The sequence below is a fragment of the Agrobacterium vitis genome (genome assembly GCF_014926405.1).
Taxonomy (GTDB): Bacteria; Pseudomonadota; Alphaproteobacteria; order Rhizobiales; family Rhizobiaceae; genus Allorhizobium; species Allorhizobium vitis_H.
Window position 1 is genome coordinate 3,205,001 of sequence record NZ_JACXXJ020000005.1, and the last position, 57,671, is coordinate 3,262,671.

Below are 57,671 nucleotides of genomic sequence, written 5' to 3' on the forward strand. Positions count from 1 at the left end.
GAAAATAAACAGAAATATCAGCGGATTTTTACGGGAGGCATGCGTGTGGACCGGTTTTCGATGGGAATCACCATCTTAGAACACGTTCTTTTCTTCTCCGTGACGGCGAACTTGCTAAGGTTCTGACCAATCATTGGTTTGGAGACCACACTATGCTTGTGTTGAATGAGGATGAGACGGCGCATGCGCTGGGTTGGGCTAATCTGATCGGTGCCTTGAAGGATATGTTCGCTTGCGACTGCCGGATGCCGGTCCGGCATCATCATACAGTGGAAGTGCCCGGACGTGCCGATGCCACCCTGCTCTTGATGCCCGCCTGGCTGCCCGGCAGATATTGTGGGGTCAAGCTGGTTTCCGTTTTTCCGGACAATCATCTCTCTGGTCTTCCCGCTGTGCAGGGAGGCTATTTGCTGACCTCGGGCGAAACAGGAGCGATGCTGGCTCTTATTGATGGCGGGGTTCTGACAGCACGGCGCACTGCGGCGGCGTCTGCCCTGGCGGCAAGCTATCTGGCGCGGGAGGATGCATCGCATATGGTGATGGTGGGAACGGGACGTCTTTCACTCCATCTTATAGAAGCCCATGCGTCCATCCGACCGCTCACCCAGATTTCTATCTGGGGCCGCAATTCAGCCAAGGCAGAAGAAACGGCAGCCGCAGCCCGTGAGCTCGGTTTTTCTGCTCAGGCTGTGACAGGGCTTGAAGAGGTTGCGCAGCAGGCGGATATTATTTCCTGCGCCACCCTGACAACCGATCCGTTGATTGAAGGAGACTGGCTTAAACCTGGCGCCCATGTCGATCTCGTTGGTGGTTTCCGGCCTGTCATGCGCGAGGCGGATGATACGGCTATTCGAAGGGCGCGCGTCTATGTCGATACCCGCGCAGGCGCGATGGCTGAGGCTGGCGATATCGTACAGCCGCTCCGCAATGGCAGTCTGACCGCAGAGCAGATTCAAGGTGAACTCGCGGAGCTTGTCAGAGGCACTGTCGATGGGCGTAAGAACGCAGAGGAAATTACACTGTTCAAATCCGTTGGCGCTGCGCTAGAAGATCTCGCAGGCGCCATTCTGGCGTATGAAACCGTAAAGGCCCGGCAGGGTCGGCTGTGAGGTTTGACTCTTTCAAGGAAGAGCTGCCGATCGGTTGAGCCGGTTTCGATTTCCCTGACATATACAGTGATACGCAATTCCATGGCATTCTCTCTTCCTCCTTATCCCGTCAGTGAAATCCTGCCCCCTTTGGCGAAGGCATTGCGAGAGGGAAACCGTGCCGTTCTTTCCGCTCCTCCAGGGGCAGGCAAAACGACGCTTGTTCCACTCTACCTGCTCGACCAGCCATGGCGGGGCGATAACCGGATCATTCTGCTGGAGCCAAGGCGGCTGGCCGCGCGTGCTGCGGCCTCCCGCATGGCCTCCCTGATCGGCGAGACTGTGGGTGAAACGGTGGGCTACAGAATGCGGCTCGATAACCGCATCTCTGCCAAGACGCGGATTGAAGTGGTCACGGAGGGCGTGTTTGCCCGGATGATTCTGGAGGACCCCGAACTGTCAGGCATCGCCGCCGTGCTGTTTGATGAATTTCACGAGCGGTCACTGGATGCGGATTTCGGCCTGGCGCTGGCATTGGATTGCCAATCCGCCCTGCGCGATGATTTGCGGCTGATCGTCATGTCAGCGACGCTGGATGTGCAGCGGGTGGCAGGCCTGATGCAGGACCCACCGGTGCTGGAAAGTGCGGGGCGCAGCTTTCCCATCGATATCCGCCACCGCGACCGGCCCGGCACTGAGCGGATTGAAGACAGCGTCACCAGTGCCATTCTCGATGCCCATGCCAATGAAAGCGGGTCGATCCTTGCCTTTCTGCCCGGTCAGGCCGAAATCCGCCGCGTGGCGGAGCGGCTGGAGGGCCGGTTGCCAACCGCAACTTTGATTGCGCCGCTTTACGGCAATCTTTCACAAGCCGAGCAAGACCAGGCCATCAAGCCAACCACTCCCGGCGCCCGCAAAGTGGTTCTGGCCACATCGATTGCCGAAACCTCGATCACCATCGATGGAGTACGGATCGTCATCGACAGCGGGCTGCAACGCCTGCCGGTCTACGAACCCTCGACGGGTATTACGCGACTGGAAACCACCCGCGTTTCGCGCGCGTCCGCCGACCAGCGGGCCGGACGTGCCGGTCGAACCGAGCCGGGTATCGCCATCCGGCTGTGGCATGCCGGTCAAACGGCAGCGATGCCAGCCTTTACCCCGCCGGAAATTCTCGCCAGTGATCTGTCCGGTCTGGTGATGGACATGGCCCATTGGGGCGTGACCGATGCTTCTGCTTTATCCTTTATCGATCAGCCGCCCGCCGCCGCCTTGAAGGAGGCGCGGAACCTGCTGGTGGCTCTTAGCGCACTGGATGATCAGGGACACTTGACGGCCAAAGGCAAGATCATGCGCGGCCTTGGCCTGCCGCCGAGGCTTGCCGCCATGGTGATTGCCGCCGCAGAACAGGGACAGGCCAAAACAGCCAGCGAGATCGCCGTCCTGCTGACAGAACAAGGTTTGGGTGGAACGGATATCGACCTGGAAGAACGCCTGCGCCGATTTCGGTCGGACCGCAGCGAGCGGGCCAGTGCAGCGCGCAAGCTGGCGGATCGGTTGACGAAAGACTTGTCGAAACGTCAGGTTGCCGCCACCCCGGCGCTGGCCGGGGTGCTGCTTTTACATGCTTATCCCGACCGGATCGCGCTGAAACGGGGCGCACCCGGGCGATATGTCATGGCAAATGGGCGCGGTGCGGAACTGGCGCAAACCGAACGGCTGGCGGCAAGCGACATGCTTGTCATTGCCGATCTGACCGGGCGGGCAGCGCAGGGGCGAATCCTGAGCGCAGCGGAAATCCGCCTTTCCGATATAGAAGAGAGCCTGCCGGAGGCAATCATTCAGGGCGATGAGAGCTTTTTCGACCCGCCAAGCGGCCAGGTCCGCGCTCGGCGCGTCAAGCGGATCGGTGCGATCATTCTGGAGGAAACACCGCTAGGGCGCCCCAGTGGCGAAGGTGCCACAAAGGCATTGGCAGAAGGGTTGCGGCAATTGGGTCTCGAACGCCTGGATTTCAGCAAAAATGCCGAGCAATTGCGCCAGCGCATCGGTTTTCTGCATCGCACGCTCGGAGCTCCGTGGCCGGACATGAGTGACGAGGCCTTGCTGGAGCGGCTTGAGGACTGGTTCATTCCCTTCCAGACCGGTGTCCGCAGCCTTGTCGATATTTCCATGGGCGGGATCATCAATGGGCTGAAGGCGCTGGTGCCTTACGAGGCGCAGCGTGATCTGGACCAGATGGCGCCGACCCATTTTACCGCGCCGACCGGCATGAGCCATCCGATCCAATATGACGGCGACGAGCCAAAGCTGACGATCCGCGTTCAGGAATTGTTTGGCCTTAAAAACCATCCGGCCATTGGTGGCGGGCGGTTGCCGCTGCTGCTGGAACTGACGTCACCGGCGCATCGGCCAATCCAGACGACCCGTGACCTGCCTGGTTTCTGGGCCGGATCATGGAGCGACGTGCGCGCTGACATGCGTGGGCGCTATCCCCGCCACCCCTGGCCGGACGACCCTGCCGCTGCTGCCCCCACGACACGGGCAAAACCGCGTGGTACATAGATCCTGCCCGAAGGAGGACGGGCGGGGGGAACGTGAATGAGCGCAAAGACGGATATTCGCATGCATTTTGGTACATCCAGCCGCAGATTGCGGCTTGAAACGCTGGTTCGGCTCCGCTGGCTGGCGGTCGCAGGGCAGACCATCACCCTGGCAATTGTCGCGCTGGTTCTGCAATTTCCGATGCCGGTACTGGCCGCCGCCATTCTGATCGGCGCATTGGCAGTGGTGAATTTCCTGCTGCAACTGGCCTTTCCGTCCACCCAGAGGCTGGAACCGATTTGGACACTGGCGATTTTGGCGCTGGATCTCTGCCAGATGGGCGCTCTGCTGTTTATCACCGGCGGGCTGGCCAATCCCTTCGCGCCACTGATCTGCGTACCGGTCATCGTGGTTTTTGCCTCCCAGCCGCTGCGCCATTCCATGGCCTTGCTGGGCCTGGCGATGATTTGTATCTCTGTGCAGGCTTTCACGCCTTTTCCCCTGCCCTGGTATGCCGACTATATTGATCGCGGCGGCCCAGTCATGCTGGTGGCAATCTGGTGCTCTATCGTGTCGATGACCGCATTTGCTGCCTTCTATGCCTATCGGGTGTCCAAAGAGGCCAATCTTCTGGCCGATGCGCTGGCGGCAACCGAATTGGTGCTGCAAAAGGAAAAGCATCTTTCCCAGCTGGATGGGCTGGCCGCCGCCGCCGCCCATGAATTGGGGACACCTCTGGCGACGATCAGCGTCGTTGCCAAGGAAATGGAACGGGAATTGGGCAAGGACCCACGCTTCGGCGAGGACGTCCAGCTGCTGCGCAGCCAGAGCGAACGTTGCCGTGACATTCTCAAGCGGTTGACCACCCTGTCCGCCGAGGATGAGGCGCATATGCGGCAATTGCCGCTCTCGTCGCTGATTGAGGAAGTGATCGCGCCTCACCGGGACTTCGGCATAAAGCTGACGGTGGTGGAGGTTTCCGAACGCGCCAGCGAGCCGGTGGGTAACCGCAATCCCGGCATTCTCTACGGACTTGGCAACCTGATCGAGAACGCCCTGGACTATGCTCGGGATCAGGTCACCATCACTGTAGAGCATGACAACCGTCATGTGACGATCATGATCGAGGACGATGGAGAAGGCTTTGCGCCCGATATTCTGCTGAGAATCGGCGAGCCTTATGTCACCAGCCGCAAAAGCGATGCGCGGGCGGGTGGGCTGGGGCTAGGGCTGTTCATTGCCAAGACCCTGCTGGAGCGTTCCGGCGCTGTCCTGACCTTTGAAAATCGGGGCACTTCCAGCCCGGGGGCGCGGGTAACGGTGCGCTGGCCGCGCCGGGAAATGGAAACACCGACAAAGTGACTTTACCGACAGAGGCGAGTGCGCAATAACGCTGCGGACGTTAGAGCGTTTCTGCTCTTCATGGAATCGCAGCAACGCTCTAACTCTTTGTTTTAGCATTTCCGGACGGAAAACCGGTTTCCTCTTTTCCTGGAAATGCTCTAGGATTGAAAGAACATGACCCAGGATATGCCGATCACCCACGAAGAGGGCGCTGCCGATCTCGGCCCGGACGCCACCTTGTTGATAGTCGATGACGACCAGCCCTTTCTGCGACGGCTGGCCCGCGCCATGGAAACCCGTGGCTTTAAAGTGGATATTGCCTCTTCTGTGGCGGAAGGCATTGCCAAGGCCAAGACCGCAGCACCGAAATATGCCGTGGTCGACCTGCGGCTTGGCGATGGCAATGGTCTTGATGTGATCCAGGCCATTCGCGAAAGCCGAACCGACACGCGGATTATCGTGCTGACCGGCTACGGCAATATTGCCACCGCCGTCACCGCCGTCAAACTCGGCGCGGTGGATTATCTGTCGAAACCTGCCGATGCCGACGATGTCTTCAACGCCCTGACCCAGCGTCCAGGCGAAAAGGCCGATGTGCCGGAAAATCCGATGTCTGCCGACCGGGTGCGCTGGGAACATATCCAGCGGGTCTATGAGGCCTGCGAGCGCAATGTCTCGGAAACCGCAAGGCGGCTGAACATGCACCGCCGCACCCTGCAACGGATTCTCGCCAAGCGCGCACCAAAGTAACAAGCGTGCGCCGAAACAATCAGGGCAGAAATTGCGGGGCGGCATCCCATTCGGCCCGCATCAACCGTTGGGCTGCCGCACGCGAAAACGCCAGCATCACGGATTTGCGGGTGGCTGGGGCAAGCCTGTGTTCCGGTGCATCGCGCAACAGATGCGCCCCATAGCCGTCTGAGACGATCAGGCCGCACTCTTGCGGAAATATCTCCTGCGGCACATCGGGTAGCGTGGCGAAAAACAGCCGGTCACAATGCTGGCGATAATCCGGCCATTTGCGGTCGACCCGGAAATCCTCGATCGAGGATTTGATCTCGGTAATCCAGATCTCACCCTTATCCGAGACGCTGATCAGGTCGGCGCGGCGGCCGCTGGCCAGCGAAAGCTCCGGCAGCACGGCATGGCGCATCTGATCGAGAAGCAATTGCGTGCCACGGCGAATCATTAAGGCACGTTCGGACTGCCGTCCGTCGATTAATGTATTCTTAACGGAAATAGTAAGAATCGTCATAATCTTCTCTTAGCAGGCCGCAAGTCTGTTGCAAAAAAGCCAGTCTTCAGCAATTTGCGAGGCCAGAGACGGCATGGGTCTTCTGTTCCCTTGCAAACTCCACTGTAATCAAAAATATACCACTATCAAAGCTGGTAACACAGATCATTTCCCGCCCGAAAGTCGATGAGCCTCCCATGCGAATCCGCAATGCACTGACCGTGCTCGGTCTATTCTCCACCCTCGCCATCACTGGCTGCTCCACCACGTCGGAAGCTGACAGCAAAAAGACCGCTGAAGCCGCGCCTGTTGTCGCGCCAGCCTCGGTCGAAACAGCACAGATCTTCGATGATTCCTATGGTCCGGTTACGGATGCTGGCTATGCGCTGCCCGGCATTCCGATCCAGAAGGTCAACCCGAAGTTCCGCCGTCAGATCATTGCTTTCGACACCACAGAGCGGCCCGGTACGATCATCGTCAACACCAAGGAACGCTTCTTGTATTACGTCCTGCCAAATGGCAAGGCGATCCGCTACGGCATCGGCGTCGGTAAGGATGGCTTCGCCTGGCAGGGTCAGGCCTATGTTGCCTGGAAGCAGGAATGGCCAACCTGGCATCCGCCGAAGGAAATGGCCGTGCGCAAGCCGGAAGTGGCCAAATATGTCGAAAACGGCATGGGCCCCAGCATCAGCAATCCGCTTGGTGCCCGCGCCATGTATCTGTTCAACGACAAGGGCCAAGACACGCTGTTCCGCATCCACGGTTCGCCGGAATGGGCTTCGATCGGCACCGCCGCATCGTCTGGCTGCATCCGCATGATCAACCAGGATGTCATCGACCTCTACAGCCGCGTCCTGCCGGGCAAGGCCACCAAGGTCATCGTTCAGCAGTCCTGATTGCGATAATATAATAGCCTCGACTGAAAAGCCGCCGGATTGCTCCGGCGGCTTTTGTGTTTCACGTGAAAATTTCAGCCTGTTTCGTCGCATCGTTCCAGACGCAAAACCGCTTCACACTTTTGCTGGAATTGGCTTCTTGCCAGCGCAATTCCGGACGCAAAACCGCTTCACACTTTTGCTGGAATTGCCGTGGCCTTCAACTCAAGTCGGCGGCGGTGCAGGACCGGTTCGGTATAACCGTTCGGCTGCTCCCTGCCCTTCAACACCAGATCAAGCGCCGCCTGGAAAGCGATGGAAACGTCGAAATCGGCAGCCATCGGGCGATAGGCCTTATCGCCTGCATTCTGCTTGTCGACGATGGCTGCCATCCGTTTCAGCGTTTCGACAACCTGCGCCTCGGTGACAACACCGTGATGCAGCCAATTGGCCATGTGCTGGGCGGAAATGCGCAAGGTAGCACGGTCTTCCATCAGGCCGACATTGTTGATGTCAGGCACTTTCGAGCAGCCAATGCCCTGGTCGATCCAGCGGACCACATAGCCCAGAATGCCCTGGGCATTGTTATCCAGCTCGCGCTGAATTTCTTCCGGCGTCCAATTGGGGCGGGAGGCCACCGGCACCGACAAGATATCGGAGAGCTTGGCCCGCGTCCGGCTCTTCAATCCGGCCTGGACTGCCGCGACATCCACCTGATGATAATGGGTGGCATGCAATGTTGCCGCCGTTGGTGATGGAACCCAGGCGGTATTGGCCCCGGCTTTCGGATGAGCGATCTTCTGCTCCAGCATCGCTGCCATCAGGTCCGGCATGGCCCACATGCCCTTGCCGATCTGAGCATGACCAGACAGGCCGCATTGCAGACCGATATCGACATTCCAGTTTTCATAAGCCGCAATCCAGGCGGCCTGTTTCATATCGCCCTTGCGGATCATCGGCCCGGCTTCCATCGAGGTATGGATTTCGTCGCCAGTGCGGTCGAGGAAGCCGGTATTGATGAACACCACCCGGTCCTTGGCAGCGCGGATGCATTCCTTGAGGTTAACCGTCGTGCGGCGCTCCTCGTCCATGATCCCCATTTTGATCGTATTGGGTTCCATGCCCAGCGCCTGTTCGACACGGGTGAAGATTTCAACGGCAAAAGCCACTTCTTCCGGCCCATGCATTTTCGGCTTCACCACATACATCGAGCCTTGGCGAGAGTTCTGCCGCCGTCCATTCAGGCCGATATCATGCAGCGCGATCAGCGCGGTCACCATCGCATCCATAATGCCTTCCGGCACCTCGGCACCATCGCGATCAAGAATAGCCGGATTGGTCATCAGATGCCCGACATTGCGAATCAGCATCAGCGACCGGCTGGCTACAGTAAACGGCTTGCCCTGCGGATCGGTGAATTCGAGATCGGGGTTGAGGGTACGGGTAAAGACATGATCGCCCTTGGCAACCACTTCCTCCAGATCGCCCTTCATCAAGCCGAGCCAGTTGGAATAGGCCAGGATCTTGTCCTCGGCATCGACAGCGGCAACCGAGTCCTCGCAGTCCATGATAGCGGTAATCGCCGATTCCAGCCTGATATCGTTGATATTCGCCTTATCGGCGGCACCAATCGCGCCTTTGGCGTCAATGCAGATTTCCACATGCAGGCCATTGCGGCGCAAAAGATAAGACGTCACGCTGGCGTCCTCGCTGAACGTTCCCGCCAGTTGCGAAGGATCCATCAAACCGGTCTTGTCGCCGGAGATCAGCGTCACATCGAGATAGCCATCGGCAAGCGCAAGGCCCGCCACATCCGCCCAGCGGCCACCCGCCAGAGGCACGGACTGATCGAGGAAAGCCCGCGCCCAGGCAATAACCTTTTCGCCACGTTTGGGATTATACCCCCTGCCCTTTTCGGCACCGTCGGCCTCGGAGATCGCATCCGTTCCGTAGAGCGCGTCGTAGAGCGAACCCCAACGCGCGTTTGCGGCATTCAGGGCATAACGGGCATTCATCACAGGCACGACAAGCTGCGGCCCGGCAATCGAAGCAATTTCCGCATCGACATTGCTGGTCGTCACGGAGAAATCCGGTCCTTCCGGCAGGAGATAGCCGATATCACGCAGGAAAGTTTCGTAAGCCGCAAGATCCGAGGGAGCGCCGTTTTGCTTGTACCAGTTGTCCAGCTGCGCCTGAAAGGCATCGCGCTTGGCCAGCAGGGCGCGGTTCTTCGGGGCAAGCTCGTGCACGAGGGTGGACAAATGCTGGAAAAAGGCCTCTGGCTCCACGCCTGTCCCCGGCAAGGCCTCGCTCACCAGAAAATCATAGAGATCCTGCTCGATAGCCAGACCAAACTGTTCGACACGCGCCATTTCAACCTCCTGCGGTCATCCATTCATCAAGGGGCAAAGCCTGTTCGCGGTGCAATGCGCGCCAGACGCTATCAAGCTCCTGCCACCACTGCATTTGCCGCCCCACGCTACCATCCCCGTTCTTGATTGGCTGTCAACCGGACATAAATCTGAAATATCTATGCAAATTTGGGCGAAAGAGGAAATAAGCCTTTTGGTGCGTCCGAGACGAATTGCCGATCCCCCAAACCGCTCCACACTTTTGACTGACAAACCCTAGGTGTTTTGAAAAGTCTGAAGCTCCTGTAATGCGCAATGTAAACCTGCCTCCGTCAGCGCCACTACATGCGGCCCTTCGGTATAGACCAGCAAACAATCGATCACCTTTCCCGGATAGAGCGGCTTCAGCAATTCGCGGTAGATTGCAAGCTGTGCCGAATGGGACAGTGGCACTTCACTTTCCTGACGCGGCGGCTGCCGGTTGGTCTTGTAATCCAGCAGAATCACTTTCTCGTTCGTAACCGCCATTCGGTCCACTCGCGCCGAGACGGCGCGCTGTTCTGCGCCAAGCCGGATGGTGCCCATCAGCGAAAACTCCGTCTGCGCATGGCTGGAAAACACCTCGCTCAAGGCCGGATGATCAAGGATAGCCAAAACACTATCCACCAAGCGGACGCGCTCATGGGCGGGCCAGAACCGGGCGGCGCGCTCGCCATAACGGCGGGCGGCGGCCATCCGTTCATCGGCAGGCAGGCCCGGCAGCATTTGCAGCATCCGGTGCACCAATCGGCCCTTTTGCAGGGCAAGGCCTGCATCTTCACCCTTGCTAAACAGCGGTGAGCGCAGCATCAGGTCGCCGTCCTCGTCATTCACCTCGATCCCGGCCCCTGATGGGCTTAAAGGCCGTGGCAAACGCGGCGGTGGCGGCGCCGGGCGCAGCAGCGCCTCCGGCAAGGCTTCCAACTGCCGTTTTTCCGGGCGTTTTTCCTGTCGTTCGAAGCGGCCCGGAACGACGGCATTTTCCCAGAGCAGCCCGGTCCAGTCGCCTTCCGGCCCGCCAAAGCGTTGCTCCCGGCACCGTTCTGTATCAAGCATCAGGGCCGACCAGACCATCTGGTGCCAGATTTCGGTCTGCACCTGCTTGCCACGATAGCCGCAGACCACCAGCCGGTCGGCAGCCCGCGTCATGCCGACATAGAGCAGGCGTCGATATTCCTCCTCAATGGCCTGTTTTCGCTTTGCCACGTCCTCAGCGGTCAGAGGATTATCAACCGCTTTCACCGGCACCCAAACGGGGCATTCCGGGGGCTGCGCTCCGGTCTCGATCATCCGAAATTTTGGCAGATGCGTATGGTTGAAGGCTTTGGAGCCATCATCGACCAGAAACACGATTGGCGCTTCCAGCCCCTTGGAGGCATGAACGGTCATGATGCGCACCTCGCTGCGCTCCTTGTCCTGTTCGCGCTTTACCTCAGGCGCTTCCTGCTCCAGCGTGGTGATGAAGGATTGCAGGCCCGGCAGGCCCGCCTGCTCATGGGAGAGAGTAAAGGTCAGGAACTCATCGATGATGTCGCTAACCTCGCTGCCAAGTCGAGCCAGAAAGTCGCGTCGGCCTCCCAGGGGACCAAGCACCCGACCATAGAAATCATGCGGCAGAAGATCCCGCGCCAAGGCGAGATAGCGGTGCAAACGGGCAAGGGCCACCTGCCATTTTTCTGATCCGGCCTCCGCCAGCCGGGCAATCTCGGCAAAGACAGAGATTTCACCGCGCCGCGCTGCCACTTCGAATACATCGTCTTCGCTCAGGTTGAACAACGGGCTTTTCAGCAGCGCCGCCAGCGACAGGTCATCGGCGGTGAACAGCACGAACCGCCCCAGCGCCAGCAGATCCTGCACGGCAATATGGCCGGTCAGCCGCAACCGGTCGGCTCCAGCCACAGGAATATTGCTGCGCCGCTTCAAGGCTCGCGTCAGCGCATTGACGAAAGCGCCGCGTTTGCGCACCAGAATGAGGATGTCGCCTGCTTCTATGGACCGCTCCACACCCTTTTCCACGATGGTCTCGCGGGCCAGCATGATCTCGATCCGCTGGGCGATCCGCCGCGCCAACATGGCCGAAGGGGCATTTTCCGGCGTTGCATCGAAGGGGGCGGTCCAATCCTCCTCACTGTCGCTGCCTTCCGGCGCGATCATTTCCCAGACTTCGACCGCGCCGGGATGGCCGATGCGGCTCGACATATGCACCACTGGTTCCGCAACCGCCGAAAGGCCCCGGGCATTCTCGGTAACCGAAAACACCTGGTCAACGGCTGACAACACGGCATTGGTGGAGCGGAAGGATAGCGGCAGGCGCACCGCGCTAAAGCTTTCGCCGCCACGCGCCACTTCCTGTTCGGTCTCGCGGGCTTCCTGTGAAAACCGTTCCGGCTTTGCGCCTTGGAAGGAGTAGATCGATTGCTTCTCATCACCAACAGCAAAGAAGGTGCGGCGCACCGGACGGGCGCTCTGGCCGGAGAAAAAATCTTCGCGCAGCGAGCGGATCACCGACCATTGTACCGGGCTGGTATCCTGCGCCTCATCGACCAGAATATGGTCGATGCCCTGATCCAGCTTGTAATGCACCCAGGGGCCAACCGTGCTGCGGGTCAGAAGCTCGGCGGTGCGGGCAATCAGATCCTCGAAATCCAGTTGGCTGCTGCGCTTTTTCAACTCTTCATAATCATGGTCCAGCCGCTCGGCCAGCGTTAGCGCCGCCCGTGTTGCCTTGAACAGCCGAAGCAGCCGCAGGCGTTCGCGGCAGGCGACGACATGGTCGCGGGCCGCAAAAATCGCCTCCGACAGATAAGGAGCCGCCTTGTTCATGGCGGCGGCGATCAGCGAACGGTCGGCTTTCGGCTTGTCGGAGCCCGTGTAAAAGGCCTCTTCCAGCAATTGCGCCCGCACGAGCGAATCAGGCTGGCGCACGGCGCGCTCCAGCGTCAGGGCGACGCCTTGGACAAGGGAACCGCCCTTGGTGAGTGCCAGATCGATATAGGTGGAAAGCTGCGGCCCCGCGAGGCTGGGAAGCGGCCAATAGGCCTCGGCCAGCGATATCTCGGTTTCTTCAGGCTGAAGGCCCAAGGCATTGCGCAAAGCACTCTCCACGCCGCCCTTTCGACGGGCTACCGCCAGAAAGCCGCGTACCGCATGGCGGTTGGAAACGATGTCAGACAGCAGGTTTTCCAGCCCGAATTCATCGCCAAGGCTCAACACTTCGGCAAAGGCTTCGGCGAGGTTTGCATCGTCTTCGGCAGCGGTCGCCGTCAGCAGCGACCGGCGGGCATCGGCCAAAAGCACCGAGGCCGCGCGGTCGTCCAGCACCGAAAAATGCCCGGCCACATTGGCTTCCAGCGGAAACTGGTGCAGCAGCGCCTCGCAAAAGGCGTGGATGGTCTGGATTTTCAAGCCGCCCGGCGTTTCCAGGGCGCGGGCAAACAGCCGTCGCGCCTCGGCAATCTTCATACGGTCAGGCGGTTGGCGTTCAATGGTTTCGATACGGCGGGCAAGCTCTTCGTCGGGAAGGGTCGCCCATTCGGCAAGCCGGTCGAACACCCGGTTCGACATTTCAGAGGCCGCCGCCTTGGTATAGGTCAGGCAAAGAATCGAAGAGGGTCGCGCACCCGCCAGCAGCAGGCGAATCACCCGCTGCGTCAGCACATGGGTCTTGCCAGACCCGGCATTGGCCGAGACCCAGGCAGACCGGGCCGGATCGGAGGCCAGCGATTGCTGCCGGGTGGTCCAGTCAATGGGGTCATCGCCATCGCGCAGCATGTCCGGATCAGTCATCGCTGCTGCTCTCCTCTGCCGCTTCAGCGGTGGACCATTCAGCGACGCGGGCCAGATGATCGTAGTCGCCGCTGAAATCATTCATCATCGCTGGCATCAGCCGCGAGACATAGCCGCGCTCACCCGATTGCAGCAGGGTGACGAAGCGGGTCAGTTGCGCGATGGATTCCTGCGCCAGATCCAGTGCCGACTTTGCCTTGTCGCCCTTGCCGGTCAGCTCGTTATTAACCTGATCGGCCTTAAAGCGCCCGCCGGGCCGAAGCCGGACATAAATCAAATTATCCGGATTCAGCCGTCCGACATCCTTGAAGGCCCCCATGGTCAGGGCCGCAGCTTCCAAAGCCAATTGCGGATCAAGCAGGCTGCGGGCCTGGGAAACGCTGGGGTTAAGACCGGTTTTGTAATCGATGATATCGGCGTGCCCGGCCCGGATATCGATCCGGTCGGCAATACCAGTGAGCCGGATATCGATCTCGCCGAGTTCCACCCCGGCGCGGGCTTCCGTCACCAGCTTGGCCGGATCACGCTGGCGCTGCCACTCGATAAAGGCGAGGCCAACCTCAGAGAAGCGCTTGCGCCAGACGACGTGAATATGCGGTGGCAGATTTCCCTCGGCAAACAGCGTGTCGGCAATCTCGCTCATCAACTGTTCAGCGTCAGGCCCCAGCTTTTCGGGCATACGCGCCACGAATTGCTCAACAATCGCATGGTAGAGCGTGCCGCGTTCGGAGGCGCCGGGATCGCTGTTGAACGGTTCAACCGGATCGAGCTTCAGAATGCGGCGGGCATAGATCGAATAGGGATCGCGCCTGAGACGCCCGACCTCGCTGAAGGAATAGGTTTTCGGATGCAGATCGGCCGGTGGCTTTGGCTGCGGGCGTTGGGCGGCGGCTTGATCTGCGCCTTTATCGAGCAACTCGGCAAAATGACGGTAGCGCTCCCCTCTGGCTTTCAGCGTCTCTGCAAAATCCTTGCCACCCAGCGCCAGCAGCCTTTGCAGCCAGCGGGAGGCAACGGTGGGGGCCGATCCCTGCCGCAGGGCGCGGCAATAGATCAGTTGGCGGGTGCCATTGGCCATTTCGAAGTCATGGGCAAGCTGGCCGATCTGCCGTTCCGGCGGCTCCAGTCCCATTTCGGTTTTCATGCTGCGCGACAGAAATGGATTATTGGTGGTGGTGCCGGGCCATGATCCTTCGTTCAACCCACCGAGGATCATCGTATCGACGTTTTGCAGACGCGATTCCAGCGCACCGAAGATGAACACGCGCGGATGGCGCAGCGATTTCGGCTTGACCGATTCGCTGGCGGTCAGTGCCGCGACAATCTCGATCCATTGCGGACCATCGGCGCTCAACTGACCATCGGTTTCCATAATTTCGCTAAGCAGTCGCGCCAAAACGGCACCGGCTTCATTGGCCCAAAGAGGAGCAAGATCACCCTCATCGGTGCGAGCCACAGCCTCCAGCACCTGACCGGTGCGCTCGGCCCATTCCCTCAAAGACAAACGGGTGGTGAAATGGTGACCATCCGGCTTGGCGACGACATGACCGGCAAGCGGTTCCACCGCCTCTGCGATTGCCTCGGCCAGTATCCGTGCTTGCTGCCGGGTCTGATTGGTAAAAGAGCGCCGCCAGGCTGGCGGATGGCGGTCATCGAACTGGGCGACCACCTGTTCATCGAACAGCGGTGCCAGCGCGGCGATGTCGATGGCACCGGTGCCGCCGCGCAGCGCAATGGCCTCCAAAGCGTCGGCGGCTTCACGATGTCCATCGTCGCTCAAGCCAAAACGGGCGAGTGGGTGCTTAAGTAAGGAGACGATGGCAACGGGATCGCCGGGCCGCAACACCGCTTCCAGCACCAGCACCAGCAACGTGCCCTGCGGCGTCGCCGAAAATGGCGTACCCGCCGAATCGTCGGCCTCGATGCCGAATCGGGCCAGTTCCGAAGCAACCCGACGCGCAAGGTTGCGGTCAGGGGTAATCAGCGCGGCGCGGCTTTCTCCGCCATCGGCACCGGGCCGCTCCAGGGCCAGCCTGAGGGTAATGGCGATGGCAATCGCCTCTTCCCGCTCGTTGGCCGCCTCAATCAGCGCCACATCGGCAAAGGCGGCCTGAAACCTGTTATCCCCGAATGCCTGCCGCCAGGCGGTCCATTGGTCAGTTGCCTTGGCAGGCGACAGCGCCCGGGAGAGAATTTCGCTGCGGTCAGCAAGGTCTGGTTCTGCCTCTTCCAGCACGCCCACGTCGTCACGGGTCAAGCCGAGACGGCCTAAGAGCCGGTGCAGACCGTATTGCGGATGGGTGCGGGCAGTTGGCTCCGGCGGCATGCCGGGAGGCTGTTCACCCCCAACGCTTTGCCACTGATCATCCGGCATGGCCTTGTCCAACCCCGGCAGCACGATCACCCCTTGGGGCAAGCGCGCCACCGCCGCGATCAGCTCGGACGCAGCAGGAATCGAGCCGGTCGAGCCCGCGACGATCACCGGATGAGGATCAGAAAGGTGACCAACACGGTCGCGTTCGGTGCGCAGCAAGGCATTGCGGTGGAGAACCGGCGAAGACCGGTTCAACTCTTCCAGCCGGGCTGGCCAATAGGCGCTGGCTATGCCGAGGAAAGCCAGCGTTAGCTGCCACCAGGAGGCAAAATCACGGGCATCGAGCTTGTCGAGATCGGCCCAGTCACGCTCCTCGGTTTCCACCGAATCGATCAGTTCCACCAGCGCCCGCGCCAGCCACACGGCATCCGCCGGGCTGGCCGGAGCGACAAGCGGGGTTTCGGTGTGAATGCTCAACACGATATCCGGCAGCTTGTTGCGCCACGCAAGAATCAACTGCGCCAGTTCCAGCAGCCGCACCGTATTGCTGATCGGCGGGTTCAACGCCAGCAGCGCCGGGGTTTCCGCGTCAAAATAACTGGCATCGTCCTCGGCTTCACCCAGGGGCTTGATCATCGGCAGAATGGCGGATTGGCCACCCAGCACCTCAACGAACTGAGCGCGCAGCACGCGCACCGCACGCCGGGTCGGCACCAGGATCGTGACCTTGGACAGGGACAGGGGATCGGCTGGATCATAGCGAAAGCCGGGGGCGAGACGGCCATCGCACAGGGTCTCGGCAATCAGCCGCAGGAAAGGCCGATCCGGGGGAATAGTGAAGATGCGGGCTTGCAGGCTGGACATTATTTCAGATGTCCTTTGGCTGGCGGGCCAGCACCGTTTCCGCCTCTTCAATCGCCTCCGGCGTACCAACTGTCAGCCAATGGCCCTGAAGCATCAGCCCGAACAACCGCCCCTTGGCAATGGCCCGGTCAAAATAGATATTGAGATTGAAAGCATCCTGCGGCGCATCGTCTAAAAGGGCGTGCTCCATGGCCAAAGCCCCGGCATAGACCACCGGGTTTGGATCGCCCGCCTGGTAGCGGGTCAGCCTGCCATCAGCACCGAGGTTGAAATCATTCTTGCCATTATGGCCGGTGGTCTGTTCCAACGTGACGCATAGCATCAGCATATCCATCTGCGCCGGGTCAAAGGTTTCCGCCAGTCTTTGCAGATTGGTGGGTTGGTCCTTCGGCTCACCGATCCAGAACAGGTCGGCATTCATCACCAGCAACGGGCCGGGAGCCAGATGCCTGATGCCTTTGGCCAGTCCGCCGCCATTGTTCATCAAGCCATCGCGCTCATCGGAAATCACGATGCTCGGCTGATCGCGCCCGGCCAGATGCGCCAGCATTTTCTCTGGAAAATGGTGAATGTTGACCACAGCGGTTTCTACGCCCGCCTGTTGCAAATGATCCAGCGCATAATCCACCAGCGTCTTGCCCGCCACCCGCACCAGAGGCTTCGGCAGGGTTTCGGTGATGGGACGCATTCTTGTGCCGAGCCCTGCGGCCAGCACCATGGCTTGGGAAATCTTCATGGCTCTCGTATCTGTCAGCGATCTGCGGCATCGCTCGTGTGTGACGCATCATCTTTACGAGACACGCTCTATCGCAAATCCCGCCAGAGAACCACTGTCGAGAGGACCAGAACCACTGTTCCAGGGGATGAAGATTCAAGCGCGCGGCAACAGGCCGTGTGTCAAAAGCCAGTCTTTCAAAGGCGTGAGCGCCTCATGCTCCAGCACGCCGCCGAGATAGGCGAGCGTCCGGGGCATATGCTGCATATAGCCGGGCTTGCCATCGCGTTTCATCAGCCGCACCCAAAGCCCGACCAGCTTGCAATTGCGCTGAGCAGCCATAATGGCGAAATCCCGTCGAAAAGCGCTTTCATCAAATCCGGCTTCGGCACGGCGCAGCGCCAGATAATGCTCAAGCAGCCGCTTTTGCAGCTCCGGTTCGATGGTGACACGTGCATCCTGAATCAGGGAGGCGACGTCATAGGCAGCCGGACCGATCATCGCATCCTGGAAATCGATCAGGCCGACGCGGGCGATGCCCTGTTTTCCTTCCTGCCAAAGGAGATTCGGGGAATGGACATCGCGCAGCACCAGACTGCTGCGGTCACTGATCTGGCTAAACATGTCCGACCAGAGAGCGAGATAGGCTTGGCGTTCCTCGTCATCGGGCTGTCGTCCGAGCGAAGAGGGCATATACCAATCAAGCAGCAATTCCGTCTCGAACGCCATGGCCGCTGCATCGAAATCGGGAATGCGGTGGATATGGTCAGGCGAGACAGAAATTTCACGTGAAACATTTTGCCCATGCAGGAAAGCAAGCGCGGCAGCAGCTTCCATATAACGCTCGGCGACCGGCTGACCCTGTGCATCCAGAATGCCGTCCTGACCGAGATCTTCGATCAGTAAAATGCCATCGGAGTCACTGGCATAAATCTTGGGGACGGTAAGCCCCGCATCCTTCAACAGTTGATCGATAGCCACGAAAGCCCGGTGGTCTTCTGCCAGATGCACGAGTTCCGGGTAGGTCTTGCCGAGGCGGATGATCGGTGTGGCCGGTCGTTTGGGGCTGTCCATCACGATGCGCTGCGATTGACCGTCCATCCTTGCCGTTTCATAGGCGCGGTAGTCCGCATCACCAGTCAGGAAGCGGCGTCGGGCGCCCGCCATGCCATTGGCATCGAGGAAAGTGCGGATAGCGAGCACCCGCCGGATTCGGCTCAGCCTGTCCTCAGGCCCGCTGATGGTCAGTTGACGCCCGCCATCCGGGGGGAAACCGTAATGCAGGCCGATTGTCGTCTTCGGCAGCCGGCCTTCGGCCCGTTCTGGCCATTCGACGAGGCAAATGCCGGTATCCAGCGCCTCATCAAAGCCCAGCTCATCAAGCTCGGAAGCATCACCCAGCCGGTAGAGATCAAAGTGAGCAGCGGGAATGCGCAACTCATAGCTTTGGACCAGCGTGAAAGTCGGGCTTGGCACTTCCAGATCATCGTCATCGGCCAAGGCCCGCAGCAATGCTCTTGCAAGGGTAGACTTTCCCGCTCCGAGATCACCATGCAGGGCAAGGCAGTCCCCCCGCTTCAGGGCAAGCGCCAGATCTTCCCCGAGCTGGATCGTCGCCGCCTCATCGGCAAGCGAAAGATGAAGCGATATCTCTAATCCTGTCATTCTGCGGCGACGGAATGGACGAGCACACCGGACGGAATTCGGCAAAGAACCGTGGTGCCTTGGTTGGGAACACTGTTGATCGACACGGTGCCGTTATGCAGATGCACGAAGCTTTCGACAATCGACAGGCCAAGGCCAGCCCCGGTGCGCTTGCCACCCTTGGCATTCGAGGAAAAACGCTTGAACACCGATGGCAGCATATCTTCTGGAATGCCGCATCCGGTATCGGAAACCGAAAATACGAAGTCGGCATCTTCGCGCCAGCATTTCAGCACGACCTTGGCGCCTTCGGGCGAGAAGTTCACGGCATTGGTGATGATCTTGATCAGGATCTGCTTCAGCCGTTGCTGGTCGGCGACAATGTCGCCCAGATGCGACGGAGCAAGGATTTCCAGCGTCACGCCGCCTTCCTGCAACCGGTCGGTCATCTGCATCGACACATCGTCCAGAAGATCGGTGAGATCGATATCCGAATAGGTCAGCCGCATGATGCCGGCATCGACTGTGGCAAGGTCGAGAATGTCGTTGACGATGGTCAGCAGAACGGCAGACGAGGTGGAAATATGATCGACATATTCCCCCTGCCGTTCATTGAGCGGACCGATGGCCGTCGATTTCAACAGATCGGTAAAGCCGATGATATTGGTGAGCGGCGAGCGCAGTTCATAGGAAATATGCTGGACGAAATCGTTCTTCAACTCGTCAGCCTTGCGCAGGGCTTCATTCTTTTCAAGCAGCGCCCGTTCCGCCCGAACGCTGTCGGTAATGTTGACGAAGGTCAGCATCGTCTGGGCATTGGGCAGCGGGATGACAGCGTAATCCAGCACCAGGCCGGACATCAGCTCAATCGTACCTTGGCTGGACGGCCGCTCATCCTCGAAACTGGTAATCATCTTGCCGAAGGCGCGCCATCCATCCGGTTTTTCATAGGATAGAGCACAGGCCTCTTCGATGGCGCGGATATGGGTGCCTGGTGCGGCCTGCGTCTCGGTAATGCCCCAGAGCGCCCGGAAGGCCGGATTGGACAGCCGGATTCGGCCATCAGGACCAAAAACGGCAACGCCTTCGGACAGATGATCGATGGTTTCACCCTGAACCCGGACCAGCGTATTATAGCGGGTTTCGAGATCCACCTGTTCGGTGAGGTTCTCAAACACCCAGGTGGCGCCGCCCTGCGGATGGGCAGAGGCGATGACGCGTAGGGTCTGGCCGTTGGGCAGGTGCCATAGCACGGTCTGGGTATCGATGGAGCGGTAGACAGAAAGGGTGTTTTCCTTCCATGCCTTCCAGCTCAACTGTTCCGGCAACTTGCCGGCGCTGCGCAGCCGGTCCAGCAATTCGGCATGGTCGGGGCGAGATTCGAGGAAAGCAAGATCCAGATCCCAGAGCTGCTGGAAGGCCTGATTGTAGAATTGCAGCCGCCGTTCGCCGTCGAAAATCGCCACGGGCGTTGCCAGATGATCCAGCGTTTCGGCGTGGCTTTTCAAGGTGCGGCTCAATTCCTCGCGCAGCGCCTCTTCACGCGATACGTCGATGGCCATGCCGCAAGAGCCCTTCGGCGTCTTGGTATCGACCACAGAAAAGAACGTGCGGTTGCCATGCACGACGGTGGAAACCGTATCGTGGTAAGGCGAAATCGGCGTCAACGTCGCCCGGATCTTTTCCCGGGTAATGGTGTTGAGGATTTCACGGCCTTCCTGTATGGCCTGATCAGGGGTCAGCGCTTCAACGGCATCGCTATAGGCCTGATTGACCCAGACCAGCCGCCCCTCGGAATCGCGCTGCCAGACGGGTTGTTCGACGGATTCCAGCAGGCTTTCGAAGGTTTCGATGGCGGTGGAGAGCCGGGTCTTTTCGATCTTCAGCTCGGCCAGTTCGGCGCGCAGATTATTGAGCGCCACGAAACGGGCAAAGGCCCGCCCGCCGGAAACACGGCCCTGCACTTCCAGCACCTCGTCGCGATAGGTCTCGACGATCAGGTCAAAGCTCTGGGCGTTAAAGCGCAGTTTCTCAATGGCATTGTCCAGGTCGGCGGCCGAACCGGGCTTCATCCAGCGGCCAAAGGCCAAGAAATCGCCTTCGGTCTGGGGTGCGCCGGTTTCAACGGGCAATTGGCCCAGCTGTTCCGGCTTGGTTTCACCACCGTCCCAGATGACGATGCGACGGTTCTTGTCGGCAATCAGCGCCTGATAACGGGAAATGCGCTGGTTGGCATCCGACAGGGCCGATCGTATCTCCCGGCTATCCGCCTCGATACTGTTGCGCTGACGCACCAGCCAGAGTGTGGACAGAAGCGTCGCGGAAATCGCGCCGATTACCAGGGAAAGGCCAATCATTTCAGTGGATGAAAACGTGCCGATGCCGCCCGCATTCAGCTGCGGCACGGCAATCGTTTGCGCTAGGGCAGAATGGCACACGAGCCCACCAGCAAGAACCGTGCTCCCGTGCAGCCACCAGCGCGATAAACGCAGGAAGCCACGTCCGGCGATGCCGCTGGCCGCGCCTGCGCTGGGTCCTGTGTCCCCGAAGGACGCAGATTCGGCGCGCATGGTTTTACCCGCGCTTCCCCGTAGGCCCGTCCTTCCCCGTAGGCCCGTCCTTCCCCGTAGGAACGGGTATTTCTTCTGAACCGTCATTTCCGGTCTGTCTCCGTCCACTGTGCCGCAATTCCGACAAGACATCCCCATTTCGCGTGTGCACATGCCGAATGCATCACCCGAGGGTGACGTCATGCAAACGGCTTTTTGCTTCACGGGGTCATAGGCAGCGTGACCGGAAAAAATCGGCCACCACACACTGCCTGCGCACCTGCGAGGCACACGAATCAAGTTTTAAAACAATACTGTGGATAAGATTTTGAAAAAAGGGGCAAAGAAAAAAAGAAATCGCAGCCTTTGTCAAGGCCGCGATTTCTATATCTTGTGTATATCTGGCTACGGATTAGTATCTGTAGTGGTCAGCCTTGAACGGGCCAGATGGCGTGACACCAATATAGGAGGCCTGTTCGTCAGAAAGTTCAGTCAATCTGACGCCGAGCTTTTCCAGATGCAGGCGTGCGACCTTTTCATCGAGATGTTTCGGCAGAACGTAAACCTGGTTCTTATAGGCGTCGGGCTTGGTGAAAAGCTCGATCTGGGCCAGAACCTGGTTGGTGAACGACGCGCTCATCACGAAGGACGGATGGCCCGTGGCATTGCCGAGGTTGAGCAATCGGCCTTCCGAAAGCAGGATCATCCGGTTGCCCGCCGGGAATTCGATCATGTCGACCTGCGGCTTGATGTTAACCCATTTCAGGTTCTTCAGCGCGACAACCTGAATTTCGTTGTCGAAATGGCCGATATTGCCAACAATGGCCATGTCCTTCATCTCGCGCATATGCTCGATGCGAATGACATCCTTATTGCCGGTCGTGGTGATGAAGATATCCGCCGTCTTGACGACATCTTCAAGCCGCACCACTTCAAAACCGTCCATAGCGGCCTGCAAAGCGCAGATCGGATCCACTTCCGTGACCTTGACGCGGGCGCCAGCGCCGCTCAACGACGCAGCCGAGCCCTTGCCGACATCACCGTAGCCGCAAACCACGGCAACCTTGCCGGCCATCATCACGTCGGTGGCGCGACGAATGCCGTCGACCAGCGATTCCTTGCAGCCGTATTTGTTGTCAAACTTCGACTTGGTAACGGAATCGTTGACATTAATAGCAGGGAAAGGCAGCAGGCCCTTTTGGCTGAGCTGGTAGAGGCGGTTGACGCCTGTCGTGGTTTCTTCGGTGACACCCTTGATGGCGTCACGCTGTTTGGTAAAGAAGCCCGGTGTTGCTGCCAAGCGCTTCTTGATCTGCGCGAACAGGATTTCTTCTTCTTCGGACGAAGGGTTGACCAGAATATTTTCACCGGCTTCGGCGCGCGCACCAAGCAGGATATACATGGTGGCGTCGCCGCCATCGTCGAGGATCATGTTGGACTGGCCACCATCAGTCCATTGGAAGATCCGGTCGGTATAATCCCAATATTCCGTCAGGCTTTCACCCTTGACGGCAAAGACCGGCACGCCCGAGGCAGCGATTGCGGCGGCGGCATGGTCCTGGGTGGAAAAGATGTTGCAGGATGCCCAGCGTACCTCGGCGCCCAGCGCCGTCAACGTCTCGATCAGCACAGCTGTCTGAATGGTCATGTGCAGCGAACCGCTGATGCGGGCGCCCTTTAGCGGCTTGGTTTCGCCAAGCTCCGAGCGGCAGGACATCAGGCCCGGCATTTCGGTTTCGGCAATATCCAATTCCTTGCGACCGTAATCCGCAAGGCCGATATCGGCGACGATGTAATCCTGTACAGTGCTCATGGCGTTCTCCAGACCGGGTTGAAACGCAAGGCCAGCGCCCATCCGAAAAGATGGCCAGGCCTATGCGCCGCCCGCCATTCTGCGGCAGGCCAGTGTCATCCGTGTATCAGGGAACGTCGGGGAAGGCAATAATCACATAAAGAGGTCTTTATATCTTTATGTTCGATCTTGGTTTACATTTCCTCGCCAAACTTGTCGCGCACCAGCGCATCCAGCGTGTCGATTGCCTTTTCAGCCTCTTCGCCTGAGGTAACGACGGTAATCGTGCAGCCGGGGCTCGCCGCCAACATCATCAGACCCATGATCGAGGTTCCGCCGACGGTGGTTCCATCCTTGCTGACGGTGACTTCGGCATTAAAGCCCTGCACCGTCTGGACGAATTTGGCGGACGCCCGGGCATGAAGGCCGCGCTTGTTGACGATCAGCAGGTCTCTGGTGAAGGAGGTCATATTACCCGCCGTTCCTATTTGCCGCTCAGAACGCGGCTGGCCACATTGATGTATTTGCGGCCGGCTTCCGACGCATCGACGAGTGCTTTTTCCATGTCATTCTCGCCGCGCACTCCCGCCAGCTTGATCAGCATGGGCAGGTTGACGCCGGCGATCACTTCGATCCGCCCGGTATTCATCACCGAAATTGCGAGATTGGAAGGCGTTCCCCCGAACATATCCGTCAGGATGATCACCCCATGCCCATCATCGGCGCGCATCACAGCATCCAGGATATCCTGGCGGCGCTGATCCATATCGTCCTCCGGACCGATACAGATTGTCTCGATGAATTTCTGCGGACCAACGACATGTTCCACGGCATAATGAAATTCTTCAGCCAGCTTGCCATGGGTGACAAGCACAAGTCCGATCATTCGCTTATAGCTCCCTGCTCAACTGCTGACCGCCAGTTATCGCACTGCAATAGTTTCGTCCACCAATCTGTTGTCTCGCAAGGCACGCGTTGGCACAAGAAAAGCCCTATTTGAAAATCCAACACACAACCTTTACGCGCAACAACACCTTGTTGATCAACGATAACTTACCCCTGAAGTCTGTCAGGTTCGGTTTGAACCTGACACCCTCTCGCTTATCTTGCTTTCGTTTGTCTTTTTGGGAAAACCTCGTTCAACTTCTCCCTGACAAACTCCAATATTGTCCGATCAATTCTGTGCAGTGCATCTTGGCGATGAAAACACGAAGTGCAAGTGCAAAATAGTCTTGATGCCACGCCTTTAATCTGACGCCCACGCCTCCAGCAACCATTGCAGCCCCGCAACGCTTGGATGATGAGCTGGGCATAGGCGAAGGACAGGTAAGGATTGACCCGGAAAAAAACACCTGCTTTCAGCGCTTTGCGGCAGGCGTTCCGTCATCGACGATGGCTCGACCGAAAGGACGACGGCATCGATCACCGCCGCATCGAGGCTTGGAACGGTCACCAATCCGCTGAATCGGATTTCCATCAACCCGGCAATTGTCTGGGGTCGGGACGCGATCAATCTGCCGCCTCGGGCTTCCAGCCATACCCTATCGTCGGCCACCAGAGCGGCAAAAAGGCCATTTTGCCACGCATTTTCCAGCAGGAGGCGGGCCAATTGCGACTTCCCCGACCCACTCGGCCCCATGATCAAATAGCCTCGCCTGCCCAGCACGACACCGGTTGCATGCAGGTTGAGCCGGCTCTCGTTCATGGAGATGGCTCTGCCGGCAGGGTCAGGATGAAGCGGGCCCCGAGGATCCGTGCAGTTTCCGGCTCCAGGATGTTTTCAGCCCGCAACGATCCGCCATGCGCCTCGGCGATCTGCCGGCTGATGGAGAGGCCAAGCCCTGAATTCTGGCCGAAGCTTTCGCCATCGGGACGGTCGGTATAAAAGCGCTCGAAGATCCGGTCGATATTCTCGACCAGGATACCGGGACCGTTGTCTTCCACCTGCACGACGCAGCGGCTGCGGGTGCGCGACAGGCGCACAACGATGCGCCCTTCCTTTTCAGGTACGAAGGAACGGGCATTTTCAATCAGGTTGGTGACGATCTGGCCAATACGCAGGTCATGACCGTTGATGATATAGCGGACCTTCTGGCCCTGCTTGTGCTCCACGACATATTCGATATCGACCGGCTTCTTGCTGCTGCGGATCTGCCTGGAAATCTCCACCAGATTGCCAAGCACGACTTCCATATCGACCGGTGCCGCGTCGGTACGCGCCAGTTCTGCATCCAGCCGCGAGGCATCCGAGATATCGCTGATCAACCGGTCAAGCCGGCGGACGTCATGCTGGATCACATCCAGAAGCCGCTGCTTCGAGACATCGGTCTTGGCAAGCGGCAGGGTTTCAACAGCGCTGCGCAGCGACGTCAGCGGATTTTTCAACTCGTGACTGACATCGGCGGCAAAACTCTCGATGGCATCGATCCGGTCGTAAAGTGCCGTGGTCATTTCCCGCAGGGCCACCGACAGATTGCCGATTTCATCCTGGCGCGCAGAGAAATCCGGGATTTCCTCCCGCTCCTTGGCGCCGCGCCGGACGCGAATGGCCGCTGCCGACAGGCGCCGCAGCGGATTGGCAATGGTCGAGGACAGCAGCAGAGAAAGCACGATATTGACCAGCGTGGCCACGCCGAACACCCGCAGGATCGCCAGGCGTTCCGCATGGACGATCTTGTCGATATCGCCAGCCTGGGTGGATAGCAAAAGCACGCCGAGCACGGCGCGGAAACGCTGGACCGGCACCGCCACGGAAACAATCAACTCGCCCTGTTCGGTCACGCGCACCACGGCACCGCGCACCCCGGTTAGCGCATTCATCACTTCAGGGTAGATTGATCCATCCCCGCCCGGCGCTTCCTTGTAGAGCGGCACATTGCTCGGTTGCAGCATGCGATTGAATTGCTTGGCCAGCCATTCCGTCCAGCTGCCGGTATCCCCCTCGACGGGTGGAAGATCGTAACGCAGCACCTGACCGCGGGAATAGAGATGGCGCGAATCCAGCAGCAGATTGGCATCGGCATCAAACAGCCGCGCCCTGGTGCGGGTCGGCGAAATCAGGCGGCGCAGCACGGGGGCGACCCGCTCCGGCTTGATGGGAAATTCCAGGTCTTCGTCATTCGGCACCGGGGTAATGCTTTGCCCCGCCTGCAATTCCAGCAGCTTTTGCGGATCGATGGTGATGGAATTGGTATCCACCGATGCCGAGGCAGAAATCGCTCCGGCAATAATTTCCCCCTGGGTCAGCAGGCTTTCCACCCGCGCATCGATCAGCCCTTCGCGAAACTGATTGAGATACATGATACCAGCGACCAGAACGATCAGCGCCGCAAGATTAAAGAAAACGATCCGTCGCGTCAGACTGGAGAAAACGGCATTGCCGAAGATGCGTCTGATCAAGGTAAAGGGATGAGAAAAGGACAGGCGCAAGGGCAGCCTGCGGCTCTCGCCGGGATCCCCGTCCTTATCGTCCATAGGCCTTTTGGATAGAATTCCCCTCACACGGCACACTTATCCTGTGGGACAATCGAATCCCACCGAATACCGTCATGTCTGCCGTCAACGTTCATTCTCAACCGGGCCTGGTCCTAGAGTTTGTCAGGGAAACCGGTTTTCCCGAAAAGACAAACGAAAACAAGAGAATTGAGAGCATGCCTGGTTCAATCTGAACCTGCCAGGCTCTCAATCCGCAAGCAATGCCCGCAGGCGGCATCAGGCCGTTTCGCGGAAGCGGTATCCAACGCCGTACAGCGTTTCGATCATGTCGAAATCATTGTCCACCATTTTGAACTTCTTTCGCAGGCGCTTGATATGGCTGTCAATGGTGCGGTCATCGACATAGACCTGTTCGTCATAGGCGGCATCCATCAGCGCGTCGCGGCTTTTCACCACGCCGGGCCGCTGGGCCAGCGAATGCAGGATCAGAAATTCAGTGACTGTCAGCGTGACCGGATCGCCTTTCCAGGTGCAGGTATGGCGCTCCTGGTCCATGACCAGTTGGCCGCGCTCCAGGTTGCGGGCCTGCTGCTCGGCAGCACTCTTGACATTGCCGGGTGCGTTTCCAGTCTCGCGATTGGCCGCACGGCGCAGAATGGCCTTGACCCGCTCCACCAGCAGGCGCTGCGAAAACGGCTTGGTGATGAAGTCGTCGGCCCCCATTTTCAAGCCGAACAATTCATCGATTTCCTCATCCTTGGAGGTCAGGAAAATCACCGGGATATCGGACTTCTGACGCAGGCGGCGTAAAAGCTCCATCCCATCCATGCGCGGCATCTTGATATCGAAGATTGCCAGCTGTGGCGGCCGCGCCAGAAGCCCGTCCAGCGCCGAAGCTCCATCCGTATAGGTTTCGACCTTATAGCCCTCGGCTTCGAGAGCGATCGAAACCGACGTCAGAATATTCCGGTCGTCGTCAACAAGCGCAATTGTCTGCATGCCGTTTATCTCCGTCATTACCGATTGCCGTCACCGCCCATCAAGAAGGTGACGGCCCGCAGCCCCATTCCATATAGGGGCCGCGAAGCGCTTCATGAGGGTAAAGGTGGAACAAATTGTGGCAAAGATAAAGGAGGCTGGCGTCTCCGGCTTCAACCCCGTCTCGTTTCGACGGCAAAAGACAAACGCGCATCGCCTTTAAACTGAACCGATTTAAAACTAACATACCAGTTTAAAACGATTAAATATATGATATTATTGATGTTTTCAAGATTTTACTCTTGCGTTTTTAAAATTCGGTCATTAGCGTTGACCCATAATTATCTAGCTATCCCGCTGAAGAAGGAATTGCATCATGGAGGAGCTTGGAGTGAACAATAGCCGTCTTGGGATCGAGACCATTGGCTTGGGCAAGGCCGCCAATGTCCATTATAATCTGCTGCACGCCGCCCTTTATGAGCATGCGATCCGCAATGGTGAAGCCGTGCTGACAGCGGACGGCGCGCTTTTGGCCGAGACCGGACAGCATACGGGCCGCTCGCCCAAGGACAAGTTCATCCTGCGTGACGCCAATACCGACAGCCAGATCTGGTGGGACAATAACAAGCCGATGTCGAAGGAGCATTTCGACATTCTGCATCAGGACATGCTGGCGCATGTGGCTGGCAAGACCCTGTTCGTCCAGGATCTGATTGGCGGCGCCGATGCCGCCAACGCTTTGCCAACCCGCGTGGTAACGGAACTCGCATGGCATTCGCTGTTTATTCGTAACTTGCTGATTCGTCCGGAACGCGCCGCGCTTGCCGATTTCGAAGCGAAATTCACCATTATCGACCTGCCCAGCTTCAAGGCTGATCCGGCCCGTCATGGCTGCCGCACCGAAACGGTCATCGCCTGCGACTTCACCAACAATATCGTGCTGATCGCCGGTACCTACTATGCCGGTGAAATGAAGAAGTCGGTGTTCACGGCGCTCAACTACATGCTGCCCGCCAAACAGGTCATGCCGATGCATTGCTCGGCCAATGTTGGCCCGGCTGGCGATTCGGCTGTGTTCTTCGGTCTGTCCGGCACCGGCAAAACCACGCTGTCGGCTGATCCGGCCCGCACGCTGATTGGCGATGACGAGCATGGTTGGGGCGAAGACGGCATCTTCAACTTCGAAGGCGGCTGCTACGCCAAGACCATCCGTCTGTCGGCAGAAGCTGAGCCGGAAATCTACGCCACCACCAAGCGGTTCGGCACGGTGCTGGAAAATGTTGTTCTGGATGAAAACCGGGTCCCGGATTTCAACGATGGCTCGAAGACCGAAAATACCCGTTGCGCCTATCCGCTGAACTTCATTCCCAATGCCTCGCCCACCGGCCGCACCGGGCATCCGAAGACCATCATCATGCTGACCGCAGATGCCTTCGGCGTCATGCCGCCGATCGCCAAGCTGACACCAGAACAGGCGATGTACCACTTCCTTTCCGGCTACACTGCGAAAGTGGCTGGCACGGAGCGCGGCGTAACCGAGCCGGAAGCAACCTTCTCGACCTGCTTCGGCGCACCGTTCATGCCGCGTCATCCGGCAGAATATGGCAATCTGCTCAAGGAGTTGATTGCCCGCCACGAAGTGGATTGCTGGCTGGTCAACACTGGCTGGACCGGCGGTGCCTACGGCGTTGGTAACCGTATGCCGATCAAGGCAACTCGGGCGCTGCTGACGGCGGCTCTCTCCGGTGAGTTGAAGAAGGTCGAGTTCCGCACCGATGCCAATTTCGGTTTCGCGGTACCGGTTTCTGTCGAAGGCGTCGATACTAGCATTCTCGACCCCCGCTCGACCTGGGCAAATGGGGCAGACTATGACGCGCAGGCCAAGAAACTGGTCGGCATGTTCATCGCCAATTTCGAGAAATTCGAAGCCCATGTGGACAGCAATGTTCGCGATGCGGCTCCGGTTCTGGCTGTTGCTGCGCAGTAAACGTTTCACGTGTGACGATTTGGAAAGCCCGGCGATGATCATCGCCGGGCTTTTTCCATGGTGCATCTGCTCCAGAAAAACAGCACGGAAATCCAGTTATGATACCAGAGAGCCGAGATTTGCCTGAACTGGCGTTTTCCGCTACAGCCTCACGGCGAAAAGGCTGGACAGGACCATGGCGAGCGAACCGCTCTATATCAATGACAGGATTACGATTGCCGGTTGGGAACTGACCGAGCAATTCGTGCTGGCTGGTGGTCCGGGTGGGCAAAATGTCAACAAAGTCTCGACCGCCGTCCAATTGTTCTTCCCGCTGACAAGCTCTCCCTCGCTCCCGGACCGTATCAAGACCAATGCCATCAAATTGGCAGGCCGACGGCTGTCCAAAGAAGGCGTGTTGTTGATCGCGGCCAGCCGCTTTCGAAGCCAGGAGCGAAATCGGGAAGATGCCCGCGAACGGCTAAAGGAATTGCTGCTCGAAGCAGCCAAACCGCCGCCACCGCCGCGCCGGAAGACCAAACCCACCAAGGGTTCGATCGAACGTAGGTTGAGGGCAAAGGTGGGACGCGGCGAAATCAAGAAAATGCGCGAGAAACCGGGGCAGGATTGATCGCTTTCCAAGCGTGGAAGACCTTCAGCCTTGGTCTTAAACCAGACTGAAGACCCGAATCAGCACCATTGGCTTGGGTCGCAGGCTGTGCAGGGTGCCGACAAAGACACGGCGGTTCAGCCAGTCATGCGGTCCATCAGGTGCGGTAATATCGATATGCGAAAAAGCATATTGCGTGCCGTCCGGCTGGCGGTCGATCAAGACCCTGTTGTTGACGGTAATGATGGCACCGTCATCCGCCTGCAATTCATAGAGCGCATTGAGAAGGCGCACACCGTCCTTGCGCAGCACTTGCCGGTCCGCACCTCCAGGCATGACCTTACCCTTGATCCGAGGTCCGGCAAATTCACCGCCGGTGATATTGATGATACGCCTGTCTCCCTGCGGGGACGCACCCATCTCAATCATATCCTGAAGGGTAAAAATCGCCTCATAGACGAACTCTGTCTGGGGCAAAACGATGGGAATGTCTGATAGCGGACCGCCGCCGGTTTTTGTATCCGCTGCCTGTCCGCTCTGCCCTGCGGCGGTCGCGGCTATCGCCGCCGCTGCCGCACCCAGAAACACACGCCTGCCGGAAACCGGTGCGGCTTTGTTGGGATCAATGAATGTCATAACTCTCCTCCCAGAGATAAAACCTCATGAAAACATCAATTTATAATAATAGATGGGCGCAGTGCCCTATAATTTTCGCAGCGCCACCTGTTCAACCAGATGATTTTCTCCCTTGCGCAGGATCAAATCGGCCCGGGGCCGGGTCGGCTGGATATTGTCGCGCAGATTGATCAGGTTGATGTGGCTCCAGAGATTTTCGGCAATGGTTGAAGCTTCATCTTCGCTGATCGTCGCATAACGGTGAAAGTAGGAATTCGGATCGCGGAAGGCCGTTTGGCGCAGCTTCATGAATCGCTTTACGTACCAATTGTGGATCAGGCTTTCCTCAGCATCGATATAGATCGAGAAGTCGAAGAAATCCGAGACCATCGGCACGATCTTGCCATCTCGCGGCAGATCGCGCGATTGCAGCACATTGATGCCCTCGAAAATCAGGATATCCGGGCGGTCGATGATGGTATGTTGATCAGGCAGCACGTCATAGGTCAGGTGCGAATAGCGGGGCGCCTTGACATTCTGTTGCCCAGCCTTGATGGCCGACAGAAACCGCAGCAAAGCCGCCGTATCGTAACTCTCGGGAAACCCTTTGCGATTGAGCTTGTTGTCGCGCACCAGCGTCGCGTTCGAATACAGAAAGCCATCGGTGGTGACCAGATCAACTTTCGGGCTGGAAGGCCAGCGGGCCAAAAGCTCCTTCAGCACGCGCGCCGTGGTGGATTTGCCCACCGCCACCGACCCGGCAATACCGATAATGAACGGCGTCTTGGTCACATTGGTGCTGAGAAAGCGGTTACGCTGCTCAAACAGCAATTGGGACGATTCGACATGCGAGGATAACAGCCGCGACAGCGCCAGATAGATCCGCCGTACCTCGGCAAGATCGATCGGGTCATCGATGGATCGCAGGCGATGTACTTCGTCCAGGGTCAAGGTCAGCGGCGTATCGGCGCGAAACCGCGCCCATTCCTCCGACGAAAAGAACAGATAGGGCGAGTAGCTGCCTACCTGGAAATGATCAAGGGCTTCCTCCCCCTCGGCCTGCCTGATCGCTGTCGTCATCTGTCCTACCGACTGGCCTTTTCGCTGAGGCCCGATTGGGCGGTGCGCCGTTGCAACTCTTCCATCACCGTTTCTATCGGGATATCGGCAATTTTCAATACGACCAACAGGTGATAAAGCAAATCGGCACTCTCATAGATCAGGTTGGCGCGATCATTTTTGACCGCTGCCATCACCGCCTCGATAGCCTCTTCGCCAAGCTTCTTGGCGGCCTTGTCCTGGCCTGCCGTCACCAGCTTTGCTGTCCAGCTTTCATCCGGTGAGGCCTTGGCACGGGTGGCGACGATGGTCTCCAGATCGGACAGCGTGAATGTGGTCATGAAATTGCCCTTTCAGGCCTGGTCGAGACGCATGGGGATACCGGCATTGGCCATATGAGCCTTGGCCTCGGCTATCGAATAGGTCCCGAAATGGAAAATCGACGCCGCGAGAACGGCAGTGGCATGGCCTTGCCTGACGCCCGCCACCAGATCATCCAACGTGCCAACGCCGCCAGAGGCAATCACCGGCACCCTAACCGCATCGGCAATGGCGCGGGTCAGTTCCAAATCATAACCGCTTTTGGTGCCGTCACGATCCATTGACGTGACCAGCAATTCGCCTGCGCCGCGCTCGACCATTTTGACCGCAAATTCGACAGCGTCAATGCCGGTCGCATTGCGCCCTCCATGGGTATAAATCTCCCAGGCGCTGAGATTGTCGCCACCGCTGGCCTGGCTTCGGCGACGTTTTGCATCAATGGAAACCACAATACATTGATTGCCGAATTTATCGGCGGCTTCAGCGACAAAATCGGGATTACTCACGGCTGCCGAGTTGATTGAAACCTTATCGGCCCCGGCCAGCAGCAGCTTGCGAATATCGCCGACCGCCCGCACACCGCCCCCCACCGTGACCGGCATGAAGCAATGATCTGCGGTGCGGGCGACGACATCAAAAATCGTCTCGCGATTATCAGATGAGGCGGTAATGTCCAAAAAGCAAAGCTCATCGGCACCGGCTGCGTCATAGGCCTTGGCCGCTTCGACAGGATCACCGGCATCAATCAGATCAACAAAGTTCACGCCCTTGACGACTCGGCCATCCTTCACGTCGAGACAAGGAATAATGCGGGCCTTGAGTGTCACAGGATGGCCTCTCTTTTTGCTTGCGTGTCCTCGCCGCTTTGCGGCTGCGGGCATCGCGGGCTATCCTTCACGTCGAGACAGGAAATAATGCGGGCCTTGAGTGTCACAGGATGGCATCCTTTTTCGCATTGGCAATCAAGGCCAGCGCTTCCGCCGGATCAATCCGCCCATCATAAAGGGCGCGACCGGAAATTGCACCTTCCAGTTTGCGCGCATCCGGCTCCAGCATCCGGCGGATATCCTCTATTGACGCCAACCCGCCAGACGCGATGACAGGAATGGAGACAGCCTCCGCCAGTTCCAGCGTCGAAGCCCAGTTTATTCCAGTCAGAATGCCGTCCCGGTCGATATCCGTATAGATGATTGCCGCAACGCCTGCGCCTTCAAACTTCTTCGCCAGCTCGACCACGCCGAGTTCAGAGGCCTCCGCCCAGCCTTCCACGGCCACCTTGCCACCCTTGGCATCGATGCCAACAGCGATCTTGCCGGGGAAAAGCTTGCAAGCCTCAATCACCAGCGCCGGATCACGCACGGCGACCGTGCCGAGAATAACGCGCGACAGGCCGTGCTGGAGCCAGGTCTCGATATGGGCAAGACTGCGGATGCCGCCGCCCAGCTGGACCGGATTTTTCGTGGCCTTGAGAATGGCATCCACCGCCGCGCCATTGACGCTTTCACCGGCAAAGGCGCCGTTCAGATCAACAACATGCAGCCATTCAAAGCCCTGGTCTTCAAAGGCCTTGGCCTGTGCACCGGGGTCGGGATTGTAGACCGTGGCTTGCTCCATATCGCCCAGCTTGAGGCGAACGCATTGGCCGTCTTTAAGGTCGATGGCGGGAAAGAGGATCATCGTATGCTATCCATCGGCACGGGCTCACGGCACCCAATTGAGAAAATTAGAAATCAGCTGGAGACCCAGTGTCTGGCTCTTTTCCGGATGGAATTGCGCGCCTGCCATATTGTCACGCCCCACAAAAGCGGTCATCGAGCCGCCGTAATCGGTCGTCGCAATGATCTCATCGGCATTGCTGGCCGCCAGATGGTAGGAATGGACGAAATAGGCATGCAGCCCATCATTACCGGTGGCAATCCCGTCAAACAGCGGATGCGGACGGGCAAGTGTCAGCGTGTTCCAGCCGATCTGCGGGATCTTCAGGCCCGGATCGGAAGGGGTCATTTCCACCACATCGCCCTTGATCCAGCCGAGGCCTTCGGTCACGGTTTTTTCCAAACCGCGCGACGACATCAGCTGCATCCCGACGCAGATGCCGAGGAAGGGGCGGGCCTTGACCTCGACCGCTTCGATCAGCGCTTCATGCATGCCGGGCACCGCATCGAGGCCCCGCTTGCAATCTGCATAGGCACCGACGCCGGGCAAGACGATCCGGTCGGCGGTTGCCACCCGGTCTGCCTTGTCGGTCAGTTCGATTTCGGCATCAAGGCCGGATTCCCGGGAGGCCCGCTCGAACGCCTTGGTGGCGGAGCGCAGATTGCCCGATCCGTAGTCAATAATCACAACACGCATGGAGGTTCAGATCCTCAACTTGATCGTTTACAGCATTCCCTTGGTGGACGGAATGCGGCCCGCCTGGCGGGGGTCAATTTCGGTCGCGCTGCGCAGGGCGCGGGCGACGGCCTTGAAGCAGGTTTCGGCGATATGATGGTTATTAGCGCCATAATGATTGAGGATATGCAGGGTAATACCGGCATTCTGCGCCAGCGCCTGAAAGAATTCCCGCACCAGTTCGGTGTCGAATGTGCCGATCTTCGGTGCCGAAAACGCGACGTTCCAAACCAGGAAAGGCCGTCCCGAAACATCAATGGCCGCCTTGGTCATCGTCTCGTCCATGGCAAGATCAATCGAGGCATAGCGTACGATGCCACGCCGATCGCCCAATGCCTTGGAAATCGCCTGGCCGATGGCAATGCCGGTGTCTTCGACGGTGTGGTGATCGTCGATATGCAGGTCGCCCGTCACGTCGATATCCATATCGATCAGCGAATGGCGGCTGAGCTGGTCCAGCATGTGGTCGAAGAAACCAACCCCCGTCGAAATCTTCGAAGTGCCGGTGCCGTCGATAGTGACGGAAACCGAGACCGAGGTTTCGTTGGTCTTGCGCGAAATGCTGGCGCTGCGGCTCTCTGCCATGGCCTTCTCCTTGAAAAGATGCCGTTCCTTATCAGGCGGGGGTTGAAATATCCAGCAGGACGAGCCGGGTTTTTCGGCGATCCGGCATCGGGATAGCGACCAACCGTCTTGGCGTTTGCAATTGTCTTTTGGCCGCTTACATAAAGGTCAATCGAAGCGCCGGATTGGACGGCGATGGACTGGAACGGATCGATATGAGCGAACATAATCCCTATGGAACCATGCATGGCACCACGATTATCACGGTGCGCAAGGGCGGCATGGTGGTGATGGCCGGTGACGGACAGGTCAGCCTTGGTCAGACAGTGATGAAGGGCAATGCCCGCAAGGTGCGCCGCATTGGCAAGGGCGAAGTGATCGCCGGTTTTGCCGGAGCGACCGCGGATGCCTTCACCCTGCTGGAACGGCTGGAAAAGAAGCTGGAGCAATATCCGGGTCAGTTGATGCGCGCCGCCGTCGAGCTTGCCAAGGACTGGCGCACCGACAAATATCTGCGCAATCTGGAAGCGATGATGCTGGTGGCCGACAAAACGGTGACACTGGCGATTACCGGCAATGGCGATGTGCTGGAACCCGAACATGGCACGATTGCCATCGGTTCAGGCGGCAATTACGCGCTGGCTGCGGCTCTGGCCTTGATGGATACCGAAAAGTCGGCGGAAGAAGTGGCGCGCAAGGCCATGAAAATCGCTGCCGATATCTGCGTTTATACCAATGAAAACGTGCTGGTCGAAACGCTGGAAAGCGCCAACTGACCGCCCTCCTTTTCCCCTCTTCCCAGGTGTAATCTCAATGACAACTTTTTCACCCCGCGAAATCGTCTCGGAACTCGACCGCTATATCATCGGTCAGAACGATGCAAAGCGTGCCGTGGCGATTGCGCTGCGCAACCGCTGGCGCCGCCAGCAGCTCGATGAGAGCCTGCGCGACGAGGTCATGCCCAAGAACATCCTGATGATCGGCCCGACCGGCGTCGGCAAGACCGAAATCTCCCGACGCCTCGCCAAACTGGCGGGCGCACCCTTCATCAAGGTCGAGGCCACGAAATTCACCGAGGTCGGCTATGTCGGCCGCGATGTGGAACAGATCATCCGTGATCTCGTGGAAATTGGCATCGGCCTGATCAAGGAAAAGAAGCGGCTGGAGGTGGAAGCCAAGGCCCATGCCGGGGCCGAGGAACGGGTGCTGGATGCGCTGGTCGGCGCCACCGCCTCGCCCGCCACCCGTGATAGCTTCCGCAAGAAACTGCGGGCCGGAGAGCTGGACGACAAGGAAATCGATATCGAGGTTGCAGAGACAAGCTCCGGCATGCCGGGCTTTGAGATTCCCGGCATGCCGGGGGCCAATGTCGGCATTCTCAACCTTTCCGACATGTTTGGCAAAGCGATGGGCGGCCGCACCAAAAAGGTCCGCACCACCGTCAAGACCTCCTACGCCGATCTGATCCGCGACGAATCCGACAAGCTGATCGACAATGAAGTGATCCAGCGCGAGGCGGTAAAGTCGGTTGAAAACGATGGCATCGTCTTCCTGGACGAAATCGACAAGATCGCCAACCGCGAAGGCGCCATGGGCGCCGGTGTGTCGCGCGAAGGTGTGCAGCGCGACCTTCTGCCCCTGGTGGAAGGCACGACAGTTGCCACCAAATACGGGCCGGTGAAGACCGACCATATCCTGTTTATCGCGTCGGGGGCCTTCCATGTCTCCAAGCCGTCCGACCTCCTGCCGGAATTGCAGGGCCGGTTGCCGATCCGGGTGGAGTTGAAGGCACTGACCAAGGAGGATTTTCGCCGGATTCTGACGGAAACCGAGGCCAGCCTCATTCGTCAATATATCGCGCTGATGGCCACTGAACAGTTGGATCTCGAGTTTACCGAGGATGCCATCGACGCGCTGGCGGATGTTGCCGTCAACCTCAATAGCTCGATTGAAAATATCGGCGCGCGGCGTTTGCAGACGGTGATGGAGCGGGTGCTCGACGACATTTCCTTCAACGCGCCGGATCGCGGCGGTGCGAAAGTGATGATCGATTCGGCCTATGTGCGCGAGCATGTCGGCGAAATCGCCGCCGATGCGGATCTGTCGCGCTATATTCTGTGATGTTTTCGCACCGGAATGGGGTGAAATCGGCAAATCACCGCCCTAATTCGGCCTTGTGACCAGCCGAGAGTCGACAGCACCGGCCCTCCCTCTATAAGGAGGGCCGCTCGCCGTAATAGGGCAAGGCGGTATCGGGTTGGTGAAACATCGTTCCGATCTGCAATATATACGGGATGGAAATGGTGCGTCGCTTAGCTCTGGTCTTTATTCTTTCGGTTTCATGTGCTTTTTCCGCTGCCTTCGTGCCGGAAATCCAGGCTGCCGAGGTGCGAATAGTGCCTGCGGGCAATCGCAATGCTGAACAGCCGCCCATTCCCGGCGCATCGAAGCAGCGCACCAAGGAAACCAAGACCACCTTCGATCTGAAATACGAGAAGATTCGCGATCTTCTCATCAAGGACCGCCAATTGATCGGCAAGATCAAGAAAACCGCGGCGGCCTATGATATCGACCCGATCCATATCGTTGGTGCGCTGGTCGGTGAGCACACCTATAATGTCGATGCCTACGATACATTGCAGAGCTACTATGTGAAGGCCGCCTCTTATGCCGGTCACACGTTCCGCTTTGCCTATGATGGCGAGGATGTCGATGATTTCGTCGCCCGCCCGGAATTTGCCGCTTGCGCCGACTTGAAGGATTCGGCAAAACTCTGGACCTGCCGGGAAAATGTCTGGGAAGACAAGTTCCAGGGCAAGCGGGTCGGCAACAAGAGCTTTCCCAACAACCGCTTCAGCGCGGTGTTTTTCCAGCCGTTCTATGCCGGGCAGACATTTGGCCTTGGCCAGATCAATCCGCTGACGGCATTAATGCTAACCGATATGGTCCACAAGACATCAGGCTATCCCAAGCTGGACGAGAAGGATGCGGCAGGGCTCTATAAGGCCATCATGGACCCGGATACGTCACTCGCCTATATCGCGGCGATCATCCGCAAATCCATCGATGACTATAAAACCTATGCCAATGTGGATATTTCCAACAATCCCGGCCTGACGGCGACGCTTTACAATGTCGGGAATTCCGAGGCGCGGGCGCGGGCGCTGGGACGTCGTGGCGGCCTGCCGGAAGAAAATTACTATGGCTGGCTGGTCAATGACCGGCTGAAAGAACTTGAAGGCCTGCTCTAGGCCCTGTGAGGGCCTCATCTTTGTAATGTCCTCTGCAAACTCAAGCATTTGGACCGCGTCGCCACGCGAAACAAAAATCAGCGCGGGGCTATAACGTTTTGTCTTGGCTGACGCCCGACAATTGCAATGCGCTTTAAGTTGAAATCCTCACAATAACCATCATATATGTGACAACAGGAATTCTCCAAGGAGCAGCCAATGGCTACGGTAAAAGTCGATGCAAGCAATTTCGAAGCGGAAGTTCTACAGTCTGTAGAGCCTGTCGTGGTGGACTTCTGGGCCGAATGGTGCGGCCCCTGCAAGATGATCGCCCCCAGCCTGGATGAAATCTCCACGGAAATGGCTGGCAAGGTCAAGATCGCCAAGCTCAACATTGACGAAAACCCAGAACTCGCCGCCAAATTCGGCGTCCGCTCCATCCCCACGCTCGCCATGTTCAAGGGCGGCGAAGTGGCTGACATCAAGGTTGGCGCCGCTCCGAAGACGGCCCTGTCCAGCTGGATCGCTGGCGCTGCTTGAGTGGCTGCTAGAAACTAGTGCGCGAAGAAGCCCGGTTTTGCCGGGCTTTTTTGTGCGATCATTCTAGGAATGTAAATCACCGGATGAATGACGGCTGTGTGCCTTTATCGCGGTCGTTGGGAGCGTTACTTTAATCTACTGCACCCGATTCATGGCACCACGCTGGGCTGGCAGGCAGGCGCAGGATTCGGAGGACATTTGTACTACTATCTGGTTACACGGGAATGGAGGAGAGGACCCTCGCAGGCTTGCCCTTAGGGGCGCGAGTCCACATCATGCTTCAAAGGTCTGGGCACTCCCAGACCGAGCAATTCTACAAACGCGGACGCTACAGGAGCAGTGATAGTGGGGGAGGAGAAACAAAAAAGCCGTCGGCGGCAGGAGATCCTCTCATCACACCCGAGATGCATCTACTGCCCCAATACTGATGCGAGCACGATAGAGCACATGCCGCCACGCGGACTTTTTAAAGACAAAGACCGTCCCAGTGGCTGGGAATTCCCCACATGCTCGGATTGCAATGAGGGTAGTCGTGGAGCAGACGCCGTAGCGCAGATGCTATCATTGATCCATCCTTTTGACGAGAAGGGATGGAAGATTAAGCAAATGAAGAGGGTTCTGCCATCTGTAATAAAGCAAGCTCCTCGAGTCTATCAGGAAATAGCTTCAATTGAGAAAGCGAAGTCCCGATATGTGAATAGCCGTGGGCTACTTAGGAATGTGGTTGAGATCAAAGCCAATGGTTCCGTCACAGCCGCGCATCTGGATGCTTTCGCTGGCAAGATTGCTTTGGCGGTGTTTGCAGAACTCATGGGGAGGCCGATTGAGCTTGATGGCACGTTATATACACAGTGGTATCTCAATGGTGGCCTCAATGAAGAGACATACCATGCGCATCTCAGCATCTTGCCAAAGTTTTCTCAACTCCAGCAAGGCAAGAAGACTTCGGCGGATCAATTCTGGCTGCACTATAACTCCGACATGAAGTCGATCGTGGCAGCTCTTATCGTCTTTCACGGCAATTTGAGCGTCATGGCGATTGCGTCGGATGGTGAACCTTACAAGCAAGCGCTCGTAGATGTCCTGCGTAAAGTTTCCGGGCCGAGCCGAGCGGGCTCTCGCTTGATGCATCCAATTGACCTAAAGCTCAAAACCCTACGAGATACCTGACACCATGGATTTTCCCGCTTTAGTGAAGGCTGATCACTGCGGCGCTTGTTGCTCGTATGAATGTCCGCTTCGCAGGGTTGTTTGCTGTAGCCTGCCGGTCATCTAGCGGCCCTTAAGAGAAAATCTTACAGATGCCCTACCCCTGCGGCCACCGCCTCAGCGCATCTCGCCCTGAATCCGTCAACCCATAAACCCCACGCTCGACCCGCTCAAACCAACCATAGACATTCGACAGCAAAATCTTCCCCGCATCCGGCACCGTCTTGCGCACATCGCCAACCCGCATTGGCCCGCCGGAAAGAATTGCGGCGCAGGCAAGGGCGTTCTGGCGATAGGCGGTCATCACAGGCATTCGTGTGCTGCCACCAAGGGCGGGATCGCCGCGCCGGGTCTGGTGTTCGCGCATCAGGCGGGAGCGTCGTTTGGGATTGGTGCGTGGCATGGGCGAGACGGAGCCGACGATGATGCTGACCTCGCCGCTGGCGGACACGCCGAGCATACCGATGCCGAGACGGCGGCAGAGGTCGCGGTAGCGCTTGTCGGCCTCCCGCCCCCTGCCCTTGGCCGAGATTTTCGCGGCAATCCAGACCTCGTCGGATATGGCTGCCCGGTCTACGGCCTGAAGGATGAGTTCCAGATTGAAACTCAGTTTCAGTTCGCAAATCACCACGACGGATGGATCGTCAGCGCTCAGGCCCACAAGATCACAGCCGCCGATTTCGCCTTTGACGGTATAGCCTGCTTTTTCGAGAAACGATTTCACAGGGAGATAAAGGGATGTTTCCATGGGGGATCGCGCATTGGGCCGGAGAATCACTCGGCTACTCTATAACGATGCCGGTGAGGAAACATTGTTTATCGTAATGTCAGGCAGGACGTGACGCGAACGTTTTGATACGCGGCTTACCCCCCTCTGTCCTGCCGGACATCTCCCCCTCAAGGAGGGAGATCGGATAGACGTTACAGCTTAAGTTTACGGATAGGTCGTGATCACCGATACGCTGGGAGCGATAATGCGATTCGCAAGGCCAAATCCGGGTTGATCTCCCTCCTTGAGTGGGGTGAGAAAGGGTCGGCGCAGCCGAACAATCGATCCAGTGGATCGATTGTACTGACGAACGCCCGAAGCCATGCGTAGGGCTAAGTCCGGCAGGACAGAGGGGGTACGCGGAATATCAAAACGTTTGAGTCATGGACTCTGACATTGAACAGCCATCATCATATTTAATTGTTTTCGTTTGTCTTTTGGGAAAGCTGGGTTCCACTTTTCCCAAGGCAAACCCTATCTCGGCGGCGTGCCATTGTCCGCCAGCACATTGCCGACCACATAAAGCGAGCCACCAATCAGGATTCGCGGGGCAATCTCTTCTGCATTAACCCGGCTACAGATCGCCTCAAGCGCTTCCGCAACCGATGACACCGGCTCTGCCGGAATTCCGGCATCGTAGGCGGAGCTGGCCAGCGCCACCGGGTCCAAGGCAGCGTCGGTGCCGCGGATTGGCACGGTGAAGGCCTGGATGGCCAGGCCTTCAAAGGCTTTGAAATAGCCAAGGGGGTCCTTGGTGTTGAGCATGCCGGTGATCAGGTAGAGCGGGCGGGACTGACGTTCTTCAAAGCCTGCCATGGCCTCGGCGATCACCTCTCCGGCACCGGGATTATGGCCGCCATCCACCCAGATTTCGGCACCCTTCGGCCCATGGGCCAGCAACGCGCCTTCCGTCAGCTTTTGCAGGCGGCCCGGCCATTCGACGCTGTGCATCGCGGCCTCAGCCATCGCTTCGGTAACAGTGAAGCCAGCGGAGCGCACGGCACGGATGGCCGCTGCGGCATTGGCAAACTGGTGGCGGCCCGGCAGTTTTGGCAGGGGCAGATCCATCAGGCCCGTTTCATCCTGATAGACCAGCCGTCCATGCTCCTCGAACGCCAGATAATCCTGACCGAACACCGAGAGCGGACAGCCCAATCGCTCGGCAATATCCACCAGCGCCTCGCGGGCGGCGGCAAATTCCTGATGGCCGATCACCACCGGTCGCCGTCTTTTCATGATCCCGGCTTTCTCGGCAGCGATCAGCTCCACCCGGTCGCCCAGATAGGCCTGATGGTCAAAAGAGATCGGCATGATGACGGAGACGGCTGGCCGGTCCACCACATTGGTACAATCCAGACGTCCACCCATGCCGACTTCCATAATCACCGCATCAGCGGGAATTTCAGAAAACAGCAGGAAAGCGGCAGCCGTCAAAATTTCAAAAACGGTGATGTGCTGGCCCGCATTGGCGACCGCCACTCGTCTCAAGGCATCGGCCAGCAATCCATCGTCAACGATCTGCCCTTTACCGCCTTTGACGCCAATCCGGTAGCGCTCGTGCCAATTGACCAGATGCGGGGAGGTGTGGACATGAACGGCAAGGCCGCCAGCTTCCAGCAACGCCCGGGAAAATGCGCTGACGGAGCCTTTGCCATTGGTGCCAGCCACATGGATCACCGGCGGCAACTTGTCCTGCGGATTGCCCAACACTTCGAGCAAGCGCCGCATACGCTCAAGGGTCATGTCAAAACCCTTGGGGTGCAACTGCATCAATTCGTTGATGACCTGTTCAGCCTGGCTCAGCGTATTCTCTATCATGGGGCGTTTCCAGGCTTGCAAGTCGTTTTAAGGGCCGGAAGCAGTAAACTGCTCCCGGCTTTAAGCATGTCATCCGGCACATGCCGTCACTGTATCACCCAAGCTGATCAGGCGGAAACGGCGCGCGAGGCCTCAATGACCGACAAGGTCTTGTCGTCATTGGCGCCAACCACCGTTGCGGGCTGCTTCGTCAGGATTTTCAGGGTGCGGGCCAGGGTGGCCGGAATATCGTGGCGCTTGACCACCATATCGACCATGCCGTGCTCCAGCAGGTATTCCGAGGTCTGGAACCCCTCCGGCAGCTTTTCGCGGATGGTCTGCTCGATCACGCGCTTACCAGCAAAGCAGATTTCGGCACCCGGCTCAGCGATATGGAGATCGCCCAGCATGGCATAAGAGGCTGTCACGCCACCCGTGGTCGGATTGGTCAGCACAACGATGTAAGGCAGGCCTGCTTCCTTCAGCATATCGACGGCAACCGTAGTGCGCGGCAATTGCATCAGCGACAGGATGCCTTCCTGCATACGCGCGCCGCCCGAAGCCGGGAACATCACCAGTGGGCATTTTTCCGCAATGGCCCGCTCGAACGCCTTGACGATGGCCTCACCGGCAGCAATACCCAGCGAGCCGCCCATGAAGTTGAATTCATGCACGACGGCCACCAGCTTCAGGCCTTCAACCGTGCCGAGACCGGCGACAATCGTGTCTTCCTGCTCGGTCTTGGTGCGGCTATCCTTCAGGCGGTCGCTGTATTTCTTGGAATCGCGGAACTTCAGCGGGTCCTGCGCCACTTTCGGCTGGGCGAAAGCTTCGTACTTGCCGCCATCGAACAGATCAGCCAGCCGCGCCTTGGCGGGCATTTTCATGTGATAGCCGGAGGCGGGAACAACCCACTTGTTCTCTTCCAGATCCTTATGAAAAACCATTTCGCCGGTTTCGGGGCACTTGATCCAGAGATTGTCCGGAACATCGCGACGGCCCAGCATGGAATTGATGCGGGGGCGAACGTAATTGGTAATCCAGTTCACTTTGAATACTCCTTGATCGCGCACTTCCGGGATCGGCAGGCCGGCATCCGAAAAGGCTGAAAACAGACAATCAGGAAGAGGTGGAGCCCGCTCAGGCTCCGCGTCTTCCAAGGCAATAGCCCATTTTAGAAGGACTATTGCGCAGCCGCAAGCCGAGCGGTCTGGACGCCGCTTGCCAGCCCACGCACTAGGGTTACCACCGATTGCACCGTATCCGCCGTCGCCTTATCATCCTTGGTCAGGCTCAATGCGACCTGATTGACAATGGCCGTGCCAACCACGACGCCATCGGCGCTGGCCCCAATCAGCCTTGCATGTTCCGCCGTCTTCACGCCGAAGCCAACGCAGATCGGCAGATCGGTATGGGCCTTGATCCGCCCGACAGCACCGGCAACCTTGGACGGATCGGGCAAAGCGGAGCCCGTAATGCCGTTCATCGATACATAATAGACGAATCCAGAGGTATTTTGCAGCACCATCGGCAGGCGCTTCTCATCCGTGGTCGGCGTCGCCAGACGGATGAAATTGATATCGCGCTTGCGCGCGGGCAGGCACAATTCATCGTCCATTTCCGGCGGAAGATCGACGACAATCAAACCGTCAATGCCCGCGTCCAGCGCGTCATCCAGGAATTTTTCGACGCCGTAAACATAGATCGGATTGTAATACCCCATCATGACGATCGGCGTAGCCTGATCGGCCTTGCGGAATTCCCGCGCCATATCCAGGGTTTTTACCAGGGTCTGCCCGGCCTTCAGGGCGCGCTGACCGGCCATTTGGATAGCTGGACCATCGGCCATTGGGTCGGAAAACGGCATACCCAGCTCGATCACATCGGCACCTGCCTGCGGCAAGGCCTTCATGATCGCGAGTGACGTTTCGAAATCCGGATCGCCGCCCATGAAATAAGTGACGAGAGCCGGACGGCCCTCTTCCTTCAGATCGGCGAACCGCTTGTCCATACGCTGCGTCATTTCAGAGCCCCATTCCCAGAATCTTGCCGACCGTGAAGATGTCCTTGTCGCCGCGCCCACAGAGGTTCATCAGGATGATCTCGTCCTTGCCCATTTTGGGAGCGCGCTTCATCACCTCGGCCAGGGCGTGGCTGGGCTCCAGCGCCGGAATAATACCTTCGGTGCGGGTTAAAAGCTGGAAAGCCTCCAGCGCTTCGGTATCCATGATCGGCACATATTCCACCCGGCCGATATCCTTCAACCAGGAATGTTCCGGACCGATACCCGGATAATCAAGCCCGGCCGAAATCGAATGGCCATCCTTGATCTGCCCGTCGCTGTCTTGCAGCAAATAGGTGCGGTTGCCATGCAGGACGCCAGGGGTGCCAGCAGTCAGCGAGGCGCAATGCTCATTGCCATCCAGCCCTTTGCCACCAGCTTCGACGCCAATCATCCGTACGCTCTCATCATCGAGGAACGGATGGAACAGGCCGATAGCGTTGGACCCACCACCGACAGCAGCCACCAGCATATCCGGCAGGCGGCCTTCGGCAGCCATCATCTGATCGCGGGATTCCTTGCCGATCACCGACTGGAACTCGCGGACCATTTCCGGATAGGGATGCGGACCGGCAGCCGTGCCGATCATGTAATAGGTATCATCGACATTGGTGACCCAGTCGCGCAGGGCCTCGTTCATCGCATCCTTCAAGGTGCCATGCCCTGAACTCACCGGGCGGACTTCCGCGCCGAGCAGCTTCATGCGGAAGACGTTCGGCGCCTGGCGCTCCACATCGGTGGCGCCCATATAGACGATGCAGGGCAGGCCGAAGCGGGCTGCGACAGTGGCCGAGGCCACGCCGTGCTGACCGGCACCGGTCTCGGCGATGATCCGGGTCTTGCCCATGCGCTTGGCCAGCAGGATCTGGCCGAGACAATTGTTGATCTTGTGCGAACCGGTATGGTTCAACTCGTCGCGCTTGAAATAGATCTTGGCACCACCAAGCTCCGCCGTCAGCCGCTCGGCAAAATAGAGCGGGCTCGGACGCCCGGTATAATGGGTGTTGAGGTGATCGAGTTCAGCCTTGAAGCTGGGGTCGGTCTTGGCATTTTCCCACTCCGCCTGCAGATCCAGGATCAGCGGCATCAAGGTTTCGGCCACGAAGCGGCCTCCGAAAATGCCGAAACGGCCATCTTCATCCGGCCCGGACCGGAAGGAATTCGGAATTGGGTTCTGGTTCACTGTACACTCCCTGAAACCGGCGCTGTGGCCGTTGCCAGCCTGACGGCGGCGAAGAACTGATCCATCCGTTCGAGATCCTTGACGCCCGGCGCGCTTTCGACGCCGGAAGACACATCCAGGCCTCGCGCTGCCGTCTCGGCAAGAGCTTGCCCGACATTGTCCTTGTTGAGCCCACCCGAAAGCATGTAATCGACGTCTGCGTCAAGATCGCGCAGCAGACGCCAATCGAAGGTGACACCATTGCCGCCCGGCAGATCGGAGCCTTCAGGCGCCTTGGCATCCAGCAGAAAACGGTCTGCTATCCCTATATAGGCATCGATCTGCAAAAGATCAGCGGGTTCGCGGATGGAAAACACTTTCATGACAGGAAGGCCGTAGAGCGCCTTGATGGTCAGCACCTGTTCCGGACTTTCATGGCCATGCAATTGCAGAATATCCGGCTTCAGCAGATAGACGATATCATCAAGGTCATCGGTATCCGCATCGACGGTGACGGCAACGATCTTCGCCCTGCCCCGCGCCTTTTCGGCAATGCGTCCGGCGATATCGGGTTCGATATGTCTTGGACTTTTCTCAAAGAAGATGAAGCCGACATGGGTGGCCCCCAGGCTGACAGCCTTTTCGACGGCTTCCTCGGTCTTCAATCCGCAAATTTTGACATCAGGTTTCATGTCAGCGAAGTGACATGAAATCGGCTCGGAGTCGAGCCAAATCAGTCAAAATCGAGGGCATGCAGTTCCGATCCATGCCGCTTGAGCCAGCTCTTGGCCTCGTCCATGCCGGGGCACAGACGTTTGCAAAGCGCCCAGAACTGCGGGCCATGGTTCATTTCCTTCAAATGCGCCACCTCATGGGCGGCAAGGTAATCGATCACCGAGGGTGGCGCCATGACGATGCGCCAGGAAAAGCTTAAATTCCCCTCCCAGGAGCAAGAGCCCCAACGGCTTCGGGTGTCCTTCAGCGCCAGGCTCTTTGACGGTTTTCCAAGTCGCCCGGTATGGATGGCGACCAGCCGCTCAAGATCAAGCCGCGCTTCCTTTTTCAGAAAAGCCGACAGCCGACGACCGGCGTGTTCCGGCAGGCCGCTGATGCGGATCACCGGTTCGCCATTTTCCATCTGCACCTGGGTCACGCCGCGCAGCTGGCCGGTATGCTCGATACGATGCGCAACGCCGCGCAGTGAAATCACGCCCCCTGCCCTGACTTTCGTATCATCGGAAAAGCGGGCTAACTTGTTTTCCAGCCAGCCACGATGCCGCTCGATAAAATCGTTGACGTCGCCTTGGCGCACCCCTTTGGGAATGGTCATTTTCAGGCCCCGACCACCGGGCTCGATCCGCAGGGTGATGCGGGTGGCGCGCAGGTTTTCGCGAATGGCAAGCGGCACAGGTCGGCCAGCCACCAACAGCTCACGGCTCTCTGGCACTTTCGGCTTTTTTGCCACTCTGGTCGGGCTTCGCAAAAACAAGGGAAACATCCGGGTCTTTTACCTGATTCGCTCCAGTCATGGCCTTATATCCCTTATCGAGAGCCATAAAAAAGGCCGAGATCCAAAAGGATCTCGGCCTTTGCAAAATCACATGATGGTCAGTCCGGAGTGAAGGTCTGGACATCGCTGCCACGATCATCGCGGCGGTTGGCATTGCGCTGGTTCATGAAGCGGTTGAATTCATCCTGATCCTTGGCGCGCTGCAATTCCAGGACATAGGCCTCGAATTCTTCACGCATTTCTTCAAGCTTGCGGCGTTCCTGCTCGATACGCTCCAGCTCGGCGACACGCCATTCATCGAAGGCGAGGTTACCACTGGAGGCGCTAAAGCGGTTGCGATTACGTGACCGGCGGCTGCCGCAGCATTTTGAAAACATGGCGTCCATAGCCTCATTTGCGTTCCGTTTCGATGTGCGGAAGCGATCGCCCCATAAAATATAGGCAAGCATGGCAAGGCCAAGCGGCCAGAAGATCACGAAGCCGAGCACCATCATGGCAATCGTCGCAGGCGTCCAGCCCGGACGCAGCAATGCTGATTGGTTCATTCCATTATCCTCGTTGTGTCCGACAAGCACCATGCGACCGGACATATTCGAGATGGGAATGGCGGATACAACCTTCAAGCGTGCGTCGTTTTCAATTTGCTAAAGCACTCGAAGAATTCGGGAAATTCGATTTCCCCTTAGGTCGATTTTCCACCCTTGATGACGCGCTTTACCATCGTTGCCCGCTTTACAGCCGAGGTCGGTTGATTGGAATGCTGCTTGGCAAAAGCAACGATACGCGGTGCGATCTCGCGACGGAACCGAGACCCTGTGAAGACGCCATAATGGCCGACATCCGGCTGCATGTAATGCATGCGCTTGTCATCGGCGAGATTGGTGCAGAGCGTTTGTGCCGCCTTTGTCTGGCCGACGCCGGAAATATCGTCGTTCTCCCCTTCGACCGTCAAAAGAGCCACATTGCGGATGGCGCCGCAATCGACCGGTTTGCCACGATGCATCAGCTCGCCCTTCGGCAGGGAATGCCGCATGAACACGGCTTCCACCGTTTGCAGATAGAACTCAGCCGTCAGGTCCATGACCGACAGATATTCATCATAGAATTCCCGGTGCTTTTCGGCGGAATCGCCGTTGTTCTTCACCAGATGCACATAGAAATCTTTCTGGGCAATCATATGCCGATCAAGATTCATCGACATGAATCCTGAAAGCTGAAGGAAGCCCGGATAGACGGGCCGCAGGAAGCCCGGCTGTGGCCAAGGAACGTTCATGATGACGTTTTCCTCAAACCACTCAATCGGCTTGTTCTTCGCCAGCTCATTAACGGCTGTCGGATTGATGCGCGTATCGATCGGGCCACCCATCAATGTCATGGAGGATGGCACGAATTCATCGTTTTCCGCCTCCATGCGGGCCACGGCAGCCAGGACGGGAACGGAGGGCTGGCAGACGGCGACGAGATTGGTGTTTGGGCCGAGATGATGCAGGATCTCGATCACGTAATCGACATAGTCATCGAAGTCGAAAGTTCCGTCCGTCATCGGCACCATGCGGGCATCGATCCAGTCGGTAATATAAACATCGGCACTCGGCAGCAAGGCCTCGACCGTGCCGCGCAGCAAGGTGGCGTAATGGCCTGACATCGGCGCGACGATCAGGATTTTTGGGTCGTTACTCCGGGGCTGGGTCAGGCTCCGGTTGAAATGAATGAGATTGCAGAACGGCTTGGACCACGTGACTTCCTCAGTGATCTTCACAGGCGATCCGTCGACCACCGTGGTCGGAAGACCGAATTCGGGCTTGCCATAGCGCCGCGTGTTGCGCTCGATCACCTCGAAGCCTGCGGCCATTGTCCGGCCGATAACGGTGTGAGTCAGCGGGTTCAGCGGATTGCGGAAGGCTAGACGCATGGCATCTGCCGTGGCACGCAAAGGAGCCATGGCTGCGTGATTCATTTCATACAGTTGATAAAACATCGATGCGATCCGCCTCTTCCCTGTTGTCACTCATCCAAAGCTAAACTGGACCAGTCGAGCCAAGGTTCCGGCCAGAGTTCAAAGGGGTAAAGAAATTGCTTAACCCCCACCACTATCGACCATTGACCAGATAGTATGCACAGAAACCTTTATACTTCATAGATTTTATTGCGCGAATCCGTCCATGGGATTTCACACCTTGACAAAGGAGTGATGGAGCTTTCCGGTGCGTTTCGGCCTTGGTTGCCACACCTTGCCGGTTGCGGCCACACACCCTATGTGCCGCGAAGAGGTTTGGTCAGGTGTTTCGCAACTCTGCCGTAAAATCAGTGACAATGTCTCGGGATACATATGCTGATCGCAATGATGCGACCCCTGTGCCACCTTGTTTCGAGACTCCCACATTTTTGAGGTTTGATAATGACAAGCAGCAATCATCGTAACGCCACCCATGACATTCACCCGATCTTCCTGGATCGCTGGTCGCCCCGTGCCTTCACAGGCGAGACCATGAGCAAAACCGAATTGCTGACTATTCTTGAAGCGGCTCATTGGGCGCCGTCGGCTTTTAACTACCAGCCCTGGCGCTTCGTCTATGCCTTGAAGGGCGACGATCATTTTGATGCCCTGCTGGGCGCCTTGATCGAATTCAACCAAGGCTGGGCCAAGAATGCCTCCGCTCTGGTTTTCGTCATTTCCGATACGCTGAGCCGCTCTCCCGACGGCTCCGCGCCGAAGCCTTCGCGCAGCCACAGCTTCGATGCTGGCGCCGCCTGGGGTTATCTGGCACTTCAGGCCATCCATTCCGGCTTCCATGCCCATGGCATGACCGGCGTGGATTTCGACAAGGCTGCCAATGTGCTTGGTGTTCCCTCCGATTTCCATATCGAAGCCGCCGTTGCCATTGGCAAGCTGGGGGATAAATCGATCCTGCCGGAAGGCTTGCAGGCGAAGGAAGTGCCCAATGACCGCAAACCACTGGAAACCGTGGTTTTTGAGGGTAAATTCAAGGCCTGAACGGCTATTCGGAAGGGTCAGTGAAATGATCCTTCTCTTGTGGCACCGTCCACCAAAGGCAGCCTGTGCGGTGCTGTAAGGCCGAATGTTTCACGTGAGTCACGAAAAAGGCCGTGCTTTTTTACAAAGCACGGCCTTTTTATTTTACTACCTGTGAGGTCCGTCAAATGTCCAGATTGGCGACATTCAGGGCGTTTTCCTGGATGAAATCGCGACGCGGCTCCACTTCATCGCCCATAAGGCGGGAGAACAGGCTGTCAGCATCGGTGGCGTCATTGACCCGGACCTGCAACAGTGAGCGCACATTCGGATCGAGCGTGGTTTCCCACAGCTGCTCGGCGTTCATCTCGCCAAGACCCTTATAGCGCTGCATGGATAGGCCCTTGCGACCGAAGGAGAACACGGCATCCAGCAGGTTGCGCGGACCGGAAATGGTCTGCTGACCATCCTTGCGGGTCAGGACTGGCGGTTGGCCATAGATATCGTTCAAGCGGGTGGCGAGCTGGTCGATATGGCGGGCGTCTGACGAACCAATCAGCGCCACATCCAGCGCCGCCACTTCCTTGACACCACGCACCATGCGCTCGAAGCGCAGGCCGCCCTCTTCGGTCACGAAGCCTTCCCAGCCCCGTTCGGTTTCCTCGGCAATCAGGTCGAGACGCTTGGCGACTTCCGCCGCCGTCTGCTCGGCCCGTTCGCGGTTGGCGGTCAGTTCGTGATTCAATGCACCGACGACGGCGGCCTGTTCCACGACATTGCGATTGTAGCGCGAATGCAATCCATCGATCAGGCTGCGAAGACGTAGCGCGTCCTGCACCACTTCGCGCAGATCCTGTCCAGCGCGCACTTCGCCGCTGCCGAGCTTCAGCGAAGCATCGTCCAGGCCCATGCCGATCAGATATTCTTCCAGCGCCTTTTCATCCTTCAGATACTGAATGGATTTGCCGCGTGTGACCTTATAGAGCGGCGGCTGGGCGATATAGAGATGGCCGCGCTCGATCAGTTCCGGCATCTGGCGGAAGAAGAAGGTCAGAAGCAATGTGCGAATATGCGCGCCGTCGACGTCAGCATCGGTCATGATGATGATTTTGTGATAGCGCAACTTGTCGGCATTGAACTCGTCTTTGCCGATGGACGTGCCAAGCGCGGTAATCAGCGTGCCGATTTCCTGGCTGGACAGCATCTTGTCGAAACGGGCGCGTTCCACATTAAGGATCTTACCGCGCAGTGGCAGGATCGCCTGGCGCTCACGCGAGCGGCCTTGCTTGGCAGAACCACCAGCAGAGTCACCCTCGACCAGGAAAAGTTCGGATTTGGCCGGATCACGTTCGGAGCAGTCGGCGAGCTTGCCGGGCAGCGAGGCGATATCCAAGGCGCCTTTGCGGCGGGTCAGCTCGCGGGCTTTGCGGGCGGCTTCGCGGGCAACGGCAGCTTCCACCACCTTGCCCACAAGGATCTTTGCCTCGGTCGGATGTTCCTCGAACCAGGTGCTGAGCGCTTCGTTGACCAGGCTTTCGACCACGGGCCGCACTTCCGACGAAACAAGCTTGTCCTTGGTCTGCGACGAGAATTTCGGATCAGGTACTTTGACGGACAGAACAGCCGACAGGCCTTCACGGCAGTCTTCACCCTGAAGTGTGACCTTTTCCTTCTTGGTGATGCCGGAACTGTCAGCGTAGGAGGTAATCTGGCGGGTCAGCGCGCCGCGGAACCCGGCCATATGCGTGCCGCCATCGCGCTGAGGGATGTTGTTGGTGAAGCACAGTACATTTTCATGATAGCTGTCGTTCCACCACATTGCCACTTCGACGGTAATGCCATCCTTCTCACCGCGAATGGCGACAGGATTGCTGACCAGCGGCTTTTTCGAACGGTCGAGATAACGCACAAAGGCTTCGAGGCCGCCATCATAGAGCATTTCTTCCTGGCGGATATCGGACTTGCGTTTGTCGGTCAGCAGAATGCGGACGCCGGAATTGAGGAAGGCGAGTTCGCGCAGGCGATGCTCCAGCGTTCCATAATCGAACTCGACCTGGGTAAAGGTTTCCGTGCTGGGCAGAAAGGTGATCTCCGTGCCGGAGCGGCCTTGATAATCGCCAGTCACGGCCAGCGGTGCATCGGCAACACCGTGGGTGAAGCTCATTTCATGAACCTTGCCATGGCGGCGGATCTTCATGGAAAGCTTGACGGACAGCGCATTGACCACAGAGACGCCAACGCCGTGCAGACCGCCGGAGACCTTGTAGGAATTCTGGTCGAACTTACCGCCAGCATGAAGCTGGGTCATGATCACTTCGGCCGCCGAAATGCCTTCACCGGTATGGATGTCGGTGGGAATACCACGACCGTTGTCGGTCACAGTCACCGATCCATCCGCGTTCAACGTCACCGTGACAATATCGGCATGACCGGCAAGTGCCTCGTCAATGGCGTTATCGACGACTTCATAGACCATATGATGCAGGCCGGACCCATCATCCGTATCACCGATATACATGCCGGGACGTTTGCGGACAGCATCGAGGCCTTTCAGCACCTTGATGGAGTCAGCACCATAGGCAGTGCTGGCGGCATTTGCTTCATCGGTTGTTTCAGTCATTCAGCGATCTTTCCAGTGTCATAAGCAATATGCGTGGCCGCAACAAAAATTATGGCGAATCACACACGTTGGCACTTTCCGACTATAGGGATTTTGCGGCGACTTCCAAATCGCAGCTATGAAATTCAGCAGGCTTCCACGGGATTTCCAGGGTTTTGACGGTCCCGCTCGCTTCTGCTGAGGAGTGCGTTGAGATCTTCTATCACATCGGGCGACAAGGTGCGAATCATCCCTGCAAGCCGGTTGGCAAAAGCGGTATGGGCAGCAGGCAGACCAGCGGTATCCAGCGTCACCCTGGGATGGGAAAGGCCCGCTATTGCAAACAGGTCATCGGCCTCATCCCAGATGATGTTGAAATAGCCGGCGATGCGTTGCAAGAGATCGAAACTCGGCTTGCCGCGCCGTCCGTGTTCGAGCGCCGACAGATAGGCCGGTGTCACACCAATCGCCTTGGCCATGTCCTTCTGGCTCACTCCCTTGCGCTCCCGAAGCCCGCGCACCGCATCGCCGAAGGGAGTCATTGTCCATCCCCGCCAAATCGCTCTCCGCCCTGGCGCGCCAAGCGGACATAAAGCGCGCCCTCCCCGCCGTGATGAGGAGCCGCTGGCTCATGGGAAGAAATCAGGTAACGGAACTCCGGCTTGGAAAACCACAGCGGCACCGCCCGTTTCAAGGCGCCTTCACTGCCCATCGAGCTGCCTTTGCCGGTGATGATCAAGACGTGGCGAAGTCCACGCTCATGGGCGCGCACCAGAAATTCCAACAGGATCGCATGGGCCTCGCTCTGGAACAATCCGTGCAGGTCGATGCGGGCTTCCAGCTTGAGCTTGCCGCGCGACAGCTTGCGCTTGACAGGACGCTCCAGCGGATGGTGGAGACCGGATGGCTTCTTCGGCTCAGGCTTTGCGGCGGAACTCTCGAGCGAGGCGCGCATGGCGGCAAGGCCGGGTTCCAACACTTTTGACGCTTCCAATTCCGTCAAGGCGTCTTCAAAGGCGGTCAACTCTTCCAGGCGACCGGCCATGGGTCGGGTGGTGCGCGCCACCTTGCCCCACAAAATCCGATCTTCCGTACTGATCCTGTCCCTGCCCGCCATCAACCAAACCTCGACTCGACCCTTTTAGCGGCCTGTTTCGGGATCAGGATATAGAAATCCGCGTCATTGCGCACCGCCCCAGCGAGATTTCCTGCTTCATCGCCAGAGCCGGTAAAGATGTCACCGCGCGCCGGTCCGACAATCGCCGACCCCGTATCAAGCGCCAGCATCAATCGCGCAAAAGGCTTGCCGCTATCCAAACCCGTCGGATCTTGGGACGTCAGGGTTTGGGAATGAATGAAAAACGGAAAGCCGAATGTATGGATCGTCCGGTCCACCGCCAGGGATCGACCCGCCACCAGCGGCACTTTCGCCGCCGCAATCGGGCCGCGTAACAGGTCACCAACTTCGGCTTCTCGGAAAAAGATATAGGACCGATTATACCACAACACGTCATCGACCTGATCGGGATGAGACGCGAGCCAGGCGCGGATCGCTTGCATCGACATCGCCTCGGGAGGAATTTCACCGCGCTTTAGCAGCAATCCGCCGATACCGGAAAAAGGATGACCCGCCTTGGCGGCATAGGTAATCCGCCCAACCCGCCCACCGGCATAACGCAGCCGTGCGGCACCCTGGACATGGACGAAAAACACATCGACTTTCGATTTCGCCCAGGCAATTTCCAGCCCGCGTCCCTGCAGAAAGCCCTGGTCGATGGCCTGACGATCCGGATAGTAGGTCACGCCGTCATCGATCTTGCGTCCAAACACATAGGACGGATCGATGTTTCCAGGCCGGTTTTGATCGTCAAGATCAATCAAATCGTCAGGTCTGCGGTAAAACGGAAAGCGGTAGAGATCGTCAGGATGATCGGAAACCTCGATGTCGGGCTCATAAAAAGCCGTAACGAAACCCGGCTTCCCATCCGTGCGCGCTATACGAAAAACCTGGCATTCGACTTCCAGCAGGTGCCGCAATGCGTCGCCATCTGCTCGTGGCAATGCCGCTGCCTTTTCAAGCAGCGGCACAAGGTCCTGTGCGGTCAAGCCCAACTGGCCGGGCCGGTAAGGCTTGACCGTGGTGAGATAATCCAGGCAATCGGCCATGGCCGGCAAAAGCGCCGAGGGATCATCCGCGTCCCAACCGGGGAGTTGGTCGAAACCAACAGGCTCCAGCCGAAACTTCGTCGCTTCACCACTCATTGGTCGGATTCGGTGGCGATCAGCTTCCAGTTCGGATCGCGTGAGCGCGTGTCGCGAGCAAAGGTCCAGATATCGTTGACATCGCCAACCGATTCCGCGTCGCCCTCTATCACCGCGCCTTGACTGTCATAAGTGGCGGAAATCAACTGGCTGACCAGCCGCACGGTGATCTGGACTTCCTGGCCCCGGACTTCGGCACCAGTAATTTCCGCCTTGTCGATACCGACAAAAGTGGACTTCATCACTTCACCGCGCTGTTCGCGCTCGGTAATCGCCGCATCGAAACCCTCATAGACCTCACGCGACAGCAGATCCTTCAAACTCTTCCTGTCGCCAGTTGCAAAGGCCGTGACAATCATTTCGTAGGCCATGCGCGCACCGTTGAGGAATTCCTTCGGCACAAAGCTCGGATCAACCTCTACGACCTGGCGCAATTGCTGGTTCAGCGGGGTGCCAACCGGGGCATAGGCGTCGATTGCCGTCTGGCGTTCCTCGCCATCGGCCTCTTCGCGTCGCGGTAAAGTGACGACCCGCGCATCTTCCGCTGCTGGAGATGTGGCGTCCGGACGTCCAGCGAAAGGATCTTTCGGTGGCTTTTCATTGCCAGTGCGACGTCCCAATACGCTACGCAGCTGCCAGAAAATCAAGACCGCAGCCACCAGAAAGAAGAGAGTCACAAAATCATTAGAACCCATTGCCACCGCACCGCTGTTTAATTTGAAGCTTTCTCACTCCATATAGTCTGCCTGGATGCTGCATTCAAATAGCCGATGCCACTTCTTTAGGTTCACACGATAATCGTTTAAAGGAAACCAAATGCGACTGACCGCCCTTTTCCTGTTGCTACTGCCTTTGATGGAGATCGCGGGCTTTGTCCTGGTCGGGCAATGGCTGGGTGTTCTGCCCACGCTGGCGCTGGTGATCGGCTCCAGTCTGCTCGGCCTCCTGGTGCTCCGCAGCCAGGGGATCAGCCTCGCCCAGCGCCTGCGCCGTCCACGTTCGGGCGATCCGGAACGAGCGGCCAAAGGCGTCCTGAGTGGCACGGCACAGATGTTCGGCGGACTATTGCTGATATTGCCGGGATTTATCACGGATATTCTTGGCCTGCTGCTCCTGGTGCCAATGGTGCGCTCTGCGCTTTGGAAGATCATCAGCCCAAGACTTGTCTTCGTGCAGCGCGACGGGCGGGGACCTGGCTGGCAACAGCGGCCAGGCGGACCGTCGTCATCAGGACCAGGCCCGGCAAAAGCGGAGGACATCATCGATCTCGATGAAAAGGATTATCAAAGGCATAATCCCAACGGCTCCTCTCCCTGGACCCGGTTGCCAGGGGATGAGGGCAAGGGATGAGTGCCAATGGGTGAGCGCCAGGGGCGAAAGGCTTGTAAGGCCCACCTTGAAATGATAGATGGCCTCGAACCATAAAAGCCTTGAGGAACCCCAATGGCCAATGAAAACAGCAATGGGGCGGAGAGCCCGTCCCTGAATATCCTTGCACAATATATCAAGGATCTGTCCTTCGAAAATCCGGGTGCGCCGCGCTCGCTCCAGGCCCGGGACAAGGCCCCTTCGATCAATATCAACGTCAATGTCAACGCCAACCCGCTGTCGGATAATGATTTCGACGTGGTCCTGTCGCTGACCGCCGAAGCGCGTGATGACGATAAAGTGGTTTTTGCAGCCGAACTGGTTTATGGCGGCGTCTTCCGCATCACCGGGTTCCCGCAGGAACATATGCTGCCGGTGCTGTTCATCGAATGCCCACGCCTGCTCTTCCCGTTTGCACGCCAGATCATCGCCGATGCCACGCGCAATGGCGGTTTCCCGCCGCTGATGATCGATCCTATCGATTTTGCGCAGATGTTTGCACAGCGCTTTGCCGAAGAGCAGGGTCGGGTCAACTGATCCTTGCGTTATCCCGCTGTTTATCTCAGCACAAAAAAGCCCGGTCGAACCGGGCTTTTTTTATGACTAATAAGGCAATGACGATTATTCGACTTGATTATAATGCGCCCAGATCGCTTTCTGGCCGAGCCGCTTGACCAGGGCTGCATGGCGCTCCTGTTCGGCCTCGGTTAGACGCGGCGCCAGTGTTTTCGGACGGGCGGCAATTTCCACCGTCACATTGCTATCCTGAGTGCGGGATCGCTTGTCACTGTTTCCCGACTGCTCAAGACCGAAGGTCGCCTGGCGACCGCCCAGCATTTCGATATAGACTTCAGCCAGAAGTTCGGAATCGAGCAAGGCGCCATGCTTGGTGCGATGAGAATTGTCGATACCGTAGCGTCGGCAAAGCGCATCGAGCGAGTTTGGACCCATCGGGTGTTTGCGCCGTGCCAGAGACAGGGTATCGACGACATGCTCCGGCCCGACCGGCGGGCGACCCAACCGCTCAAACTCGGCATTGATAAATCCCATGTCGAATGTGGCATTATGCGCCACCCATTTTGCGCCATCGAAAAAAGCGACCAGATCCTCG

Annotated in this window: 50 protein-coding genes (1 of these 50 cut by a window edge); 15 read left to right on the plus strand and 35 right to left on the minus strand. The window is 58.2% G+C overall.

Going from position 1 to position 57,671, the window contains the following annotated elements:
- Positions 1–152 precede the first annotated feature (152 nt).
- The 4 genes from lhpI (at position 153) to IEI95_RS26310 (ending at position 5,726) form a co-directional block, all read left to right on the plus strand.
- Positions 153–1,109: a bifunctional Delta(1)-pyrroline-2-carboxylate/Delta(1)-piperideine-2-carboxylate reductase gene (gene lhpI / locus IEI95_RS26295; RefSeq protein ID WP_194417200.1), complete on the plus strand. Its 957-nt coding sequence runs from the start codon at positions 153–155 to the stop codon at positions 1,107–1,109.
- An 81-nt stretch (positions 1,110–1,190) separates the two neighbouring features.
- Positions 1,191–3,653 carry an ATP-dependent helicase HrpB gene (gene hrpB, locus IEI95_RS26300; RefSeq protein ID WP_194417201.1) on the plus strand — a complete coding sequence of 821 codons (2,463 nt, stop codon included), beginning with the start codon at positions 1,191–1,193 and terminating at the stop codon, positions 3,651–3,653.
- A 36-nt stretch (positions 3,654–3,689) separates the two neighbouring features.
- Entirely contained in the window at positions 3,690–4,994 is a 1,305-nt protein-coding gene (locus tag IEI95_RS26305) for an ActS/PrrB/RegB family redox-sensitive histidine kinase (RefSeq protein ID WP_194417202.1), read from the plus strand.
- A gap of 156 nt (positions 4,995–5,150) precedes the next feature.
- Entirely contained in the window at positions 5,151–5,726 is a 576-nt protein-coding gene (locus IEI95_RS26310) for an ActR/PrrA/RegA family redox response regulator transcription factor (protein WP_273545186.1), read from the plus strand.
- Between the two features lie 19 nt (positions 5,727–5,745).
- Here IEI95_RS26310 and IEI95_RS26315 read toward each other — a convergent pair whose 3' ends face one another.
- The gene (locus IEI95_RS26315) at positions 5,746–6,231 is read right to left on the minus strand and encodes an MmcB family DNA repair protein (RefSeq protein ID WP_041697305.1); all 486 of its coding nucleotides are present in this window, start codon (positions 6,229–6,231) and stop codon (positions 5,746–5,748) included.
- A gap of 176 nt (positions 6,232–6,407) precedes the next feature.
- On the opposite strand from IEI95_RS26315, the gene IEI95_RS26320 reads away from it, so the two are divergent.
- Positions 6,408–7,106: a L,D-transpeptidase gene (locus IEI95_RS26320; protein WP_156531640.1), complete on the plus strand. Its 699-nt coding sequence runs from the start codon at positions 6,408–6,410 to the stop codon at positions 7,104–7,106.
- A 170-nt stretch (positions 7,107–7,276) separates the two neighbouring features.
- Here the strand turns inward: IEI95_RS26320 and IEI95_RS26325 are convergent, their stop codons facing one another.
- From IEI95_RS26325 to IEI95_RS26380, 12 genes are all read right to left on the minus strand, one after another.
- Positions 7,277–9,457, minus strand: a complete 2,181-nt coding sequence (locus IEI95_RS26325; RefSeq protein WP_194417203.1) for a malate synthase G — start codon at positions 9,455–9,457, stop codon at positions 7,277–7,279.
- Between the two features lie 255 nt (positions 9,458–9,712).
- A complete protein-coding gene (gene addA / locus IEI95_RS26330) occupies positions 9,713–13,261 on the minus strand; it encodes a double-strand break repair helicase AddA (RefSeq protein WP_156531642.1) in 3,549 nt (1,182 codons plus the stop codon).
- On the minus strand, positions 13,254–16,439 hold the full coding sequence (gene addB, locus IEI95_RS26335) for a double-strand break repair protein AddB (RefSeq protein ID WP_194417204.1): 3,186 nt from the start codon (positions 16,437–16,439) through the stop codon (positions 13,254–13,256). The genes addA and addB overlap by 8 nt, the downstream gene beginning before the upstream one ends.
- Positions 16,440–16,443: 4 nt before the next feature.
- Positions 16,444–17,175, minus strand: coding sequence for a nucleotidyltransferase family protein (locus IEI95_RS26340; RefSeq protein ID WP_156531644.1), 732 nt, complete (start codon positions 17,173–17,175; stop codon positions 16,444–16,446).
- 135 nt (positions 17,176–17,310) lie between these two features.
- The gene (gene tsaE, locus IEI95_RS26345) at positions 17,311–18,819 is read right to left on the minus strand and encodes a tRNA (adenosine(37)-N6)-threonylcarbamoyltransferase complex ATPase subunit type 1 TsaE (protein ID WP_156531645.1); all 1,509 of its coding nucleotides are present in this window, start codon (positions 18,817–18,819) and stop codon (positions 17,311–17,313) included.
- Positions 18,816–21,368, minus strand: a complete 2,553-nt coding sequence (locus IEI95_RS26350) for a sensor histidine kinase (RefSeq protein WP_420360089.1) — start codon at positions 21,366–21,368, stop codon at positions 18,816–18,818. Before IEI95_RS26350 ends, tsaE begins: the two co-directional genes overlap by 4 nt.
- A 391-nt stretch (positions 21,369–21,759) precedes the next feature.
- The gene (gene ahcY, locus IEI95_RS26355) at positions 21,760–23,160 is read right to left on the minus strand and encodes an adenosylhomocysteinase (protein WP_156531647.1); all 1,401 of its coding nucleotides are present in this window, start codon (positions 23,158–23,160) and stop codon (positions 21,760–21,762) included.
- A gap of 173 nt (positions 23,161–23,333) precedes the next feature.
- Entirely contained in the window at positions 23,334–23,609 is a 276-nt protein-coding gene (locus IEI95_RS26360; RefSeq protein ID WP_012654539.1) for an HPr family phosphocarrier protein, read from the minus strand.
- A gap of 14 nt (positions 23,610–23,623) precedes the next feature.
- Positions 23,624–24,025 carry a PTS sugar transporter subunit IIA gene (locus tag IEI95_RS26365; RefSeq protein WP_012654538.1) on the minus strand — a complete coding sequence of 134 codons (402 nt, stop codon included), beginning with the start codon at positions 24,023–24,025 and terminating at the stop codon, positions 23,624–23,626.
- 360 nt (positions 24,026–24,385) lie between these two features.
- Positions 24,386–24,844, minus strand: a complete 459-nt coding sequence (locus tag IEI95_RS26370; RefSeq protein WP_156531648.1) for an HPr kinase/phosphatase C-terminal domain-containing protein — start codon at positions 24,842–24,844, stop codon at positions 24,386–24,388.
- The gene (locus IEI95_RS26375) at positions 24,841–26,613 is read right to left on the minus strand and encodes a sensor histidine kinase (RefSeq protein ID WP_012654536.1); all 1,773 of its coding nucleotides are present in this window, start codon (positions 26,611–26,613) and stop codon (positions 24,841–24,843) included. Before IEI95_RS26375 ends, IEI95_RS26370 begins: the two co-directional genes overlap by 4 nt.
- Positions 26,614–26,850: 237 nt before the next feature.
- Complete coding sequence (locus IEI95_RS26380) at positions 26,851–27,573, minus strand: response regulator transcription factor (protein WP_087729524.1); 723 nt, start codon at positions 27,571–27,573, stop codon at positions 26,851–26,853.
- Between the two features lie 355 nt (positions 27,574–27,928).
- Between IEI95_RS26380 and IEI95_RS26385 the strand changes: the two genes are divergently transcribed.
- Both IEI95_RS26385 and arfB read left to right on the plus strand, forming a co-directional pair.
- Positions 27,929–29,539: a phosphoenolpyruvate carboxykinase gene (locus IEI95_RS26385; RefSeq protein ID WP_194417205.1), complete on the plus strand. Its 1,611-nt coding sequence runs from the start codon at positions 27,929–27,931 to the stop codon at positions 29,537–29,539.
- A gap of 175 nt (positions 29,540–29,714) precedes the next feature.
- Positions 29,715–30,149, plus strand: coding sequence for an alternative ribosome rescue aminoacyl-tRNA hydrolase ArfB (arfB, locus tag IEI95_RS26390; protein ID WP_194417206.1), 435 nt, complete (start codon positions 29,715–29,717; stop codon positions 30,147–30,149).
- A 36-nt stretch (positions 30,150–30,185) separates the two neighbouring features.
- Here arfB and IEI95_RS26395 read toward each other — a convergent pair whose 3' ends face one another.
- From IEI95_RS26395 to hisB, 7 genes are all read right to left on the minus strand, one after another.
- Positions 30,186–30,764 carry a DUF3237 domain-containing protein gene (locus tag IEI95_RS26395; RefSeq protein ID WP_156531651.1) on the minus strand — a complete coding sequence of 193 codons (579 nt, stop codon included), beginning with the start codon at positions 30,762–30,764 and terminating at the stop codon, positions 30,186–30,188.
- A 66-nt stretch (positions 30,765–30,830) separates the two neighbouring features.
- The gene (gene coaA, locus IEI95_RS26400; protein ID WP_012654531.1) at positions 30,831–31,823 is read right to left on the minus strand and encodes a type I pantothenate kinase; all 993 of its coding nucleotides are present in this window, start codon (positions 31,821–31,823) and stop codon (positions 30,831–30,833) included.
- Between the two features lie 5 nt (positions 31,824–31,828).
- Entirely contained in the window at positions 31,829–32,143 is a 315-nt protein-coding gene (locus IEI95_RS26405) for a phosphoribosyl-ATP diphosphatase (RefSeq protein ID WP_060718848.1), read from the minus strand.
- A 12-nt stretch (positions 32,144–32,155) separates the two neighbouring features.
- Positions 32,156–32,950, minus strand: coding sequence for an imidazole glycerol phosphate synthase subunit HisF (gene hisF, locus IEI95_RS26410; protein ID WP_060718847.1), 795 nt, complete (start codon positions 32,948–32,950; stop codon positions 32,156–32,158).
- Positions 32,951–33,053: 103 nt separating this feature from the next.
- Positions 33,054–33,800, minus strand: coding sequence for a 1-(5-phosphoribosyl)-5-[(5-phosphoribosylamino)methylideneamino]imidazole-4-carboxamide isomerase (gene hisA / locus IEI95_RS26415; protein ID WP_156531653.1), 747 nt, complete (start codon positions 33,798–33,800; stop codon positions 33,054–33,056).
- 24 nt (positions 33,801–33,824) lie between these two features.
- Positions 33,825–34,475 (minus strand): imidazole glycerol phosphate synthase subunit HisH, encoded by a 651-nt coding sequence (hisH, locus tag IEI95_RS26420; RefSeq protein WP_194417207.1) that lies wholly within the window; start codon positions 34,473–34,475, stop codon positions 33,825–33,827.
- A gap of 27 nt (positions 34,476–34,502) precedes the next feature.
- A complete protein-coding gene (gene hisB, locus IEI95_RS26425) occupies positions 34,503–35,099 on the minus strand; it encodes an imidazoleglycerol-phosphate dehydratase HisB (protein WP_012654526.1) in 597 nt (198 codons plus the stop codon).
- A 194-nt stretch (positions 35,100–35,293) separates the two neighbouring features.
- Here hisB and hslV point away from each other — a divergent pair, with 194 nt between their 5' ends.
- The 5 genes from hslV (at position 35,294) to IEI95_RS26450 (ending at position 40,018) form a co-directional block, all read left to right on the plus strand.
- Positions 35,294–35,854 carry an ATP-dependent protease subunit HslV gene (hslV, locus tag IEI95_RS26430; protein ID WP_012654525.1) on the plus strand — a complete coding sequence of 187 codons (561 nt, stop codon included), beginning with the start codon at positions 35,294–35,296 and terminating at the stop codon, positions 35,852–35,854.
- Between the two features lie 37 nt (positions 35,855–35,891).
- The gene (gene hslU / locus IEI95_RS26435; RefSeq protein ID WP_060718844.1) at positions 35,892–37,199 is read left to right on the plus strand and encodes an ATP-dependent protease ATPase subunit HslU; all 1,308 of its coding nucleotides are present in this window, start codon (positions 35,892–35,894) and stop codon (positions 37,197–37,199) included.
- 173 nt (positions 37,200–37,372) lie between these two features.
- The gene (locus IEI95_RS26440; protein WP_156531655.1) at positions 37,373–38,329 is read left to right on the plus strand and encodes a DUF1402 family protein; all 957 of its coding nucleotides are present in this window, start codon (positions 37,373–37,375) and stop codon (positions 38,327–38,329) included.
- A gap of 198 nt (positions 38,330–38,527) precedes the next feature.
- Positions 38,528–38,848 carry a thioredoxin gene (gene trxA / locus IEI95_RS26445; RefSeq protein ID WP_012654522.1) on the plus strand — a complete coding sequence of 107 codons (321 nt, stop codon included), beginning with the start codon at positions 38,528–38,530 and terminating at the stop codon, positions 38,846–38,848.
- Positions 38,849–39,295: 447 nt separating this feature from the next.
- A complete protein-coding gene (locus IEI95_RS26450) occupies positions 39,296–40,018 on the plus strand; it encodes a hypothetical protein (RefSeq protein WP_156531656.1) in 723 nt (240 codons plus the stop codon).
- A gap of 136 nt (positions 40,019–40,154) precedes the next feature.
- Here the strand turns inward: IEI95_RS26450 and IEI95_RS26455 are convergent, their stop codons facing one another.
- The 9 genes from IEI95_RS26455 to IEI95_RS26495 form a co-directional block, all read right to left on the minus strand.
- Complete coding sequence (locus IEI95_RS26455; protein ID WP_156531657.1) at positions 40,155–40,805, minus strand: DUF2161 domain-containing phosphodiesterase; 651 nt, start codon at positions 40,803–40,805, stop codon at positions 40,155–40,157.
- A 495-nt stretch (positions 40,806–41,300) separates the two neighbouring features.
- Positions 41,301–42,644 (minus strand): bifunctional folylpolyglutamate synthase/dihydrofolate synthase, encoded by a 1,344-nt coding sequence (locus IEI95_RS26460; RefSeq protein WP_234890895.1) that lies wholly within the window; start codon positions 42,642–42,644, stop codon positions 41,301–41,303.
- Between the two features lie 107 nt (positions 42,645–42,751).
- Complete coding sequence (accD, locus tag IEI95_RS26465; protein ID WP_194417208.1) at positions 42,752–43,672, minus strand: acetyl-CoA carboxylase, carboxyltransferase subunit beta; 921 nt, start codon at positions 43,670–43,672, stop codon at positions 42,752–42,754.
- 134 nt (positions 43,673–43,806) lie between these two features.
- Positions 43,807–44,646, minus strand: coding sequence for a tryptophan synthase subunit alpha (gene trpA, locus IEI95_RS26470; protein ID WP_156531658.1), 840 nt, complete (start codon positions 44,644–44,646; stop codon positions 43,807–43,809).
- A gap of 1 nt (position 44,647) precedes the next feature.
- Positions 44,648–45,868 (minus strand): tryptophan synthase subunit beta, encoded by a 1,221-nt coding sequence (trpB, locus tag IEI95_RS26475; protein ID WP_194417209.1) that lies wholly within the window; start codon positions 45,866–45,868, stop codon positions 44,648–44,650.
- Entirely contained in the window at positions 45,865–46,539 is a 675-nt protein-coding gene (locus IEI95_RS26480) for a phosphoribosylanthranilate isomerase (protein WP_156531659.1), read from the minus strand. The genes trpB and IEI95_RS26480 overlap by 4 nt, the downstream gene beginning before the upstream one ends.
- 41 nt (positions 46,540–46,580) lie before the next feature.
- Positions 46,581–47,345 carry a M48 family metallopeptidase gene (locus tag IEI95_RS26485; RefSeq protein ID WP_156531660.1) on the minus strand — a complete coding sequence of 255 codons (765 nt, stop codon included), beginning with the start codon at positions 47,343–47,345 and terminating at the stop codon, positions 46,581–46,583.
- Positions 47,346–47,455: 110 nt separating this feature from the next.
- Positions 47,456–47,902 carry a DUF2852 domain-containing protein gene (locus IEI95_RS26490; RefSeq protein ID WP_156531661.1) on the minus strand — a complete coding sequence of 149 codons (447 nt, stop codon included), beginning with the start codon at positions 47,900–47,902 and terminating at the stop codon, positions 47,456–47,458.
- A 137-nt stretch (positions 47,903–48,039) separates the two neighbouring features.
- On the minus strand, positions 48,040–49,335 hold the full coding sequence (locus IEI95_RS26495) for a polyhydroxyalkanoate depolymerase (RefSeq protein WP_156531662.1): 1,296 nt from the start codon (positions 49,333–49,335) through the stop codon (positions 48,040–48,042).
- A gap of 420 nt (positions 49,336–49,755) precedes the next feature.
- Here IEI95_RS26495 and IEI95_RS26500 point away from each other — a divergent pair, with 420 nt between their 5' ends.
- Positions 49,756–50,352, plus strand: a complete 597-nt coding sequence (locus tag IEI95_RS26500) for a nitroreductase family protein (protein ID WP_156531663.1) — start codon at positions 49,756–49,758, stop codon at positions 50,350–50,352.
- 163 nt (positions 50,353–50,515) lie between these two features.
- Here IEI95_RS26500 and gyrB read toward each other — a convergent pair whose 3' ends face one another.
- From gyrB to IEI95_RS26525, 5 genes are all read right to left on the minus strand, one after another.
- On the minus strand, positions 50,516–52,951 hold the full coding sequence (gyrB, locus tag IEI95_RS26505; RefSeq protein WP_070152498.1) for a DNA topoisomerase (ATP-hydrolyzing) subunit B: 2,436 nt from the start codon (positions 52,949–52,951) through the stop codon (positions 50,516–50,518).
- 125 nt (positions 52,952–53,076) lie between these two features.
- Positions 53,077–53,472: a helix-turn-helix domain-containing protein gene (locus IEI95_RS26510; RefSeq protein ID WP_012654509.1), complete on the minus strand. Its 396-nt coding sequence runs from the start codon at positions 53,470–53,472 to the stop codon at positions 53,077–53,079.
- On the minus strand, positions 53,469–54,047 hold the full coding sequence (locus tag IEI95_RS26515; protein ID WP_156531664.1) for a Smr/MutS family protein: 579 nt from the start codon (positions 54,045–54,047) through the stop codon (positions 53,469–53,471). Before IEI95_RS26515 ends, IEI95_RS26510 begins: the two co-directional genes overlap by 4 nt.
- Positions 54,047–55,192 (minus strand): murein transglycosylase A, encoded by a 1,146-nt coding sequence (mltA, locus tag IEI95_RS26520; protein ID WP_156531665.1) that lies wholly within the window; start codon positions 55,190–55,192, stop codon positions 54,047–54,049. Before mltA ends, IEI95_RS26515 begins: the two co-directional genes overlap by 1 nt.
- Entirely contained in the window at positions 55,189–55,887 is a 699-nt protein-coding gene (locus tag IEI95_RS26525) for a Tim44/TimA family putative adaptor protein (RefSeq protein ID WP_156531666.1), read from the minus strand. Before IEI95_RS26525 ends, mltA begins: the two co-directional genes overlap by 4 nt.
- A 121-nt stretch (positions 55,888–56,008) precedes the next feature.
- On the opposite strand from IEI95_RS26525, the gene IEI95_RS26530 reads away from it, so the two are divergent.
- Entirely contained in the window at positions 56,009–56,542 is a 534-nt protein-coding gene (locus tag IEI95_RS26530) for an FxsA family protein (RefSeq protein WP_156531667.1), read from the plus strand.
- A 93-nt stretch (positions 56,543–56,635) separates the two neighbouring features.
- Positions 56,636–57,097 carry a protein-export chaperone SecB gene (secB, locus tag IEI95_RS26535; RefSeq protein WP_012654504.1) on the plus strand — a complete coding sequence of 154 codons (462 nt, stop codon included), beginning with the start codon at positions 56,636–56,638 and terminating at the stop codon, positions 57,095–57,097.
- Between the two features lie 84 nt (positions 57,098–57,181).
- On the opposite strand, the gene dnaQ is transcribed toward secB, so the two are convergent.
- Positions 57,182–57,671 carry the 3' portion of a DNA polymerase III subunit epsilon gene (gene dnaQ / locus IEI95_RS26540; protein WP_156531668.1) on the minus strand. 221 nt of this gene lie beyond the right edge of the window, so the window shows 490 of its 711 coding nt (coding positions 222–711); the start codon falls outside the window, past its right edge; the stop codon is at positions 57,182–57,184.

Bases quoted from the DNA above. Each gene is read 5' to 3' on its own strand.
- lhpI (WP_194417200.1), top strand. From the start codon at position 153: ATGCTTGTGTTGAATGAGGATGAGACGGCGCATGCGCTGGGTTGGGCT.
- hrpB (WP_194417201.1), top strand. From the start codon at position 1,191: ATGGCATTCTCTCTTCCTCCTTATCCCGTCAGTGAAATCCTGCCCCCT.
- IEI95_RS26305 (WP_194417202.1), top strand. From the start codon at position 3,690: ATGAGCGCAAAGACGGATATTCGCATGCATTTTGGTACATCCAGCCGC.
- IEI95_RS26310 (WP_273545186.1), top strand. From the start codon at position 5,151: ATGACCCAGGATATGCCGATCACCCACGAAGAGGGCGCTGCCGATCTC.
- IEI95_RS26315 (WP_041697305.1), bottom strand. From the start codon at position 6,231: ATGACGATTCTTACTATTTCCGTTAAGAATACATTAATCGACGGACGG.
- IEI95_RS26320 (WP_156531640.1), top strand. From the start codon at position 6,408: ATGCGAATCCGCAATGCACTGACCGTGCTCGGTCTATTCTCCACCCTC.
- IEI95_RS26325 (WP_194417203.1), bottom strand. From the start codon at position 9,457: ATGGCGCGTGTCGAACAGTTTGGTCTGGCTATCGAGCAGGATCTCTAT.
- addA (WP_156531642.1), bottom strand. From the start codon at position 13,261: ATGACTGATCCGGACATGCTGCGCGATGGCGATGACCCCATTGACTGG.
- addB (WP_194417204.1), bottom strand. From the start codon at position 16,439: ATGTCCAGCCTGCAAGCCCGCATCTTCACTATTCCCCCGGATCGGCCT.
- IEI95_RS26340 (WP_156531644.1), bottom strand. From the start codon at position 17,175: ATGAAGATTTCCCAAGCCATGGTGCTGGCCGCAGGGCTCGGCACAAGA.
- tsaE (WP_156531645.1), bottom strand. From the start codon at position 18,819: ATGACAGGATTAGAGATATCGCTTCATCTTTCGCTTGCCGATGAGGCG.
- IEI95_RS26350 (WP_420360089.1), bottom strand. From the start codon at position 21,368: ATGCGCGCCGAATCTGCGTCCTTCGGGGACACAGGACCCAGCGCAGGC.
- ahcY (WP_156531647.1), bottom strand. From the start codon at position 23,160: ATGAGCACTGTACAGGATTACATCGTCGCCGATATCGGCCTTGCGGAT.
- IEI95_RS26360 (WP_012654539.1), bottom strand. From the start codon at position 23,609: ATGACCTCCTTCACCAGAGACCTGCTGATCGTCAACAAGCGCGGCCTT.
- IEI95_RS26365 (WP_012654538.1), bottom strand. From the start codon at position 24,025: ATGATCGGACTTGTGCTTGTCACCCATGGCAAGCTGGCTGAAGAATTT.
- IEI95_RS26370 (WP_156531648.1), bottom strand. From the start codon at position 24,844: ATGAACGAGAGCCGGCTCAACCTGCATGCAACCGGTGTCGTGCTGGGC.
- IEI95_RS26375 (WP_012654536.1), bottom strand. From the start codon at position 26,613: ATGGACGATAAGGACGGGGATCCCGGCGAGAGCCGCAGGCTGCCCTTG.
- IEI95_RS26380 (WP_087729524.1), bottom strand. From the start codon at position 27,573: ATGCAGACAATTGCGCTTGTTGACGACGACCGGAATATTCTGACGTCG.
- IEI95_RS26385 (WP_194417205.1), top strand. From the start codon at position 27,929: ATGGAGGAGCTTGGAGTGAACAATAGCCGTCTTGGGATCGAGACCATT.
- arfB (WP_194417206.1), top strand. From the start codon at position 29,715: ATGGCGAGCGAACCGCTCTATATCAATGACAGGATTACGATTGCCGGT.
- IEI95_RS26395 (WP_156531651.1), bottom strand. From the start codon at position 30,764: ATGACATTCATTGATCCCAACAAAGCCGCACCGGTTTCCGGCAGGCGT.
- coaA (WP_012654531.1), bottom strand. From the start codon at position 31,823: ATGACGACAGCGATCAGGCAGGCCGAGGGGGAGGAAGCCCTTGATCAT.
- IEI95_RS26405 (WP_060718848.1), bottom strand. From the start codon at position 32,143: ATGACCACATTCACGCTGTCCGATCTGGAGACCATCGTCGCCACCCGT.
- hisA (WP_156531653.1), bottom strand. From the start codon at position 33,800: ATGATCCTCTTTCCCGCCATCGACCTTAAAGACGGCCAATGCGTTCGC.
- hisH (WP_194417207.1), bottom strand. From the start codon at position 34,475: ATGCGTGTTGTGATTATTGACTACGGATCGGGCAATCTGCGCTCCGCC.
- hisB (WP_012654526.1), bottom strand. From the start codon at position 35,099: ATGGCAGAGAGCCGCAGCGCCAGCATTTCGCGCAAGACCAACGAAACC.
- hslV (WP_012654525.1), top strand. From the start codon at position 35,294: ATGAGCGAACATAATCCCTATGGAACCATGCATGGCACCACGATTATC.
- hslU (WP_060718844.1), top strand. From the start codon at position 35,892: ATGACAACTTTTTCACCCCGCGAAATCGTCTCGGAACTCGACCGCTAT.
- IEI95_RS26440 (WP_156531655.1), top strand. From the start codon at position 37,373: ATGGAAATGGTGCGTCGCTTAGCTCTGGTCTTTATTCTTTCGGTTTCA.
- trxA (WP_012654522.1), top strand. From the start codon at position 38,528: ATGGCTACGGTAAAAGTCGATGCAAGCAATTTCGAAGCGGAAGTTCTA.
- IEI95_RS26450 (WP_156531656.1), top strand. From the start codon at position 39,296: ATGCCGCCACGCGGACTTTTTAAAGACAAAGACCGTCCCAGTGGCTGG.
- IEI95_RS26455 (WP_156531657.1), bottom strand. From the start codon at position 40,805: ATGGAAACATCCCTTTATCTCCCTGTGAAATCGTTTCTCGAAAAAGCA.
- IEI95_RS26460 (WP_234890895.1), bottom strand. From the start codon at position 42,644: ATGATAGAGAATACGCTGAGCCAGGCTGAACAGGTCATCAACGAATTG.
- trpA (WP_156531658.1), bottom strand. From the start codon at position 44,646: ATGACGCAGCGTATGGACAAGCGGTTCGCCGATCTGAAGGAAGAGGGC.
- IEI95_RS26480 (WP_156531659.1), bottom strand. From the start codon at position 46,539: ATGAAACCTGATGTCAAAATTTGCGGATTGAAGACCGAGGAAGCCGTC.
- IEI95_RS26485 (WP_156531660.1), bottom strand. From the start codon at position 47,345: ATGTTTCCCTTGTTTTTGCGAAGCCCGACCAGAGTGGCAAAAAAGCCG.
- IEI95_RS26490 (WP_156531661.1), bottom strand. From the start codon at position 47,902: ATGAACCAATCAGCATTGCTGCGTCCGGGCTGGACGCCTGCGACGATT.
- IEI95_RS26495 (WP_156531662.1), bottom strand. From the start codon at position 49,335: ATGTTTTATCAACTGTATGAAATGAATCACGCAGCCATGGCTCCTTTG.
- IEI95_RS26500 (WP_156531663.1), top strand. From the start codon at position 49,756: ATGACAAGCAGCAATCATCGTAACGCCACCCATGACATTCACCCGATC.
- gyrB (WP_070152498.1), bottom strand. From the start codon at position 52,951: ATGACTGAAACAACCGATGAAGCAAATGCCGCCAGCACTGCCTATGGT.
- IEI95_RS26510 (WP_012654509.1), bottom strand. From the start codon at position 53,472: ATGACTCCCTTCGGCGATGCGGTGCGCGGGCTTCGGGAGCGCAAGGGA.
- IEI95_RS26515 (WP_156531664.1), bottom strand. From the start codon at position 54,047: ATGGCGGGCAGGGACAGGATCAGTACGGAAGATCGGATTTTGTGGGGC.
- mltA (WP_156531665.1), bottom strand. From the start codon at position 55,192: ATGAGTGGTGAAGCGACGAAGTTTCGGCTGGAGCCTGTTGGTTTCGAC.
- IEI95_RS26525 (WP_156531666.1), bottom strand. From the start codon at position 55,887: ATGGGTTCTAATGATTTTGTGACTCTCTTCTTTCTGGTGGCTGCGGTC.
- IEI95_RS26530 (WP_156531667.1), top strand. From the start codon at position 56,009: ATGCGACTGACCGCCCTTTTCCTGTTGCTACTGCCTTTGATGGAGATC.
- secB (WP_012654504.1), top strand. From the start codon at position 56,636: ATGGCCAATGAAAACAGCAATGGGGCGGAGAGCCCGTCCCTGAATATC.